At 68.8% G+C, this 57,671-nt stretch carries 35 protein-coding genes and 2 riboswitches (1 of these 37 running past the window's edge); of the genes, 19 read left to right on the top strand and 16 right to left on the bottom strand.

Annotated elements, in window-relative coordinates; all coding sequences use genetic code 11:
* Both RWX87_RS01410 and RWX87_RS01405 read right to left on the bottom strand, forming a co-directional pair.
* Positions 1-210: the beginning of an ECF transporter S component gene (locus RWX87_RS01410; RefSeq protein WP_314686107.1), read on the bottom strand. 426 nt of this gene lie to the left of the window's left edge; the window shows 210 of its 636 coding nt (coding positions 1-210); the start codon lies at positions 208-210; its stop codon lies off the left edge, out of view.
* A 39-nt stretch (positions 211-249) separates the two neighbouring features.
* A riboswitch (TPP riboswitch) is annotated at positions 250-367 on the bottom strand.
* Positions 368-499: 132 nt separating this feature from the next.
* On the bottom strand, positions 500-1,894 hold the full coding sequence (locus RWX87_RS01405) for a dipeptidase (protein ID WP_314686119.1): 1,395 nt from the start codon (positions 1,892-1,894) through the stop codon (positions 500-502).
* Positions 1,895-2,170: 276 nt separating this feature from the next.
* On the opposite strand from RWX87_RS01405, the gene RWX87_RS01400 reads away from it, so the two are divergent.
* The 4 genes from RWX87_RS01400 to glnA all read left to right on the top strand — a co-directional run bounded on the left by RWX87_RS01400 (position 2,171) and on the right by glnA (position 7,139).
* Positions 2,171-2,812: a DUF3043 domain-containing protein gene (locus RWX87_RS01400; RefSeq protein ID WP_314686105.1), complete on the top strand. Its 642-nt coding sequence runs from the start codon at positions 2,171-2,173 to the stop codon at positions 2,810-2,812.
* A gap of 186 nt (positions 2,813-2,998) precedes the next feature.
* On the top strand, positions 2,999-4,675 hold the full coding sequence (locus RWX87_RS01395; RefSeq protein WP_314686102.1) for an FAD-dependent oxidoreductase: 1,677 nt from the start codon (positions 2,999-3,001) through the stop codon (positions 4,673-4,675).
* A gap of 145 nt (positions 4,676-4,820) precedes the next feature.
* Positions 4,821-5,609: a DUF4191 domain-containing protein gene (locus tag RWX87_RS01390; RefSeq protein WP_314686100.1), complete on the top strand. Its 789-nt coding sequence runs from the start codon at positions 4,821-4,823 to the stop codon at positions 5,607-5,609.
* 93 nt (positions 5,610-5,702) lie between these two features.
* Positions 5,703-7,139, top strand: coding sequence for a type I glutamate--ammonia ligase (gene glnA, locus RWX87_RS01385; protein ID WP_314686098.1), 1,437 nt, complete (start codon positions 5,703-5,705; stop codon positions 7,137-7,139).
* A gap of 266 nt (positions 7,140-7,405) precedes the next feature.
* Here the strand turns inward: glnA and RWX87_RS01380 are convergent, their stop codons facing one another.
* The 3 genes from RWX87_RS01380 to RWX87_RS01370 form a co-directional block, all read right to left on the bottom strand.
* Positions 7,406-8,728, bottom strand: a complete 1,323-nt coding sequence (locus tag RWX87_RS01380) for a P-loop NTPase (RefSeq protein ID WP_399552264.1) — start codon at positions 8,726-8,728, stop codon at positions 7,406-7,408.
* Positions 8,729-8,930: 202 nt separating this feature from the next.
* Complete coding sequence (gene ligA, locus RWX87_RS01375; RefSeq protein ID WP_314686095.1) at positions 8,931-11,630, bottom strand: NAD-dependent DNA ligase LigA; 2,700 nt, start codon at positions 11,628-11,630, stop codon at positions 8,931-8,933.
* 157 nt (positions 11,631-11,787) lie between these two features.
* On the bottom strand, positions 11,788-15,366 hold the full coding sequence (locus RWX87_RS01370) for a tetratricopeptide repeat protein (RefSeq protein WP_314686094.1): 3,579 nt from the start codon (positions 15,364-15,366) through the stop codon (positions 11,788-11,790).
* A 45-nt stretch (positions 15,367-15,411) separates the two neighbouring features.
* Between RWX87_RS01370 and RWX87_RS01365 the strand changes: the two genes are divergently transcribed.
* Positions 15,412-17,556, top strand: coding sequence for a glycosyltransferase (locus RWX87_RS01365; protein ID WP_314686093.1), 2,145 nt, complete (start codon positions 15,412-15,414; stop codon positions 17,554-17,556).
* 32 nt (positions 17,557-17,588) lie between these two features.
* A complete protein-coding gene (locus RWX87_RS01360) occupies positions 17,589-18,389 on the top strand; it encodes an energy-coupling factor ABC transporter ATP-binding protein (RefSeq protein WP_314686091.1) in 801 nt (266 codons plus the stop codon).
* Positions 18,390-18,417: 28 nt separating this feature from the next.
* Here RWX87_RS01360 and RWX87_RS01355 read toward each other — a convergent pair whose 3' ends face one another.
* The 3 genes from RWX87_RS01355 to RWX87_RS01345 form a co-directional block, all read right to left on the bottom strand.
* Positions 18,418-19,581 carry a pyridoxal phosphate-dependent aminotransferase gene (locus RWX87_RS01355; RefSeq protein WP_314686117.1) on the bottom strand — a complete coding sequence of 388 codons (1,164 nt, stop codon included), beginning with the start codon at positions 19,579-19,581 and terminating at the stop codon, positions 18,418-18,420.
* An 86-nt stretch (positions 19,582-19,667) separates the two neighbouring features.
* Positions 19,668-20,438 carry a polyphosphate--glucose phosphotransferase gene (ppgK, locus tag RWX87_RS01350; protein WP_314686090.1) on the bottom strand — a complete coding sequence of 257 codons (771 nt, stop codon included), beginning with the start codon at positions 20,436-20,438 and terminating at the stop codon, positions 19,668-19,670.
* A gap of 209 nt (positions 20,439-20,647) precedes the next feature.
* Entirely contained in the window at positions 20,648-21,733 is a 1,086-nt protein-coding gene (locus RWX87_RS01345) for a glycosyltransferase (RefSeq protein ID WP_314686087.1), read from the bottom strand.
* 176 nt (positions 21,734-21,909) lie between these two features.
* Positions 21,910-22,062: riboswitch (FMN riboswitch) on the top strand.
* 118 nt (positions 22,063-22,180) lie between these two features.
* Here RWX87_RS01345 and RWX87_RS01340 point away from each other — a divergent pair.
* Positions 22,181-22,816, top strand: a complete 636-nt coding sequence (locus RWX87_RS01340) for an ECF transporter S component (RefSeq protein ID WP_399552265.1) — start codon at positions 22,181-22,183, stop codon at positions 22,814-22,816.
* A 22-nt stretch (positions 22,817-22,838) separates the two neighbouring features.
* The gene (locus RWX87_RS01335; protein ID WP_314686114.1) at positions 22,839-25,283 is read left to right on the top strand and encodes an energy-coupling factor transporter ATPase; all 2,445 of its coding nucleotides are present in this window, start codon (positions 22,839-22,841) and stop codon (positions 25,281-25,283) included.
* Positions 25,284-25,418: 135 nt separating this feature from the next.
* On the opposite strand, the gene RWX87_RS01330 is transcribed toward RWX87_RS01335, so the two are convergent.
* The 7 genes from RWX87_RS01330 to hisS form a co-directional block, all read right to left on the bottom strand.
* On the bottom strand, positions 25,419-25,847 hold the full coding sequence (locus RWX87_RS01330; RefSeq protein ID WP_314686086.1) for a DUF4186 domain-containing protein: 429 nt from the start codon (positions 25,845-25,847) through the stop codon (positions 25,419-25,421).
* Between the two features lie 44 nt (positions 25,848-25,891).
* The gene (locus tag RWX87_RS01325; protein ID WP_314686083.1) at positions 25,892-26,896 is read right to left on the bottom strand and encodes a D-2-hydroxyacid dehydrogenase; all 1,005 of its coding nucleotides are present in this window, start codon (positions 26,894-26,896) and stop codon (positions 25,892-25,894) included.
* A gap of 20 nt (positions 26,897-26,916) precedes the next feature.
* A complete protein-coding gene (locus RWX87_RS01320) occupies positions 26,917-28,623 on the bottom strand; it encodes a replication-associated recombination protein A (protein ID WP_314686081.1) in 1,707 nt (568 codons plus the stop codon).
* Between the two features lie 10 nt (positions 28,624-28,633).
* Positions 28,634-31,291 (bottom strand): DUF3516 domain-containing protein, encoded by a 2,658-nt coding sequence (locus RWX87_RS01315; RefSeq protein ID WP_314686079.1) that lies wholly within the window; start codon positions 31,289-31,291, stop codon positions 28,634-28,636.
* Positions 31,288-32,289: a PPK2 family polyphosphate kinase gene (locus RWX87_RS01310; protein WP_314686077.1), complete on the bottom strand. Its 1,002-nt coding sequence runs from the start codon at positions 32,287-32,289 to the stop codon at positions 31,288-31,290. The genes RWX87_RS01315 and RWX87_RS01310 overlap by 4 nt, the downstream gene beginning before the upstream one ends.
* Positions 32,290-32,295: 6 nt before the next feature.
* Positions 32,296-34,092, bottom strand: coding sequence for an aspartate--tRNA ligase (gene aspS, locus RWX87_RS01305; protein WP_314686075.1), 1,797 nt, complete (start codon positions 34,090-34,092; stop codon positions 32,296-32,298).
* Positions 34,093-34,199: 107 nt separating this feature from the next.
* Positions 34,200-35,621: a histidine--tRNA ligase gene (gene hisS, locus RWX87_RS01300; protein ID WP_314686074.1), complete on the bottom strand. Its 1,422-nt coding sequence runs from the start codon at positions 35,619-35,621 to the stop codon at positions 34,200-34,202.
* Positions 35,622-35,702: 81 nt separating this feature from the next.
* Between hisS and RWX87_RS01295 the strand changes: the two genes are divergently transcribed.
* Positions 35,703-37,244: a DUF349 domain-containing protein gene (locus RWX87_RS01295; RefSeq protein WP_314686072.1), complete on the top strand. Its 1,542-nt coding sequence runs from the start codon at positions 35,703-35,705 to the stop codon at positions 37,242-37,244.
* 172 nt (positions 37,245-37,416) lie between these two features.
* On the opposite strand, the gene gdhA is transcribed toward RWX87_RS01295, so the two are convergent.
* Positions 37,417-38,763 carry an NADP-specific glutamate dehydrogenase gene (gene gdhA / locus RWX87_RS01290; RefSeq protein WP_314686070.1) on the bottom strand — a complete coding sequence of 449 codons (1,347 nt, stop codon included), beginning with the start codon at positions 38,761-38,763 and terminating at the stop codon, positions 37,417-37,419.
* A gap of 291 nt (positions 38,764-39,054) precedes the next feature.
* Between gdhA and RWX87_RS01285 the strand changes: the two genes are divergently transcribed.
* The 10 genes from RWX87_RS01285 to RWX87_RS01240 all read left to right on the top strand — a co-directional run bounded on the left by RWX87_RS01285 (position 39,055) and on the right by RWX87_RS01240 (position 56,881).
* On the top strand, positions 39,055-40,377 hold the full coding sequence (locus RWX87_RS01285) for an MATE family efflux transporter (protein ID WP_314686067.1): 1,323 nt from the start codon (positions 39,055-39,057) through the stop codon (positions 40,375-40,377).
* 144 nt (positions 40,378-40,521) lie between these two features.
* Complete coding sequence (locus tag RWX87_RS01280; protein WP_314686065.1) at positions 40,522-41,679, top strand: ImmA/IrrE family metallo-endopeptidase; 1,158 nt, start codon at positions 40,522-40,524, stop codon at positions 41,677-41,679.
* Positions 41,676-42,167 carry a DUF4411 family protein gene (locus tag RWX87_RS01275; protein WP_314686064.1) on the top strand — a complete coding sequence of 164 codons (492 nt, stop codon included), beginning with the start codon at positions 41,676-41,678 and terminating at the stop codon, positions 42,165-42,167. The genes RWX87_RS01280 and RWX87_RS01275 overlap by 4 nt, the downstream gene beginning before the upstream one ends.
* A gap of 65 nt (positions 42,168-42,232) precedes the next feature.
* On the top strand, positions 42,233-44,317 hold the full coding sequence (gene drmD, locus RWX87_RS01270; RefSeq protein WP_314686063.1) for a DISARM system SNF2-like helicase DrmD: 2,085 nt from the start codon (positions 42,233-42,235) through the stop codon (positions 44,315-44,317).
* A complete protein-coding gene (locus RWX87_RS01265; RefSeq protein WP_314686061.1) occupies positions 44,256-45,407 on the top strand; it encodes a hypothetical protein in 1,152 nt (383 codons plus the stop codon). The genes drmD and RWX87_RS01265 overlap by 62 nt, the downstream gene beginning before the upstream one ends.
* Positions 45,404-46,654 carry a hypothetical protein gene (locus RWX87_RS01260; protein ID WP_314686059.1) on the top strand — a complete coding sequence of 417 codons (1,251 nt, stop codon included), beginning with the start codon at positions 45,404-45,406 and terminating at the stop codon, positions 46,652-46,654. Before RWX87_RS01265 ends, RWX87_RS01260 begins: the two co-directional genes overlap by 4 nt.
* Positions 46,576-49,590 (top strand): DNA methyltransferase, encoded by a 3,015-nt coding sequence (locus RWX87_RS01255; RefSeq protein ID WP_314686057.1) that lies wholly within the window; start codon positions 46,576-46,578, stop codon positions 49,588-49,590. The genes RWX87_RS01260 and RWX87_RS01255 overlap by 79 nt, the downstream gene beginning before the upstream one ends.
* Entirely contained in the window at positions 49,583-53,389 is a 3,807-nt protein-coding gene (drmA, locus tag RWX87_RS01250; protein WP_314686054.1) for a DISARM system helicase DrmA, read from the top strand. Before RWX87_RS01255 ends, drmA begins: the two co-directional genes overlap by 8 nt.
* A 95-nt stretch (positions 53,390-53,484) precedes the next feature.
* A complete protein-coding gene (locus RWX87_RS01245) occupies positions 53,485-55,443 on the top strand; it encodes a DUF1998 domain-containing protein (protein WP_314686052.1) in 1,959 nt (652 codons plus the stop codon).
* A gap of 697 nt (positions 55,444-56,140) precedes the next feature.
* Positions 56,141-56,881, top strand: a complete 741-nt coding sequence (locus RWX87_RS01240) for a formylglycine-generating enzyme family protein (RefSeq protein WP_314686051.1) — start codon at positions 56,141-56,143, stop codon at positions 56,879-56,881.
* Positions 56,882-57,671: the final 790 nt, after the last annotated feature.

Here is a 57,671-nt window from a genome sequence, read left to right as displayed (position 1 = left end):
CGCGAACAGCCACAGGCCGTTGAACAGGCCGGGCAGTCCCGGGACGAGAGCGTCGAGCGTCTCCCACGGCGCATAGGTGACGATGGCCACGCCCCAGTAGATGAGGGCGCTCGCGACGCCGATCACGGACGCCACGGCGATGTCGACGACCCGCCAGTTCAGGCCGGGTCGCGAGGGGACGACCGGATCGGATGATGATGAGGATGTCATATGCTGTGCCTTTCGTCGGGCGCACGCTGCGTGCGCGGTCAGGCACGGGAAGCGACGTCCGTGCGCCGGCATTGTCCGGATTCACGTTCAATCGGTCGGGGCCAATCGGCCCCATCTCAGCCATGCCGCGAACGGCACAGCCCCCGTGTCAGCTGGAAAGTCTAGAGCGGCCCCCCGACCCGGTACCGACGCCGTCGAACGACCGGCGCTCCGACGACTGCGGAACGGTCGCGACGCTCCGGGAATCCGATGCGTCCCACGGCCCCATGCCGAGGAGCCGGACGCGGCCTCAGCCCCTCCTGCCGCGCCCGAGAGCGTCGAGCATCAGGGCTTCGGCGAGGATGTTGTTCCTGAGTCCGGACAGGGAGATCGACTCATTGGGGCTGTGCGCGTTGGCCTTCGGATCCTCCGGCCCCGTGACGAGCACCTGGGCCGCGGGAAAGATCCGCTGCAGCTCGGGAATGAAGGGGATCGACCCTCCCTCGCCCTTGTTGATCGGAGGCACGCCGAACGCGACCTCCATGGCTGCCAGGGCGTCCCGGACGGCGAGGGCGTCGGGGTCCATCGCCCAGCCTCGTCCGTTCTCGAGCGGCTCCACCGTCACCTCCGCGCCGAAGGGCGCGTGGGAGACGAGGAAGCGGGTCAGCGCCTTCTGCGCCTCGACGGGATCCTGCCTCGGGGCGGTGCGCACGGACAGCCGGAAACGCGCCGAATCGGCGATGACGTTGAAGGACCCGTCCACCGGATGCGCGTCGAACCCGATGACCGTGGCGCTGGGGCGGGTCCACGTCCTTTCGGCCAGGCTGCCGGTTCCCGCGAGCCGGTAGGCGGGCACGAGACCGGCGTCGGCCCGCAGCGTGGCCTCGGCGAGGTCACGCTGCAGCCCACCGACGGGGGCCTGCGAGTCGAGACCGGGCACCGCAAGCCCCCCCTGCGCGTCGTACAGCGAGGAGATGAGCATCGAGGACAGGGTGACCGCGTCCAGAACGGGACCGCCGAACTGCCCCGAATGCACGGGATGGTCGGCCACCCGCACCGTGACGTCCACCGAGGTGTTGCCCCGCAGGCTGGTGGTGAGGCTGGGGATGTCCGCGGACCAGTTCCCCGAGTCGGCGACGATGATGACGTCGGCGCGGAACTCGTCGCGATGCGCCTCGATGAAGGGGATGAACCCCGGTGAGCCCATCTCCTCCTCGCCTTCGATGAAGACGCGCACGTTGACGTTCAATCCGTCATCCAGGGCGTGCAGCGCCCCGGAGTGCATGGCGATGCCTCCCCCGTCGTCGGCCGCCCCCCGTCCGAAAAGCCTTCCGTCGCGTTCCGTGGCGACGAAGGGGTCGGTGTCCCATCGCGAGGCGTCGGGGACGGGCTGGACGTCATGATGCGCGTACAGCAGCACCGTGGGGGCGTCGGGATCGACGATCCGGGACCCCACGACCTCCCATGCCGCGTCGGGACCGTCCGAGGCCCTGGAGACCTTGGCGGCCACGCCGGCCTCGCGCAGCAGCCCGGCCACGAACTCGGCCGATCTCCTCATCGTCTCCGAGCCGATGCCCTTGGCGGACACCGAAGCCAGCGCGATCTTCCGCGACAGCACGTCCACCACCCGAGGGAAGTCGTCGTCCACCCGATTCCGCAGGGCGGACACCCTCCCCGCATCGATTCCCGAAGCCGTCTCGTTCATCGTCATCCGTCTCCCTTCCTTCGTGGCCGACGCCCGCATCGTCGGGGCGAATTCCTCTCCGATGCTACGTCCGCGGCGGATGCGCGAACGCCATCGGGGGACGCCGGACGTCTTCTGGCCGCAGGGGCGGTGCCGTCCTCGGACGTCGGACCGGAACGCCCCGTTCCCGATCGCGCGGACTCTTGCGACGTGGTGACGATGACGACGGGCAGACCGGGCCGCCTCCGTGCGAAGAGAGGCCCTCGCGCGTCGAGGCGTGACCGTAGCCTGCAAAGCATGACATGGAACCCCTGGCGCAAAGGCGATGACAAGGACGGGTCCGCCGACGGCGGCCCGGACGGCGACGAGACGGCGACGGCGGACGGGAGCGGGGACCCCCAGACGACGGGGAAGGGACGTCCCACCCCTCGCCGACGGGAGGCGGAGCGCCAGCGTCTTCGGCCCCTGGTTCCCGAGGACCGCAAGGCGAGCTCCAAGCAGGCCCGCAAACGCCTGAAGGAGAAGGAGAACACGGAGTACGAGGCCATGCGCACGGGCGACCTCGCCCATATGCCTGCTGCGGAGCGCATGCCATGGCGGGTGTTCATCCGCGACTACGTGGACGCCCGATGGAACGTCGGCGAGTTCTTCATGCCCGTCGCCTTCGGCATCCTCATCCTGTCGATGGCGGTCACCTCGACCTGGCCCCGGCTCACCGTCCCTCTGCTGCTGCTCATGTACGTGTATCTGCTCGCGGTGGTCATCGACGTCGTCCTCATGTGGAGGCGGCTGAAACGCCGCCTGATCGAGAGATTCGGCGAACGCGCCGTGGCGAAGGGTTCGCGATCGGCGTCGTACGCATGGAGCCGGTCCATCCAGATGAGGCGGTGGAGGCTTCCCAAGCCGCGGTATCCCAAACGGGGCCGCTGGCCGGAGTGATGCCGGCCGTTCCGCGCCGGACGGCCGGCGGGGAGGGCGGCGACGTTTCGGCAGACGCCGTGAAAACCCGGAAAATCGTACGACGCCGTGGGATCGTGAACGCGGCGGGGTGAGACCGACCCCGGTGACCGGCATCCGCCGGTTCCGGTCCGCGGCAGCGACGCCGCAGGGAGGAGAGACGAGAACATGTCCGACATCCATGGGATGGCGTCAGACGGGCCCGCTTCGCGGGGGGATTCCACGGCATCCGATCCGAACCGGGCCGCATACGGGCAGGTCCACCATGGGGGGACGCCGACCGTCCCGACCGATCCCGGAACACCGGAGCACTATGACGTGGTCGTGATCGGCGCCGGTCCCGGAGGCTATTCGGCGGCTCTTCGAGCCGCCGAACTGGGTCTCTCGGTCGCGCTCGTCGACCGCGGAGCGGCTCTGGGAGGGACCTGTCTGAACCGGGGATGCATCCCTTCCAAGGCGATCATCACCGCCACGCATGCCATCGGCACCATCCGGCGGGCGACCGAGATGGGGATCGACGCGACACTGAACGGAATCGACTTCGGTCGGCTGCGGTCCTATCGCCTTCATGTGGTCGACACCATGACGAAGGGGCTGGCGGGTCTGCTCGCCCATCGCGGAGTCACGGTGTTTCGCGGCGAGGCGAGCGTGTCCGCCGGCGACGCGCCGGCCCCCTCCGATCCGGCGGGATCGGCCGCGGCGTCTACGGCGGCCGGGACCGACCGCCGAGTGCGCATCGAAGCGGTCACCGGCACGCAGGCCGTCGAGCGTTTCGTCCGCGCCGGGGTACCCGAGCCTCAGGGCCAGGCCGTCGAGCTGCGGGCAGGGTCCGTCGTCCTGGCGCTCGGATCCTCACCCCGTCCTCTTCCCGAATCGCCCTTCGGCGGAGCTCTCATCAGCTCCACCCAGGCCCTGTCCCTCGACCGTTTCCCCTCCAGCGTGGTCATCATCGGATCGGGCGCCGTGGCGGTGGAATTCGCCAGCCTCTGGAACGAGGCGGGATGCGACGTGACGATGCTTATCCGGCATTCCCGGGTGCTGTCGGCCTGGGACCGTCGGACGGCGACGACGCTCACGCGCGAGCTCAGGCGCCAGGGCGTGCAGGTGGTCGCGGATGCGCATGTGTCCCGCGTGGACACGGGCGTCAATCTGGGAGCCACCGTTCATTACCGTCTCGGCGCGGATGAGACCGACGTCACCGCCTACGGCGAGTTCGTCCTCGCCGCGATCGGGCGCGACCCGGCGACGAACGTCCCCTGGCTGGGCCCCCTCGCCGTAGACAGGGACGGTTCCGGCTGCATCACGACGGATGCCTGGGGCAGGACCACGGCCATCGGTGTGTGGGCCGTCGGCGACGCGACCAAGGGTCCGGCTCTGGCGAACAGGGCCTTCGCCCAGGGAATCGTCGTCGCCGAGGCCATCGCCGGGAAAAATCCCGACCCGGTGGACGATGACTCCGTCACGCAGGTGGTGTTCTCCTCACCCGAGGCCGCGAGCGTGGGCATGACCCTGGACACGGCCAGGTCCCGAACGGACGTCCATGACCCCGTCGAGACCGTCTATCCCATGCTGTCCAACGCAAGGATGGTGATGTCAGGCTCCACGGGGGCGCTCAGCGTGGTCAGCGGGCTCCGGGACGGCTGCGGCGACGAGCCGGTGGTGCTCGGCGTGCATATGGTGGCGCCTCTGGCCGGCGACCTCATCGCCGAGGCGCAGCAGCTCGTCGGAGGCATGGTCCCCGTGCACCGGGCCTCCTCGCTCATCCATCCCCATCCCACCATGAGCGAGACCCTGGGGGAGGCTCTGCTCAAGGCCGACGGCAGACCGCTGCACACGCGCTCGTAGGACGCCGCGGGCGAGGCCGGGCAGGGAGTAGAGTGGCGCAATGCGAACCGTGGCCACGGAGCGACGCCTGATATGCGCCCATGGGCAGGCCCGCTCGGCGGGCGCGACCGCTGAAGAACCATACTGACGGAGGAGGAACGAGCCAATGGCGGCGAAGGAGAAGAAGGGGTCCGGGAGGAAGCCCGGCATGATCGCGCAGATCATGCAGATCTACCGGTACACGCATGCCGAGGACAGGTCCCTTCCCTGGGTGGTCGCGGCGGCGTTCGCGCTTCCCGTGGCGGTCGCCGTCATCCTCGGCCTCGTCATGCGATGGTCGCCCCTCACCTGGGTGCTGGTGCTCATCACCGCGGTGATGCTCGGCATGCTTCTGTTCACGATGGTCCTCACCAGACGTGCGGACAGGGTGGGCTACGCGAAGCTCGAGGGACGCCCCGGCGCGGCGATCGGCGTGCTGGGCAACATCAGCAAGGCGGGCTTCTCCTTCCCTCAGGAGCCCGTGTGGATCGATCCCAAGACGAAGGACGCCGTGTGGCGGGGCACCGGGTACAACGGCGTCTATCTGCTCGGCGAGGGCGACCACGAACGGGTGGCCAGAGCCATGGAGCATCAGGAGCGTGCCATCCGCGGGGTCACGGCGGGGTCGTCCATCCCCGTGTACCGCATCGTCGTCGGCACCGGCAGCCACGACGTGCGTCTGCGCGACCTTCGCCGCACCGTCATGCGCTGCAAGAGCTACGAGCCCACCTCACACTCCAATCCCCTGCTGGCGAGGATCCATCCGCGGCGAAGGTTCATCCTCACCAAAACCGAGCTGTCCACGCTCAACGACCGCCTGCGCACCCTGCGTCGCGTCCACGGGTACGGCATCCCCAAAGGCGTGGACCCGCTCCGTCCGCCTCGCGTCAGCCGTCGCGCCATGCGCGGTCGCTAGACGACGAAACATTCTCGTAACCCAACAGGGCGAGTCAGTGGGACCCGCCCTTTTAGACTGGGCTGCGTAGGTTCATATGAAAGGAGCGGTCCATTGACTGCACTCAAGACCAAGGCGGATGCCGAGGCCCTCATCAATGAGGAGGGCGTCGAATACGTGTCCGTGCGCTTCACCGATCTGATCGGTGTCCAGCAGCACTTCACGGTCCCCGCCAGCGAATTCATCAAGGACGCCTTCACCGATGGGATGCCCTTCGACGGCTCCTCTGTGCAGGGCTTCCAGGCCATCAACGAGTCCGACATGAAGCTCGTTCCCGACGTGTCCACAGCCTTCATCGACCCCTTCCGCAAGCACAAGACGCTGGACGTGGCCTTCTCGATCGTCGACCCTCTCACCGATGAGCCCTATTCGCGCGATCCCCGTCAGGTCGCCGGCAAGGCCGAGGCCTATCTGAAGTCCACCGGCATCGCCGACACCGCCTCCTTCGCCCCGGAGGCGGAGTTCTTCATCTTCGACAAGGTCCGCTACGAGAACAGCATGCGTCGCTCCTTCTACGAGGTCGATTCGATCGAGGCGCCGTGGAACTCCGGCGTCGACGTCGAGGATGACGGCACGCCCAACATCGGCTACAAGAACCGCGTCAAGCGCGGCTACTTCCCCGTCCCCCCGCAGGACCACAACCAGGATCTGCGCGACGACATGGTCGCGAATCTGCAGAAGGTCGGTCTGATCCTCGAGCGCTCGCACCACGAGGTGGCCGGCGCAGGACAGCAGGAGATCAACTACCGCTTCAACACGCTGCAGCATGCCGGCGACGATCTCATGAAGTACAAGTACGTCGTTCATGAGACGGCCGCTCTCGCCGGCAAGGCCGCGACCTTCATGCCGAAGCCGATCGCCGGGGACAACGGCACCGGCATGCACTGCCACCAGTCCCTGTGGAAGGACGGCAAGCCGCTCTTCTACGACGAGATGGGCTACGGCGGGCTGTCCGACATCGCCCGCTGGTACATCGGCGGACTCATCAAGCATGCCTCCTCGGTGCTCGCGTTCACGAACCCCTCGCTGAACTCCTACCACCGTCTGGTCCCCGGCTTCGAGGCGCCCGTCAACCTCGTGTACTCCGCCCGCAACCGCTCCGCCGCCATCCGCATCCCGCTGGCCGGCACGAGTCCGGCAGCGAAGCGCATCGAGTTCCGCGCACCGGATCCCTCGTCGAATCCGTTCCTCGCCTTCTCGGCCCAGCTCATGGCGGGTCTGGACGGCATCCTCAACCACATCGAGCCTCCGGCCCCCGTGGACAAGGACCTCTACGAGCTTCCCCCCGAGGAGCATGAGGGCATCAAGCAGGTGCCGGGTTCGCTCAGCGAGGCTCTGAACGCCCTTGAGGAGGACCATGACTTCCTGGGAGCCGGCGACGTGTTCACCGACGATCTCATCGAAACGTGGCTCGACCTCAAGCGCGGCGAGATCGACCAGGCCCGTCTGGCCCCGACCCCGTTGGAGTACGAGCTGTACTTCGCCATCTGAGTCGGTTCGGATCGCTCCGTTCCATGACGACCCCCGCGGGCTTCGGCCCGGGGGTCGTTCCATATTCCCCAAGAGATCGTCGTCGCCTCCCGGCAGCCCATTCCGCACCGCGGCGACGGCCGTGTTCGACGGCATGGTGGCGGCTCCCGTCCGCCCACACACATCAAGGACGTTCCGGCTTGGGTCTGCATGCCGCTGTGCGTTTCCTCATACCGGATGCGAGGTGTCCGTCGCAGTCCTCGGGAAGGGCCGCGACGGGCATCGTCTCATTCTCCCCGTTCCGGATCGCCGGGCTCCATCAGACGCTGCGCCAGGCCGACGAAGGCGTCGGACAGGGGGGTGCCGGCAAGACTCCCGCGTTCGTCGAGAACCACGGGACGTCCCTGCTCGTCCGTTTCCCGCAGAGCCGGGTCGAACGGGAGCCTTGCCAGCAGCGGAACGTCATGATGCAGGTCATGCGTCAGCTGCGTGCTGACCCGCTCCCCTCCCCCGCGTCCGAAGATCTCCAGACGCTCGCCGCGATGCTCGAACCAGCTCATGTTCTCGACGACGCCGCGCACGCGCATGGGGACCTGCAGGGCGACGAGCCCCGAACGCACGGCGACCTGCGAGGCGCCCTCCTGCGGAGTGGTGATGACGACGAGTTCGGCGTTGGGAAGCGTCTGCGCCACGGAGATGGCCATATCGCCGGTTCCGGGGGCCATGTCGAGCAGAAGGACGTCGGGCTCGCCCCACCACACGTCCGAGAGGAACTGCTCCAGAGAGCGCTGCAGACGGGGACCGCGCCACAGAATCGCCCGATCGGAACCCGCGAACATGCCGATGGAGATGAGCTTGACTCCCCAGGAGACGACGGGCATGAGCATCCCGTTGACGTCCGTGGGCTGCCGGTGGACGCCGAACAGGGTCGGCAGCGAGAAACCATAGACGTCGGCGTCGATGGCGGCGGTGTTGTAGCCCAGGGCGGCGAAGGTGGCCGCAAGGTTAGCCGTCACGGAGGACTTGCCCACGCCTCCCTTCCCGGAGGCGATCGCGAAGATCCTCGTGCGCACGCCCGGCCGGCTGAAGGGGTTTCGTCGCCGTTCGGCCTTGAGGGAGGAGACGAGCCGTTCGAGCTTCTCATGGCTCATCGAGGTGACCTCGATGTGCGGCACGAGAAGCGCGTCCGGATACGAGGACAGGGCCCGGGTGATGCGTTCGGTGATCGTGCGCGACAGCGGGCAGCCGGCGATGGTGAGCTCGACGCGGACGGTGACGTCGACGACGCTCCGTTCGTCCGGCAGGCGATCATCCGACGCATCCGCGTCGTCGGGGCGCGACAGGGACTCTCCTGACGCCGATGTCGATGCCCGTTGCGCGACGGCGGCGGACGTTTCATCGGGGATCTCATCGCAGGCTTCGCCTGGTTCTCCGTCGGAGACTCTCCGCGCGGCGTGGATCGCGGCGATCATGCCCAGGTCGACGATGGAGCGGCCCAGCTCCGGATCGATGACCTTCGCCAGCCTGGCGCGGATGTCGTTTTCGATCCGCGCCATATCGCCCTGGTCATCCCCGTCCTGGTCGTCATCCGTCGTCCGTGCATCCGTCATCCGATCCTCCTTCGCCGCCAGCGCCGGGACGCGGCCATGCTTTGCGAAGCGGGTCCGCGGCATGGCCACCCTCGCGATGGCGCAGGGTCCACCCTATCCGCCTCGGACGCGCCATGCCAGAGCCGTGCACCGCGCACCCGGAAGCCGAAGCCTCGACGGACCACCCGGCCGGAACCGGCGACCCGATGTCCGAAAGGCCGGCCTAATCCGAAGACCCGGTGTCCAGCAGACGACGGAACGCCGCCTCGTCCAGCATGCGGATGCCCAACTCCTCGGCCTTCTCCGCCTTGGAACCCGGATTCGCGCCGACGACGACGTAGTCCGTACGGCGGCTTACGGAACCGGAGGCCCTACCGCCACGCCGGATGATGGCCTCCTTGGCCGAGTCGCGGGTGAAGCCCTCCAGCGACCCCGTGACGACGAGGGTGCGGCCCTCCAGCGTCCGCGGCAGGCCGCTGTGCTCGACGATGGATCCCAGTCCGGCGGCCGTCCATGCCTGGAGGATGCGTCCACGCCAGTCGCCCGGAGTCTTCGCCGCGGCGAACCATCCGACGACCGATTCGGCGATCTCAGGCCCGATGCCGTCGATGTCGGACAGCTCCTCGGCGGTGGCGTGCGCGACGGCGTCGAGAGACCCGAACCGGGAGGCCACCAGCCGCGCCGTGGGGGGGCCGAGATGCCTGATGGACAGGGCGACGAGCACCCGCCACAGATCCGCATGCCGAGCCTTGTCGATCTCCTCAAGCATCGCGCGAGTGGTCTCCAGCGGACGGACGATGATCGGTCGGCGCACGGTCGTCCCGTCGCGCGCCGTTGTCCGTCTGACGTCGACGACGATCGCGTCGGAGGGAACGAGGAACCCGGGATAGAGGTCCGTCGACGCGGCCTCGTCCTCGTCCTCCTCCGCTCCGGGCAGGCTGCCCTGCACCGCCTGACCATCCGTGGCGGGAACCCTGGGGGCCGGCGCGGGGGACGTCCAGAAGGCCGGCACCTGCATCCAGAGTCCCGAACCTCCGCGGGGCCGGCGCACGCGTCGCATTCGGGCCGTTCTCCCGTCACGCTGCTCGGACACCTCCACGATGGGGATCTGTCGCCACACCATGACGTGGCGCAGCATCCGGACGTCCAGGGCGAAGAGTCCGGCCTCACCGTCCAGCACGGGCGTCTGCGGGTCGGGAAGGACCAGACCTTCCGCCGGCTCGTAGGGCTCCGGCTCCTCGCCGGGGGCGACCCGGATCTCCCGCATGCCGGGCGCGTACGTGGCCGGCGAATCGGGGCGGTCGTCCTCCGGGTTCGTCAGGGCGATGGCGCTCTGCTCCCCCAGATGCTCGATGTCGAGGGCCCTGCGGGCGGCCAGGCTGATGACGCGTTCGGTGAGCTGGGCGGGACAGGACTCGACGTTGGGGCAGCGGATGTCCTTCTCCCCCTCCTTCGTCGGAGCCAGAAGCGCCCCGCAGGAGGGACAGCGCTCGGGCATGACGAATTCACGCAGCTCCTCCTCCCGTCCCCTGCGACGCTCAACGACGGGTCCGACGAGTTCGGGGATGACGTCCCCGGCCTTGCGCACGGTGACGACGTCGCCGATGAGCACGCCCTTGCGTCTCACCTCGGAGGGGTTGTGCAGCGTGGTCCGGGAGACCGTCGACCCGGCCACGTACACGGGCCGGAGCACCGCCACCGGCGTCACGCGCCCGGTGCGTCCCACCTGGACGGTGATGTCCAGCAGGTCGGTGTTGACCTCCTCGGGAGGATATTTGTAGGCGATGGCCCAGCGGGGGGCACGTGAGGTGGCACCCAGCCGCCTCTGGAGGGCGAGGTCGTCCACCTTGACGACGATGCCGTCGAGGGCGTGCTCGATAGTGCCCCGATGCTCGCCGTAGTAGGCGATCATGTCCTCGATCTGGGCGAAGCGGGTCACGCGTCTGTTGTGGGGGGAGACGGGGATGCCCCACTTCTCATACAGCGCATACGCCTCGGACTGGTCGGCGACCACGTCATGACCGGAATGCGCGAAGGAGGTCCCCCATTCGAGCCGGCCGATGCCATGGGCGTAGAAGCTCAGCCGCCGACGCGCCGTGATGCGCGGGTCCTTCTGACGCAGCGATCCGGCGGCCGCGTTGCGCGGATTGGCGAAGGGCGGATGCCCCGCGTCCTCGCTGGCCTCGTTCAGCACGCGGAAGTCGTCCCAGCGCATGAACACCTCGCCGCGGATCTCGACGAATTCGGGGACGTCCCCGGCCGGACCGGACAGGTTCTGCGGAATGGTGCCGATGGTCCGCACGTTGAGGGTGATGTCCTCGCCGACGACGCCGTCACCGCGCGTCAGCCCCTGGTCGAGCACACCGTTGCGGTAGAGAAGGTTAAGCGCCAGACCGTCGATCTTCACCTCGCAGGTCATGGGAAGGGGTTCGTCCGCCGGCAGGTCGAGGTCGGAGCGCACGCCGTCGTACCAGTCGCGCAGCTCCCCAAGGGAGAAGACGTCGTCAAGGCTGAGCATGCGGGACGGATGGCGCACCGAGGCAAAGTCGTTGGAGATGGCCCCCCCGACCCGGCGCGTGGGGGACTGCTCGGAGTCCAGCTCCGGGAAGGCCGCCTCAAGCCGCTGCAGACAGCGCATGCGCGCGTCGTAGGCGGCGTCCGAGGACACCGGCGCATCGTTGACGTAGTAGGCGATCTGGTCGGACTCCACCCAGGCCGCAAGCCGGGTCCACAGTCTCTGGGCGACCTCGGGCGACAGCCTCGCGACGTCCAGAGAGTCCAGCGGGAGCGCGTCCGCGTCGGTGGGGCGCAGCGCCGCCACCCATTCGGTCGTTCCCGTCGCCTGAGGTTCTCCGGGCTTCACCGCCGACCCCACCAGGACCGTGGGACTCTCGGGGAGATCGCCTCTCTCTGCAACCGCCATGTCCTCGCTCCCTCGTTCCGTGGGTCATGACCGCCCTGCATGACGATCCTCACCTCATCGGGGCACCCCTGTCATTCTAGGCGACGGGCTCATGCGCCCTCGGACCATAATCGAGCCCGCGCCCGGATGCGCCCAGGAGCGGATCCGGGGACCTGCGTCAGGCGTTGAGGGAGCGCAGGAACTGCACCTGGACGAGATCCACTCCGTCGACGTCGGTGTCGTTCATGCGCGCGGCCGCCAGGGCAAGCGTACGGGCGGGAACGAAAAGACCCTCGTCCACGCAGACGCGGGCGGCCTCGCGGACGATGGAGCCGACCTCGGTGTGCGGCCACACCGGCAGACCGTGATCCTGCAGCACCCGCTTGGCGGCGTCGACGTCCTGGGGAACGGGGATGCACTGGGAGCGGGCCCTGGCCGACAGCTCGCTCATCTCCCCATCCAGCGCGGCGATATGCCCCGGGGCGATATGGGCGCTGAGCACATAGGAGGCCATGGCCACGTCGAACTCGTCGCGCATCCACGAGGCGTACGCGAAGCGGTAGTAGGCGAAGGCGGCGTCGTCACGGTCGAGGGCGACGCGAAGCGCGTTGAGACAGGCGGCCCTCGCCGAGTCCCAGTCCTCGCTGCGGGCGAGCTGGATGGCGAGCTTCATATGCGACAGCGCATAGGCCGGGGCATACGAGACCATGGCGTTGAGATGGGGAAGCGCCGCATCCACGCCGCGGATCTGCGCCAGGGCGTCCGCCAGTTCGAGATGCGTGTAGAAGAGGTTGTCGGGGATGAGCACGGTGCGCTCCCCCGGCGTGGCGAACAGGCGGTTGTACACCACCCGTTCGGCATAGGAGTTGAAGTAGCGGGGCACGCCCGACCCCGAGGCGAATCGGGCGTCGACCTCGGCCGCGGCCTTGCCGAGAAGATCGAAGGCCTGGTCGGTCCGTCCCGAGAACAGCAGGTCGCGCGCCTTGACCCTCTGGGCGTCGAGCTGCCGGGACAGCGCGAAGTCGGGGTCCGGCGTGTCCCTTCCGTCGATGATGGCGGCGCCGACGTCCGAGGCGATGCCTCTGAGCTCGGGGTCGCCCAGGGCGTCGACGATGGCCATGGACCTCTGCGCGCGGACGACGCTGTCGGTGGCGCCATCCGCCGCCAGGTGATGGAAATCCGTCACGGCGCGCTGCAGAAGGTCCTCCCGCTGGATGGACAGCCCGGTGACGTCCGACGTCCCCAGAATCCGACGGGCGCGACGAGGCAGAGGCGCGTCGGAGAGCTCCGGCTCCTCCTGTGATCCGGGAGGCGAGAAACGCGAATCGCGCAGGTCGAATCCGGCGTCGATGGGACGCAGACCGGCCTGGCCATCGACGTCCATGGCCGCGTCGAAGCAACGGTAGACAAGACGCGGATCGTTGAGGCCATGGCGGCGCAGCAGCGTGAGGAAGCGGTCGCGGGTGAAGGTCACCGTCACCAGGCTGCGCACCGTGGGATTGCGATGCAGGGCGGCAAGAGGATCCTCCGGCGAATCGGTGCCGTCGTCGGCGTCCGGCGAATCGTCGTCGCCGGAGCCATGGGCCTTGGCATCGGGGGATCCGCCGGAAGCGGCATCCGAACCGGACGCTCCGTCGTCGGCGTCCGCTCGGTTGTCCCCGGGCATGCTGAAGGCCACCTCGTCGATGTCACCGTTCCGCATAAGGTCCTCGAAACGGTTGTCCAGAGCCCCGTCATCGGCGCCATCCTGCCCGGACGGGTCGGAGGAGCCGGCCTCGGACGAGACGGACGACGTGGACCGTGACGACGCCGCGGGAGAATCCGCGGAGGTCGAAGCGGGCTGCGGCGCCGTGTCCATCGGCCCCGTGCCCACCGACCCGGCGAGCGTCGGGCCTTCGGGACCCGATTCGGGGGAATCCTTCGCCGGACCGACGGCCGGCGCCTGTCCGCGACCGTCGCCGAACGGCTGGACACGGGAGGTCAGCCCGCTGTTCCCATGGACGTCGCCGTCCTTGGGATCGGCCTTGGACCCACGCATGCCGCTGTCGGCCGTGCGCATGCTTTCGAAGGCGTTCAGCGCCTGGCTCATCAGACGTGCGATCGCGCCGTCCTGCTCCGCGACCGCCTCCTCGAGACCGATCGAGTCGACGTGCAGGGACACGCTCGAGACCCGGGGATCGGCTCCGAAGCCGATGGCGGCCATCATGATGCCGACGCGGAGGTTGTAGTCGGCGCTCATGGCGGCGCGTTCCGCCTCGTCGACGTCCAGCCACCGCCCGGTGGCGGCGTCATAGCGATGCGCGGGCATCATCGAGAGCCCGGCCGTGGTGAAGGCCATGGCGACCGATCCGCTCGCGAGGTCCGACCGGAACTCGGTGTCGAATCGGTAGGGGAGGCGCAGGCTGCGCACGAGCAGGGCCAGGGTCTGGCGATACGTCCATTCGGAGGAACGGGCGCGGCCTGACGCCGACGCATCCTCGCCGGCGAGACGTTCCGCGGTGGCGCGGGCGACATCCACAAGACGCATCACCGGGTCGATCCCGTTGTCGTTCAATGGGTCGACGCTGACGGAATCCTCGTGCGAAAGGGCGATGATGGCGGGATCCGCGAGCAGCGCGAGATCCATCCTCGCGGCCTGACGCCTGGTGACCGTGTCCTCGGTGAGCGACGACCCCAGGCGCATGCCGCGCTCAAGGCATGCGCTCACCGCGGCGAAGCGATTGAGGTTCCCCTCGATGCGCAGGCTTCTGAGGATCGCGGGAAAGGCGAGGGAGTCCCCCCACCCGAAGACGAAGCCTCCCGAATAGCTCGAGGTGTACAGATGCAGGGGCTCGGCCCCGTGCACCGGCTCCAGACCCGGCAGCGGCCCCAGGACCCCGGCCTCGTCCATGAGATCGATGAAATGCTCCTCCAGCCCGGACACGCGCAGGCCATGGGCCCGCGCCCGGCGTGCGTCCGCCACGCTGCGACGAATCGCGCCTATGGGCGCCTCCCTGTTGAGGCGGCGGAAGACGTTCCCCGACCCGAATCCCAGAAGCAGCCCGGCGAAGCGCGGAAGAAGATAGGCGGCGAGGAATCCCAGAGTGAGGGCATCCCGGTAGCCCAGGTCACGCCGCCTTGCCGGGGGCAGCGGCATGCGGAGCTGACCGAGCTCGTATCTGCCGTGGCGTTTCATCCAGGAGGCCAACCAGATCATGACGCCGGCAGAGTCGCGCCCGACCATGCCGCCCTGCACGACGGGCACGCCCGCCGCGTCGATTCCGTTCCGGCCATCGTCGTCACGACCGCCGAACCCCGAGCCGTCCCGCGCCAGTCCGTCGTTCTCCCGGGTGAACATGAACTCGGGCTCGACGCCGTGGACGTCCATGCGGACGTCCATCCCCGCGAACACCCGGCCACGGTCATCGGCGAACGCTATGGGGGCGAAACGTCCACGGCCGATGAAGACTCCTATGGAGAATCCGCGTCCGACCGTGGACTCCAGCTGAGCCCATCCCATCGTCATCCCCTCGGGCACTCCCGACAATCCGGTGAAGGCGTGCCTTTTCGTCACGGGCGACAGCCGCAGCGCCCTGTCGCGAAGCTCCTCCAGCGCCTTCGCGTCGGCCGGCAGACCGGCCTGATTCCCGCCCTTCCCATGACCGCCGGAGACAAGAGCCATCAGAAGACGGCGGCCCAGGGCCCGGACCCTCCCGGACGCGGCGCCGACGTCCCAGGACCCGCCCGCGGAACCGGAGGGCTTCGTATATGGGGACATGGCAGCAATCCTTTCGGGTCGTGACGACATGACGCTTATAGAATAATGGCCGTGGACTCCCTCATGCCCGGGCGCGTACGACGCCTAGCGCGCGTCGTCGCGCCGATCGCGGCGATCGTCATGCTTCTCGAGATCGTGGTCTTCAACCTCCCCTTCTGGACCACGCTGTCGGCCAGCACGGACTCGGCATCCGCGTCGAACACGCTCGGCGAGGGGCTGGAGCGAACGAAGGACGGTCTGCTGCGCGTGACGGACCCCACCGAAGCCTATCTTGACGTCAGCGCCGACGGAACATCCGGATACGCCCGCATCGACGCGGCCTCGATCCCTCGAAGGGACGTCGACGACGCACTGACCGTGGTGAACGTGCGTCTGGATTCGGACGGCCGAACGGGACGCGCGACATCGGTGACGACGTCGGTGGCCCGGTCGATGTATCTGCGCACGGATGCGACCGCGGTCGTCCGTCTGTGGATTCAGGAGCCCAAGGGCTCCCTCGTCCCCATTACCGCGATACGGGCGAACGTCAGGGTGCCCTTCGAGGTCTCCTGGATCCGCGTGGCGGTCATCTGTGCGCTGGCGCTGCTGCTGGCGGCCTGGAGGCCCGGATCGTCATGGTGGAGGATTCGTCTGGACCCCTCCGAGGGGCGCCGGAAGGCACTAGGAATCGGTCTGATCCTCGCCGTCGCCGCCCTGGCGGTCGGCGACGCCGCCCTGCAGATCGCGTACGACTATCCGACGGTCTTCCATGACTCCGGCGGATACACGTATGACTTCGGGCAGTACGACCACGTCGCCTCCGCACTGCTGCACGGGCACGCCTGGCTCGATCTGCCCGTTCCCGACGCCCTGTCCTCCGCCTCCGACCCCTATGATCCGGCCCTGCGGCAGGCGCTGCTTTCGCGGGGGGTGACCCCCGTCTACTGGGACTACGCGTTCCACTCAGGTCGCTGGTACTCCTACTTCGGGGTCGTTCCCGCCGTGCTTCTCTTCCTGCCCTACCGCGCGGTCACGAGCCTGTGGACACCGGGAGGACTTGCTCTGCCCACGGCGTCCGCCGTGGCTCTGCTGCTGGGCGGGTTCCTCATCGTCGCCTCGCTGCTGGTGCTGCGGGTTCTGCGTCGCACGGTGCCCCGCGTCAGCCTTGCGGCCGCCACGATGGCGCTGGCCGCGATGGTTCTGGGCTCCGGCCTGTCGTATCTGTGGTATCAGCGCAACTTCTACACCGTGCCCTTCGTCGCCTCGCTGATGTTCAGCTGTCTGGGCCTTTGGCTGTGGCTGGGCGCCGCCGACGGGCGCCGCCGACGGCATCTGCTCGCCATCGAGGGCGCCCCGGCGGTGAGCATCCCCCACCTGGCTGCGGGGTCGCTGTGCCTGGCGGCGAATCTGGGGTGCCGGCCGCCTTTCGCCCTCGCGGCGCTGACGGCCTTCCCCATCTTCCTGCCCCAGCTCAAGGCCCTGGCTGTCGGGGCCCGACGCCACACCCTGCGGGGACGCACCGTGGCGGCTCTGTGCGGGACGGTTCTCGGACCGGCGACCCTCGTGGTCGTCCCGCTGCTCGCCTACAACATGGTCCGCTTCGGGTCCCCTCTGGATTTCGGCGTCGGCTACCAGCTGACGGTCACCGACATGACCGCCTACCGGATGCCGCTCGCCAACTTCGTGCCGATCCTGGGCTACTATCTTCTCCTCCGACCCCATGTCACGGACGCCTTCCCGTGGATATCCGTCGCCGCGACCTCCTTCCCTCGCTGGGGCTACTCCTCGCCGGTCGTCGGCGGACTCCTGCCGACCTGTCCGCCGGCCGCGCTGGCCCTGGTCGCCCCCTTCATGCGCCGCCGTCTGGGACGGGGCGGTCTGCATCCCTTCCTCGTCTCCTGCGCGCTGCTGTCCCTGGCGATCATGGCCGTGGACGCCGCCGAGGGGGGACTCGCCTGGCGATACGCCTCGGACTTCTCCTGGCTGGTCATGATCCCCGCGGTCACCGCCATGGCCTCGCTGCTGACATCGGCCCGGAAGGACAGGCATCCGGTGGTCGTCGCGACCCGTCTTGTCGCGCTCGCCGCCATGCTCGTCACCCTCGCCATCGCCGTGGCCTCGCTGTTCGTCATCGGAAGGGAGAACCCGCTGATCACCATGTCCCCGGAGGCCTATCACACGGTGTCCTCGTGGTTCCTCGCGTGGTCATAGGGCGCAACCGCACGACACCTAGAATGGGATGCATGGGACTGTTCCACGGAGCTCCGTTCGCACCCGCACCCGTCCACGGGGACCAGGGCATCCGGCTCGTGCTCGACCATCTCGGATACGCCTATGGCGACGGATCCGTCGGTCTCCGTGACGTCAGCTGCATCCTCGCCGCGAGGTCGACGGCCGTCATCGGCCTGAACGGATCGGGGAAATCCACTCTTCTGGGTGTTCTGGACGGCTCGCTGTCGCCCTTCTCCGGCTCGCTGCGCGTCGAGGCCGGTGGCGATGTCCTCGACCCGTCTCGACGACGTGACCGCCGTCGCCTCTCAGGGCTTGTCGTCGGCATGGACCCCGAACGGCTCCCCGCCCGGCTCCGTCGGCTCGGAACCGTCGGGGAGGTCGTCCGGGGGGCTGTGGACGCCGCCGGGTGGCCGCGGGGAGAACGGGAGGCCCGCAGCGCGGACCTGCTGGCCCTGTGTCGCCTCAACACGCAGGCGGCCCGCCCCGTGGACGCCCTGGACGCTCTGCACGGACATCTGCTCTCCATCGCGGTGGCGCTGGCGCCTTCGCCGAGGATGCTCGTCGCCGACGAACCCACACGCGGCCTCGAGGGTTCCGACGCCCGGCGGATGCGCGAGGTCCTGCTCGCATCGGGCCCACGGGTGGTGTTCGCCACCCACGACCTCGACGTGGTCTCCGCCTCCGGTCCGGCGGTGGAGGAGGCGCTGCTTCTCGACGAGGGACGCCTCGTGTCGCAGGGACCCGTGACGCAGGTGCTCGACGCGTATGCGACGCTTGTCCGAGAACGCCGACAGGGCCTGCGACCGTCCTGACCGGACGGCGTCGGAACCCTCTGCCGCCCTACCGCCCCTCGAGCATGGCGTCGACGAGGTCGAGGACGGCGGTCGCCCCCTCGACGAAGTCCGTGGGCTCCGGCAGCAGCGAAAGAACGAGATAGCCGCTCCCGGGCATGTCGAAGAAGTATCCCGGCTGGTCCGTCATCGCCTTCTGCGAGATAAGCCGCAGGACCAGGGAGTCCTCATCGATCACGGAGGGGATGCGCAGCACCACGCTCCATCCGCCCTCGGGACGCATCAGCGAGACCGGGCAGCGGGGGCGCGAGGCGAGAATCGCCTCCAGCCGACGCAGATTGTCGCCTATGCGGTCGAGGACCGCGCCCGTCCGCCCCTCCACAGCGGCCAGCAGGCGCGGAAGGTCCTCGGCGACGCAGGCGGAGACCGGAAGGAAGTCGTCCGCGATCCGGTCGAGCAGGCGCAGGGCCTCGGCGACCTGGTCTTCCGGACCCGACACCCTGATCCAGCCCACCTTCGCATGCGGAGCGGCCAGGCTTTTCGACAGCCCGTCGAGGGCGAAGGTGAGGACGGCCTCCTCCCCCGCCAGACGCCGCCGACCCCGCAGCGGCTCAAGCGGATATCCGAAGAAGACCTCGTCGGCGATCAGGGCCAGACCATGTCGGCGACACAGGTCGATGACGGCCGCGCGCTCCTCCGGATGGACGTATGAACCGGTCGGATTGTCCGGGTTGATGAGCACCAGAGCGCGGATGCGTCCACCCTCCGGGGATTCGAGGATGCGTCGGATATCGGCCATGTCGACCGTCCACGAGCCGTCGTAGCGCAGGCGGTAGTCAAGCACCCCGACTCCGACGAGCCTCGCCAGGGAATCCACGAGAGGATAGCCCGGAACGGGTGCCAGCACGGCGTCGCCCGGATCGCAGAGCAGCATGAACAGCCAGGCGTAGGCCTCGGAGGTCGAGTCGAGAAGATACAGATGATCGGGGTCGACGACCCCCTCGCCGCCGCGACCGGAATCGGTCAGGAAGCGCGCCAGCTCCCGCCGGGCGGCGAGGGATCCGCGGGGGTCGGCCTCGTAGACGCCGGGCAGCTCCGAGGGCCCGAGCCCATGTCGCGTGGGATTCGAGTCGTTAAGAGGACGCAGCCGGACGCCCCGGTCGCGGGCAGTCGCCTCGGCGCGGGCTATGGCATTGGGCGTGTCCCGTCCCATGCGAGAGGAGAAACGCACGGGAGGCCACGGGCCCCCGTGGTCCGGAAGGGCCACGGGGGTCGAGGACGACGGGGAACCCGCCGACGTCAGCGTCCGGCCTTCGTCGCCGCGTAGTAGGCCGCTCCGATGATGCCCGCATCGTTGTGCAGCGTCGCCGGCACGATGGGGGTGACGATGTCGACGTACGGCAGGAACTTCTCGCTGACGCGGCTCACGCCGCCGCCCACGACGAACAGGTCGGGGTTGAAGTACTTCTCCATAAGGCCGTAGTACTTCGTCAGACGCCTGGCCCACTTCTTGTAGCTCATGCTCTCACGATCGCGGATGGAGGACGCCGCGTATTTCTCGGCGTCACCCTTGCCGTCCGGCAGTTCGATGTGACCGAGCTCGGTGTTGGGAATGAGCACCCCGTCGTAGATCAGAGCCGTGCCGATGCCGGTTCCCAGGGTGGTGGCGATGACCAGTCCGTCCTGTCCCTTGGCCGCGCCGAACTGCTGTTCGGCCACGCCGGCGGCGTCGGCGTCGTTGACCACGGTCACCGGACGCCCGCAGGCCTCGGAGAACACCGCGGTCACGTCGACGCCGATCCACGACTTGTCGAGGTTCGCCATGAAGGTGAGGGCTCTGCCTGGTCTGATGGGCGCCGGGAAGGCGATGCCCACGGGTGCCTCGGACGGGACCTGGAAGTGGTCGAGCTGCTGACGGACGATGTCCGCCACCGCCCGGGGCGTGGATTCGGCGGGGGTGGCGATCTTGAGCCGGGGCTCGGCGAATCCTCCCTGCTCCAGATTCACCGGGGCGGCCTTGATTCCCGAACCTCCGATGTCGACGCCGAAAGCCTGCGCTGTCTCAATCATCCTTGACCTTCCCCATACGAATCTGCGACCTGACCGGTACCGCGATTGTACCGCCCGGTGCGCCGCCAAGGGGCATGGCGTGCCGCACGGCGCTCGGCCGGCGGACTCTCGGCATGCTCGATCCCGGCATCGCCAGCTGAGTTCCGCATCAGTGCCCAGGGCGAACGATGGAGCCCGACGACGGCGGGCCCTATAGCCGCGGCCAGACGCTATCGGCCGTCCTGCGACCCCGACGATGCCTTCCCCGTCAGAGCCGGCATCGGCGCCCAGTCGGGGTCGTGGATCAGACGGCGCGAGTCGCGCCAGCCCCTCCATATCCGCTCCAGGCCGCCCCGAAGATGAGTCCGGTCCACGGCTATCAGACGGATGACCTCCTTGGCGGCCGTCAGCGCGGTGCCGAGGGCGAACAGGGCGGGCCGGAAGTCGCCGTGGACCATGAAGTACCTGGCCATGTACCCACGGTTGCGCATGATGTGGTAGCGGTTCATGTCGGACGTGGAGTTGAGCTGACGCAGACCGGCGATGTTCCAGTTGCCGATCTCTCGCGTCCGACGCAGGATGACGTCCTGCACGACGACGGGACGGGTCACCTTGCTGGCCAGGTAGCCGTAGATGGTGTCGTCCCAGTAGATGAAGAAGCGCGGATCGGGCAGGCCGATGCGTTCCACGACACGCCTGCTGAAAAGCCCTCCTTCGAAGCACAGCGTGTCCATGACGCGGTAGCCTGCCGCCCCGAAGGCCGCCGGGGCGATGGGATTCGGAATGCCCAGAGGGACGATGAAGTCGTATTGCCAGTAGAACGGACCACCGTCGAAATCGTATCGGCCGCCCTGAATTACCTCGTGGTTCGGGGTCCATCGCGCCAGACGCCGGATGGCCTGGGGGAGGACGGCGACGTCGTCATCCATCACCCAGAACCAGCGGGCTCCGAGGTCGTACGCCTTCCCGACGCCCGCGGAGAAGCCGCCGGCCCCTCCCCTGTTCTCGCTCTGCGGGGCGTAGACGATCCGGTCACGCGAACCGGTGGCGTCGGCTTCGGCGGGCCCCCAGAGGGTCTCGATGCGCTCGGCGAAGCCACGGACCATGGAGGCCGTGTCCGCGGAATGCTCGTTGTCCACCACGATGATCCGCCATGCGGGATCCTCAAGCTTCGCGATGGAGTCGAAAAGCGTGGCCAGCAGCGACTGACGGCGATAGGTGACGATGACGAGAGCGAGCCCGTCGATGCCCGACGCGGCATCGGTCGCGGTCGGGCGGGGGCCGGATTGCGAGGGCGTGTCCGAAAGTGAGCGCATACTCTCCATTGTCTCACCGCCTGGACCCGAAGACCGAAACCCCCGACCATCGGAGGCGCCGCCTCCCGCTACCGGCCTCGGTACGTCATCACCTCCGATTCCGGCGGGCCCTCACGCCCGCAGCCCACGGCGAAGGCGTCTTGCCGCCGGGGATGGGGGAGGTGTATAGATGGGTTCTGCAGTTTCAGGGAAGGTGGAATTCCTTACTGGCGGTAGCGCATGGCCGGGTTCATAACCGGCGTCATGCGGAGCCCGCGACCCGCCCCAGGGCGGCCGATCCGGTGTGATTCCGGGGCCAACGGTCATAGTCCGGATGAAAGAAACGAGGCTCGTATGAGCATATCGAACCATGCCGGCGTCGACGCCGGCGGCACCCTAACGGACCAGGTCTCCACCGATGGCGTCTCGGAACCGGATCAGGTTCCGGATGTCGCGCCGAACGGCATGATGACCGAAACAACCGATGCGGCGACATCCGGCCATTCCAGCAGCCATTCGACGGATGCGTCCCGGATTCCCAGGACCGATGCCTCGGGAGGGCACGGCACCGGCGTCGCCGACTCGGGCCGCTGGTCCACGAGGAACATCGCCATATACGCCCTGTTTGTGGCGCTCGCCATGGCTCTGAGCTTCCTCGAGTTCCCGATCATCCCGGGCATCGCCTGGCTCAAGTACGACCCCTCGGGCATCGTCTGCCTCATCGCCGGGTTCATCTTCGGCCCCGCGGCGGCGGCGATCGTCAGCGTCCTCGGATTCCTCCCCCATCTGTTCATGGACCCGTGGGGCACGCTGATGGCCGTTGCCGTGGCCCTGGCCCTCAGCGTGCCGGCTGCCGCCGTCTACCGCCGTCGGCATACGCGCGCCGGCGCCGTGCTCGCCCTGGTCGCCGGGGCGCTGGTGGCCCTGGCGGTGGCCATCGGCGGCAACCTCGTCATCACCCCGTTCTACGCCCATATGAGCGTCGCCCAGGTGGCGGCCCTTATCCTCCCGGCCCTGCTGCCCTTCAACGTCGTGAAGTTCGCCATCCATGGCGTAGTCACCTTCCTCGTGTACAAACCGGTGTCGAATCTTGTCAGACGCTGAGACCCGGGCGACGCCGTCCGGCATGGGGGACGGAACCGGCCCATTCCCGTTCCGGGGATGGGCCGCGCGCCTCAAGGACGTAAGCCTGAGCTATGACGCCGGGCGCAGCTGGGCGCTCGCGCACATCGACCTCGACGTGCCACGAGGGCAGCGCCTCTGCGTGGTCGGGCCCAACGGCTCGGGGAAGTCGACTCTTGCCCGCATCCTCGCCGGACTGGCCGCACCGGATGGGGGCCGCGTCGGGCTGCTCGGCCTGACGGTCTACGACGCCGCCGGGCCCCATCCCGCTCTGTACCGACGGGCGAGGCGTGGCATCGGGGCCGTTTTCCAGAACCCCGAGGACCAGATCATCACCACCGTCGTCGAGGACGACGTGGCCTTCGGACCGGAGAACCTGGCTTTGGACAGGCCGACGATCGGGCGGAGGGTGCATGACTCCCTCGCCCATGTCGGCCTGTCCTCCCGCGGGCGCTCCGACCCGACCCGGATGAGCGGCGGACAGCAGCAGCGCGTCGCCATCGCGGGGACATTGGCCATGTCCCCGCAGATGGTGGTGCTCGATGAGCCCACCGCCATGCTCGACGCCGGAGCGCGGGATGCGGTGATGCGCATCCTCGACGGGATGCAGCGCCGGGGCGTGACGATCGTCCATGTGACGCATAGGCGGGAGGAGATCGTGCGGGCGGACCGCGTCATCCGTATGGAGCGCGGCGCCATCGTGCAGGATGTCGTCATGGCGGGGGGCGACGACGTCAGGGACGCGGAACGCCTCGTCACGCAGCCGCTCCCGCGCCATGACGACCCGAAGCTCGCACGGATCGTCCGCGGGCTGGTCGATGACGGATACGAGCCGAATGGCCGGGCAAGGTCCATCCCCGGCTCCCCGGGCGACGGCGTGCGCCTGTCCGCCCGCCCCATATCCGGCGCCCTGCCCCTGCGCCCGTCGCGGCCCGCCTCCCCCGTCGTTCGCGCCGAGCATCTCACGCTCCGTTATCCCGACACCGGGCGAGTGGTGCTGGACGACGTGAACGCGAGGATTTCCCCGGGCAGCCGCGTCGCGGTCGTCGGCCGCAACGGATCCGGGAAGTCGACGCTGGCGAGACTGGTCTGCGGTCTTCTCCCGGCGACATCGGGTCGGCTCGAAGTCGCCGGAGTCGACCTGTCCTCCCGACGCCGACGGCGTGCCGGGCTTTTCGACCACGGCGTCGGATACGTGATGCAGCATCCCGAACGTCAGCTTTTCGCCACCACGGTGATCGAGGACGTGGCCTTCGGACCCCGGAACCAGGGGTTGGAGGCCGATGATGTCCGGCGTCGCGCCGAGGATGCCCTCGAGGCCCTGGGGGTCCGTCCGCTTGCCGACCGCTCCCCCTTCGCCCTGTCCGGAGGGCAGAGGCGTCTTGTCGCGATCGCCGGGGTCGTCGCCTGCCACCCTCGGCTGCTCGTCCTCGACGAGCCGACGACCGGCCTCGACGCCGAGTCGCGGGAGCGAGTCATCCGGCTGCTCGACGGACTGAGGAGTCGGGACGTCACCGTCCTCATCGTCACGCATGACGCGGATCTGATCGCCTCCGCCGATGACGTCCTTCATCTCCCCGACCGCGACGAAAGGCCGGGCCCCACCGGTTCCGTACGGGTCCATGAGGCGAGGCCGGAACGGAACGACGAGGTGGCGCGGGAATCCGGGTCGAGGCCCGAGGTCGGGCGGGGCCTGCGGCTGCTGGGCTCCCTCGATCCCCGCGTGACGCTGGTGTGCTCACTGGTGCTGATGTTCTCGGCCTTCGCCATCGGCACGGTTCCACAGCTTCTTCTCGCAGCGGGCATAACCGGTCTCATGGCCCTGCTGTCGGGGGTCGCACCCGGATCCCTGCTGCGGTCGGTGCGGGCCCTGGTCGTTCTGGTGGTCGTGATGGGTCTGTTCAACGTGCTGGTCGTCCGGGACGGTCACCCCGTGGCGCGGCTCGGCCTGCTCTCGATCACCGACGAGGGGTTGCGTATCGCGGGACTGTATTCCTCCCGCTTCGCTCTGGTCATCATCATGGGCGCCCTGGTGCTGCTCTCGACGACCCCGACGCAGCTGACCGACGGATTCTCGTCCCTGCTCTCCCCCCTGCGCCGGCTCGGCCTCCATACCGACGAGCTGTCGCTGGTGCTGGGACTCGCCCTGCGCTTTCTGCCGACGCTGGGCCGCGAGTCGCGGATCCTCATCGACGCCCAGACCACCCGGGGAGGAGCGGTGGCCCATGGCTCGCCGATGACGCGAATCCGCGCCCTGACGGCCATCATCATCCCCGTGTTCGCCGCGACGCTCCGCCATGCCGACGAGGTGGGACTGGCCCTCGATGCCCGCTGCTACGAGGCGGGCGCCCCGCGCACGAGCTGGAGGGTTCTGCGGCTGCGCATCAGGGACGGCATCGCCATGGCGGCCACCATCGCCTACCTTGCGGCCTCGGCCTTGCTCGGATGAGGCCACGTCCGGGCCCGAACGCCTCCGAGGGCTCGGGACGGCTGACGGATGGGAGCGCAGGCGCCCGGCGTGGATGAGACATGGAACGCATGAAGACGATGCGTGGACGCGACCGCCTGAACGGTGGAGCCGGATTCAGAACAGCGGATCCGCCTCCACCGCCGCGACGGGGTCGGGATGCTCCCGGCAGTCGCGGTCGATCCAGGCCATGACGAGCGCGCACAGCCTGTCGAGCTCCTCGTCGGTCAGAGCCCTTCCGCGCGGGATGCCGTGCCATTTCTCGATGCATCCGCGGCAGCATGTCGCAGTGGCGTGCTGCGCCGTGAACACCGGATGCCCGCGCCACGGGGTCTGTCGTCCGTCATGGGAGGGGTCCGCCGCCGCCACCCGCCGCGAGAGCAGATCATGCGCATGCTCGGCGATGACGTCGCTTCCCCTGCTTCTCGCGTAGCGGCGATCCCTGGAGGACAGCTCGAAGCCGGAGCGGAAACGCGACCGGGAGAGGCGTTCGAGGGTCCTGGCGATCCAGGCATCGGCATCCTGCGAAGCATCCTGAGGGTGCACGGGATCCTGAGGGTGCGACGGGGAGGATGGGATGCCGATCCGCGTCATCGGTGATCGCGGCCCAGACGGTGAAGCAGGGGCCTGCCCTCGGCGTAGCGTCGCAGATTGTCGAGAGCGACGGCGATCACGGCCTCCCCCGTCCCGGCCAGATGGTTCCCGCCGCCGACATGCGGGGTGATGAGGCAGCGCGGCTCGCGCCAGAGCGGATGGCCTTCCGGCAGGGGCTCCGGTTCGGTGACGTCGAGGCCGGCGCCGGCCAGACGCCCCCCGTGGAGCGCGGCGGCCAGGGCCAGGCAGTCCACGGCATCCCCTCGGCCGCCGTTGATGACGTAGACTCCGGGCTTCAGCAGGGCGAGGCGGCGGGCATCCATGAGATGCCGGGTGCCGGGGGCTGAGGGCACGGCGAGGAAGACGACGTCGGCACGGGGAAGCAGATCGTCCAGACGGTCGAATCCGGCCATCTCGTCGACGCCGTCGGCCGATCGCCGCGGATCGCGCCGCACGCCCGTCGTCGCCATCCCCGCGGACCTGGCCAGGACGGCGACATGCGAGCCGATGTCCCCGGTGCCGATGACGAGGGCCCGGCGTCCGGCGGGGCTCGATACCGATCCCTCGTCCCTCCACGCCCCCGCGGACTGGTTCCGTACGTAGTCGGGGATGCGCTTCATCAGCGTCCACATCATGGCTATCATCATCTCGGCCACCGGGCGGCCGTATACCCCGGCCGCGTTGCACACCGCGACTTCAGGTGCCAGGTCCGGGGAGGAGAGATACGGGTCGGCCCCTGCACTGAAGGTCTGCAGCCATTGCAGCCTGGCATAATCGGCAAGCGTGTCCGGATCGACGTTGCCGATGACCGCCGCCGCCAGTGGTCGCAGCGACTCGGGGACGGTCACCGGCCAGACCATATCCCCGCGATGCGCGTCATCGCCCGTGAACTCCTGGACCATCTCCGGCGCCGCCTGCCGAAAGCGACGGCGCTCCTCCTCGGTGAGGGGAAGACAGTTGACGATCAGTCCGCCGGTCGCCGGTGCTCCCTCGTGCGTCATGGGAATCTCCTCGAGTCTCATCATCGCTCCGCCTCTCCGTACTCCGTCTTTCCGTCTTCGCGTGGCGCCGCGGGCCTCTTCTTCCCGATGGCCTCGGTCCTCTTTCGGGCACCTCCGCCGGATGCCTTCACCGGCGTCCTCGCCGAGGTCTTCGCCGTGGTAGTCCCGGGGACCGTGGTCGAGGATGCCCGACGGGAGGACGTCGAAGACGAACTATCCGTCGTCTCGGCATGGCCGCCCCTGCCTCCGGCATGCGCCGCCGAGGCACGAGCGCCCGGGGCACGCGTCCCCGACGATCGCACCGTCGGCTCGGTGATCTGCGTGTCCGGCGACTCCTGATGACGTTCGGCGGATCGCAGGATGGCGCGGATGTGGTCCAGTCGCGGCCCAAGCTCCCGTTCGTAGCCACGGTCGTTGGGATGGTAGTACTCGTGGCCCACGAGGTCGTCGGGCATGTACTGCTGCGGGGCGACCGCACCGGGGGCGTCATGCGCGTAGACGTAGCCCTGGTGGTTGCCCCAGCTTTTCATCAGCGAAGTGGGGGCGTTGCGGAGGTGACGCGGGACGGGGTCGACGTGCCCGGCGTCGACGTCGGCGAGCGCGGCGTCGATGGCGAGATAGCTGGCATTCGACTTGGGCGCCGTGGCCACGGCAAGCACGGCCTCCGAGAGGATGATGCGCGCCTCGGGCATGCCGATGAGGGCCACCGCCTGGGCGGCCGCCACGGTGACCTGAAGAATCTGCGGGGCGGCCATGCCCACCTCCTCGGCGGAGGCGATCATGATGCGTCGGGCGATGAAGCGAGGGTCCTCACCGGCCCGCAGCATGCGCGCCAGATAGTGCAGCGCCGCGTCGGGGTCGGACCCCCGCATCGACTTGATGAACGCCGAGGCCACGTCGTAGTGGTCGTCGCCGTCGCGGTCATAGCGCACGGTCGCCACGTCCATGACCCGTGAGACGACGTCGGGGGTGATTCTCGGCCGATCCGCCCTGGCGGCGCCCTTCTCCGGCGCCCCGGCGCGTCCCGCATCCTCGGTGACGGCGCCGGCGGCGGCCTCGAGAATGGTCAGGGCCTTGCGTCCGTCGCCACCCGACATGCGCACGATCTGGTCGACCGTCCCGTCCGTCATCTCCACGCGGCCGTCCAGACCACGCGGGTCGCCGACCGCCCTCGCCACCAGGGTTCGCAGGTCCGCGTCGGACAACGGATCGAGGCGGACGACGACGGATCGGCTGAGAAGGGCCGATATGACGGAGAAGCTGGGGTTCTCCGTGGTGGCGCCGATGAACGTGACGTCCCGGTTCTCGACGCTGGGCAGCAACGCGTCCTGCTGCGACTTGGAGAAGCGATGCACCTCGTCGATGAAGAGCACGGTCTCCTTGCCGGAGGTCACCAGACGCTCATGGGCGCGGCCGAGCACGGCCCGCACGTCCCTGACGCCCGATGTGACGGCGGAAAGCTCCTCGAACTCGCGTCCGGACTGACGGGCGACGATATGCGCCAGGGTGGTCTTGCCCACTCCGGGAGGGCCGAAAAGCAGCACGGAACTCGGTGCCGTGAGGGAGCCGGCCGACGCGGGGTCCGCAAGCCGGCGGAGCGGGGATCCCTCGGCCAGGGCGCCCGTCTGCCCGACGACCTCATTGAGGACCGTGGGCCTCATGCGTACCGCCAGTGGTCTGGTCAGGCCATCGGGGACGTCGCTGGCGGCGAAAAGATCTTCCGTCATGCCGACCACACTAGTCGGGGACGTCGAACATCCGTTCGACGTCGGTGCCGACGGCATAGTCGTCGAACACGACCCGCCCGCCCTCCTGCGTGGCGTCGAGGTCCACGGACCCGGCGATCGCCCAGTCGCGGTCGCCGTCGGAGTCGTCGATCACCTGCCGTACGAGCCAGCGGTGCCGCGACCGCTCGGGGGTCTCGTCAAGGATGACCAGGTCGCCGGAGCGCGCCTTCGCGTCGGTGTTGACGTACTCATGCTCGTCGTAGTAACGATCGAGGGCGTCTTCCCAGACCCGCGGGCCGTACCCCCAGTCGCCATCAAGCTCCCCCAGCTCCTCGGACCGGTCGAGGTCCATCAGACGCACGCGCCGGAACAGGGCGTTGCGCACGAGCACCCGCAGTCCGCGATGGTCATGCACGACCTCGTCGGACGCCACCGGGGCCCGCACCGACGCGCCATCGGTCGCCGACGCCTGCGACTCCCATTCGTCGACCAGGCTGGAGTCGACGGAGCGGACGACGACGCGCAGCCAGGAGACGATGTCCCGCAGCCGCTCATCGTACTTCTCCTCGGGCACGGTGCGGGACAGCGCCCGATAGGCGTCCGACAGATAGCGCAGCAGAGTGCCCTCGGAGCGCGCGATGCCATAGCGCGAGACGTAGCCGTTGAAGTCGGAAGCCGTCTCGACCATGTCCCGCAGCACGGATTTGGGGTGCAGCTCGAAGTCATCGGCCCAAGGCACGTCGTGACGGTAGCGCTCGAAGGCGGCGTCCAGCACGTCGGCCAGAGGCTTCGGCCAGCTGATCTCCTGGAGCCTGTCCATCCGCTCGTCGTAGTCGAGACCCTCCTCCTTCATGGCGGCGAGGGCGGCGTCCTTCGCCTGCCGCTCCTGGGCGCGCAGCACGGGCCGAGGGTCCTCGAGGGTGGCCTCCACCATGGAGACGATGTCCAGGGCGTAGTCGGGGGACTCGGGGTCGGGCAGCTCAAGAGCCGCCACCAGGAAGGGCGACAGAGGCTGGTCGAGGGCGAAGTCGTCGGGAAGGTCCAGCGACAATCCATACTCGGACGTTCCGTCGTCAAGGCGCCTCTCCTCGATGAAGCCGGAATCGAGAAGGGTCCCGAAGATCTCCTCCGCCCGCTCATGGAGCCGTTCCCTCCCGGCCGGGTCCGGACAGGCCTCATCGATGAGGCGTGCGAGCCGGGCCCGCGCATCGCCTCCCTGGGCGACCTCGTTAAGCACCATCGAATGCGTCACGGCCATATGGGGGACGAGCGTTTCGGGAGGGGCGGCGATCAGCCGGTCGAAGGTCTGACGGCTCCAGGTGACGAAGCCCTCCGGAGGTCTCTTCCGCCGTATCCGACGCAGCTTCTTCGGATCGTCGCCGGCCTTGGCGACCGCCCTGGCGTTCTCGATCTCGTACTCGGGCGCCTCGGCGACGACGAGCCCCTCGGTGTCGAATCCCATGCGCCCGGCGCGGCCGGCGATCTGATGGAACTCACGGGACCGCAGACGCCTCATGCGCGAGCCGTCGTACTTCGTCAGCGCGGTGAGCACGACCGTATGGATGGGAACGTTGATGCCGACGCCGAGGGTGTCGGTTCCGCAGATGACGGGAAGCAGCCCACGCTGGGCGAGCTGCTCGACCAGACGCCGGTAGCGCGGCAGCATGCCGGCATGGTGGACGCCCACCCCGGTGCGCAGCAGCCGGCCCAGGATGCGTCCGAAGGCCGTGGTGAAGCGCACGCCCTTCATGGCCTCGCCGATGGCGTCACGCTGGGGGCGGTCCGAGACGCCGGTGGCGCTCATGGCCTGGGCCGTCTCCAGGGCGGCATCCTGCGAGAAGTGGACGACGTACACGGGCGTCTGCCCTCTGCCGACGAGCAGCTCGGCGGTGGCGGCCAGAGGCCGGTCCGTGTACTCGTAGCTGAGGGGCACGGGACGGGGCGCGTCATCGATGACGTCGCATGCCGCCCCGGTGCGATCCTCGAGCCCGTCGGCGATGGCGGTGACGTCCCCGAGCGTGGCGCTCATCAGGAGAAACTGGACATGCGGAAGCGCAAGCAGCGGTACCTGCCACGCCCATCCGCGATCCCGGTCGCCGTAGTAGTGGAACTCGTCCATGGCCACGCAGCCGACGTCGGCGTCCTCGCCCTCGCGCAGGGCCTGATTGGCCAGGATCTCCGCGGTGCAGCAGATGATGGGCGCATCGGGGTTGATATGGGTGTCGCCGGTGATCATGCCCACGTCGTCGCGGCCGAAGACCTTCACGAGGTCGAAGAACTTCTCGGAGACCAGGGCCTTGATGGGGGCCGTGTAGTAGGAGCGGCGTCCCGTGCACAGCGCGGCGAAATGCATGCCGAGAGCGACCAGGGACTTCCCTGAGCCCGTGGGCGTGCCGAGGATGACGTGGTCGCCGGCGAGCAGGTCGAGCACGGCCTCCTCCTGGTGTGGCCAGGGGTCGATTCCCCGGGCGTCGCGCACCCAGGAGAAGAATCGGTCGTAGATGGCGTCGGGGTCGAGACGGGTCGGGCCATCGCCCCGCCGAGGGACGTAGTCGCCCAGGGAGGGCGGAGTCCCGGGATTCCGTGATGATCCGTCGGACGCGGCGGCGTCGATGCGACCGTGGGCGACACCGCCGTCGGACGGCCTTCCCTCCGGTTCCCCCGTCATGAGGCGGCGAGACGTCGACGGGCCTCGGCGGGGTCGCAGTTCAGGCCGGGCCAGGTGAGGTTCATGGTGGTGAAGGTGGTGCGCAGCAGTTCGGAGACGACGGCCCGCGAATACCAGCGGCTGTCGGCGGGGACGATGAACCAGGGCGCGAAGGAGGTGCTCGTGCGCTCGAAGACCTCCTGCCAGGCGGCCATGTAGTCGTCCCATCGGTCGCGGGCCTCAAGGTCGCTCACATCGAACTTCCACAGCTTCGTGGGGTCGTCGAGCCGGTCGAGGAAGCGCCGGCGCTGATTCTCGCGGCTGATGGTGAGGAAGATCTTGATGATGGAGCATCCGTCGGCCGCCAGAGCACGCTCGAACTCGTTGACGGCGTCATAGCGTCCGCGCCAGGTCTCCTCCGGCAGGGTGCCGTAGACGTGAGGCATGACGATGTCCTCGTAGTGGGACCGGTCGAAAACCGCCACCCAGCCCGGTCGGGGAAGCTCGCGGCGCACGCGCCACAGGAAGTCGTGGGCGAGCTCCTCCTTCGTGGGGGCGCCGAAGCCGTGGTAGTGGATGCCCATGGGGTCGCCCTGTCGGAACACGTGCCGCACGATGCCTCCCTTGCCGGAGGCGTCCATCCCCTGCAGGACGATGAGCAGCCTGCGCGGGGATCCGTGGACGCCGTTGGCGTAGAGCAGACCCATGAAGCGGGCGATCTCCCCCGAACTCACGTCGATGAAGCGCTCGGCTTCGACGCGCCCGCCGTCGAAGCCCGGCGCGGACGCCGGATCGACCCCGACCAGCCTGTCGCCGTGATGGTACATAAGCCTCTGGGCCGGGGGAAGCTGCCAGACCGCACTGAGCATCTCGGAGGCCTTGGCGGCCAGGGCGAGCCGCTCGGCCACCGAACGGGCGCCCTTCACGGCGCCTATGGCCTGCTCCGCCGCCGACAGGGCGCGGATGATGCGCCGCCTGTCAGCGCCGCTTCCCCCCTGCGATCCGGCGGCGTCCGTCATGACCGGTCAGTCCTCGTCGTCGGGGTCGTAGTCGACGCCGGTTTCGGCACGCTGCTCGGGCGTGATCGGAGCAGGCGATCCAGTGAGCGGATCACGTCCGCCGCCGGCCTTCGGGAAGGCAATGACGTCGCGGATGGTGTCGGCCCCGGCGAGGATCGACACCGTGCGGTCCCAGCCCAGAGCGATGCCGGCATGCGGCGGAGCACCGTATTTGAAGGCCTCGAGGAGGAATCCGAACTTCTCCTGGGCCTCCTCGGGTCCGATGCCCAGCACCTTGAGGACACGGTTCTGGATGTCGTCGCGATGGATGCGGACGGAGCCGCCGCCCATCTCCTCGCCGTTGCACACGATGTCATAGGAGTCGCTTATGGCATGCCCGGGGTCCTCGTCGAAGCGGTCGATCCAATCGGCCGATGGCATGGTGAAGGGGTGATGCATGGAGGTCCAGGTCGAGTGGCCGACCGCCACGTCATCGTCGTCGGGGTCGTCGGTGCGCTTGAACAGCGGGAAGTCGACCACCCAGGTGAAGGCGAAGTCGTCGGGATGCAGCAGGCCCGCCCGACGGGCGAGCTCGACCCGCACGGCGCCCAGCAGCAGCTGCGAGGATTCGCGGGCACCGGCCGCGAAGAACACGGCGTCGCCGTCCTCGGCCCCCACGGCCTCCTTCAGTCCGGCGCGCTCCTGCTCGGAGAGGTTCTTCGCCACGGGCCCCTTGAGCGTGCCGTCCTCGGTGAACACCACATAGGCCAGACCCTTGGCCCCTCGCTGGCGCGCCCACTCCTGCCAGGCGTCGAACTGCCGCCGCGGCGTGGCGGCGCCTCCCTTGAAGAGCACGGCCCCGACGTAGGATGCCTGGAAGACGCGGAACGGGGTGTCGTGGAAGTAGTCGGTGAGTTCCACCAGGGGATTGCCGAAACGCAGGTCGGGCTTGTCCGAGCCGTATCGGTCCATGGCGTCCTTCCAGGAGATGCGCGGGAGGGGGAGAGAGATCTCGTATCCCCTCGTGCTCCAGATGGCCGCGATGACCTTCTCGGCCATGGCCATGACGTCCTCCTGGTCGACGTAGCTCATCTCCATGTCGAGCTGCGTGAACTCGGGCTGGCGGTCGGCGCGGAAGTCCTCGTCCCGGTAGCAGCGGGCGAGCTGGTAGTAGCGCTCGACGCCGCCGACCATCAGCAGCTGCTTGAGCAGCTGGGGAGACTGCGGAAGCGCGTACCACGAGCCCGGCACCAGACGGGCCGGCACGAGGAAGTCCCGTGCTCCCTCCGGGGTCGACTTGATGAAGGTCGGGGTCTCGACCTCGGTGAAGTCCATGTCCTCCAGCGCGTGGCGCGCCGCGCGCGTCATATCCGAGCGGAGCTTCAGGTTGCGCTGCATGGAGGGGCGACGCAGATCGAGATAGCGGTACCGAAGCCGGACGTCCTCGCCGGGCAGGCGGTTCTCCGACTCGTTCTCCAGAGCCGTGGACACCTGGAAAGGCAGGGCCGAGGACCGTGCGAGCACCGTCAGGCCCTCGACGACGACCTCGACCTTCCCGGTTGCCAGATGCTCGTTCTCGTTGCCATCCGGACGCAGACGCACCTCACCCGTGACCTGGATGACGTATTCGCTGCGCAGGGGCCGGGCGACCTCCTCGTCGTAGATGACGATCTGAACCAGCCCGCTGGAGTCCCTCAGGTCGATGAAGGCGACGCCGCCGTGGTCGCGTCTGCGATCCACCCATCCGGCGAGGGTCACCGTGCGACCGACGAGCTCCTCGGTCACCTCGGTGGCGTGCTGTGTTCTATAAGCCGATCGGCCCATTCTTCCTCTATTCCTTGCCGTTCCCTGCCGATGGACGTCCGCCGGTTCGCGCATGCGCCCCGTCCCGGCTCGAGCGGGAAGCAGAGGCATGGGTCCCCGGCGGAGACCTATCCGTTCACGCCGTCCGTGGCGGGAGCGTCTCCCGTCACGACGGTCTGACGGGCCACCACGGTATCGGGCCGCCACGACGTGACGTCGGCCGGGGCCTGCGTGCCGCTGACGATGTCACGCACCTCGTCATGCCCACCGCCGTCCTGGGTCGCATCCGCCGGGAACCAGACATAGGGGATGCCCAGCCTGTCGGCGTAGCGAATCTGCCTGCCCAGCTTGGCCGCCGTCGGCGACACGTCCGCGGCGATGCCCCGGGACCGCAGATCGTCGGCTATCGCGTTGGACGCCGCGCGGCCGGATTCGCTCCACACCGCGACGAGCACCACGGCCGGGGAGACCCGGGAGGCATGCGCCCCCGCCGTATGCAGCATGTAGGACACCAGACGGGACAGACCGATGGAAAGCCCCACCCCCGGATAGCGCCGGTTCCCCTGGGTCGCGAGATTGTCGTAGCGCCCGCCCGAGCAGATGGAGCCCAGACCCTCGGCTCCTTCGAGGAAGGTCTCGTAGACGGAGCCGGTGTAGTAGTCGAGTCCGCGCGCGATCCTCAGATCCGCGATGACGGAGCCCGGACGGATGCGGGCGGCTCCGTCGACCACGGCCGCCAGCGCATCCAGTCCCTCGACCGCCATCTCATGGGCCTCACCGTCGGGGGCGATGCCATGGCGTTGGCACAGAGCATCGAATCCCGCGCGCAGGCCCGCGCCGTCGGGGGCGGTGAGATCGGCCAGATCGAGGCAGGCGCGTGCCTGCGCCTGGGATGCCCCGCAGGTCTGCTGGAGCAGACGGGCGACCTCGTCGGCTCCGATCTTGTCGAGCTTGTCGATCTCACGCAGCACGCCCTCCACGTCGGTGAGCCCGAGGGCGCGATAGTATCCCTCGGACAGACGTCGGTTGTTGGCATGGACGGTGGCCTTCGGAAGGCCGAAGGGGCGCAGGCGCTCCAGGGCGGAGACCATGACCAGCGGCAGCTCGGTCTCGTAGTGGGAGGGAAGGTCGCCGTTGCCGACGACGTCGATGTCGGCCTGGACGAATTCGCGGAAGCGACCCTCCTGAGGGCGCTCCCCCCTCCATACCTTCTGGATCTGCCAGCGCTTGAAGGGGAAGACCAGACGTCCGGAGTTCTCCACGACGTACCTGCTGAGCGGGACGGTGAGGTCGAAATGGAGCCCTATGCGGTTCTCGACGGGCACGTCGACGTCCCCGGCGACGTCCTGCAGACGGGAAAGCAGATAGATCTCCTTGCTCGTCTCGCCCTTCTTGAGCAGACTCGAGCCCTGCTCGACCGCCCGCGTCTCGATGCCGATGAACCCGTTAAGCCCGAAGACCTCGCGGAGGGTGTCGATCACGCGCTGCTCGACAACCCTCTCCTCGGGAAGCCATTCGGGGAAACCTGAAAGTGATGCGCCATGTGCCACGGCTCCCTATAATAGGTGAGGCTGCGGAAATGGCGTCATGCCGCGCTCCGCAGTCATCCGCACACGCTTAAGGAGCTGGCCATGGCCGACGACAACGTCACCCCCGAACCCATCACCGAAGAATCCCCCACCGACAAGGCACCGCAGACGCCCGAGGGAACGACGACACTGGAGGCAGCCAACCCCGCCGCCACGGATAACGCCGTTGCCTCCGAGGGGCATGAGGCTCCGGCGGCGCCATCCGTAGCGGCCTCGGCGCCAGTCCCCGCGCCGCGTATGCCATCCCCGGCGGCGATGGCCGCGAAGCGTCCCCACGTCCCCTCCCCCGCGGCCCTGGCCGCCAAGGGGGCGGCCCATCGTCCGACCCCCGCCGGCTATTCGGATTCGGACGTCAGACAGGCCGAGGGCTTTGGGCGGGTCGCCGAGGACGGCACGGTGTATGTGCGCGAAGGCGACGGCGAACGCGCCGTCGGACAGTTTCCCGACGCCTCCCCCCAAGAGGCGCTGTCCCTGTACGCCCGGCGCTTCCTTGATCTCAAGGCGAAGGTCGATCTCTTCGCCACCCGTCTGGAGAACCCGGCCATCAAGCCGCGCGAGATCGACGACTCCCTGCGCGCGCTGCGCGAGGAGACCGAGAAGCCCGAGGCCGTCGGTGACATCGCCTCCCTCAAGGCACACATCGAGCGTCTGGCGACCCGGGCCGCGGAACGCAAGAACGAGATCGGCGAGGCCCGTCGAGAGGCCATGGCCAAGGCCATCGCGGAGCGGAGCGAGATAGTCCACAAGGCGGAGGAGATCGCCTCCTCCCTGGATGACTCGACCAACTGGCGTCAGACCGCGGATCGCTTCCGTTCCCTCTTCGACCAGTGGCAGCAGCACCAGCGCACATCGGTCCGCATCGACAAGGCCGATGCCGACGCCTTGTGGAAGCGCTTCTCCGCCGCTCGCACGACCTTCAATCAGGCCCGTCGCCACTGGGCCCAGCAGCGCGACGCCGAACGGGCCACGGCGAAGAGCACCAAGGAGCAGATCATCCGCGAGGCCGACGCGCTCAAGGACTCCACGGAATGGGGGGAGACCTCACGACGCTTCAACGAGCTCATGGACCGCTGGAAGCAGGCGGGGCGTGCGGGCCGTACGGAGGACGACGCCCTGTGGGCACGATTCCGCGAGGCCGCCGACGTCTTCTTCGGGGCGCGTCAGGCGGACCGCGATCAGACGAACAGCTCGGAGCGCGAGAACCTGGCGGCGAAGGAGGACCTTCTCGTCAGGGCCGAGGCCCTTCTTCCGGTCGCCGACGAGGGGGCCGCGAAGAAGGCGCGCAAGGCGCTGGCCGCCATCCAGGAGCAATGGGACCAGATAGGCTATGTCCCGCGCGAGGACATCCGTCGCATCGAGGGCCGTCTCGATGCGGTGGATCGGCAGATCAAGGCCGTCGAGGAGGCGGCCTGGACGACCCGGGATCCCGAGTCGGATGCCCGGCGCTCCAGCTTCGAGGAGCAGCTCACCGTCCAGCTCGCCGAGCTGGACAAGGCCATCGCCTCGGAGACGGATCCGAAGCGTCGAGCCTCGCTGGAGGCGGAGAAGGCCACCAAGCAGCAGTGGCTGGACGCCGTTCGCTGACGTCCTCCCGGAGGCATGGATGTGATGAATGAGGGGGGGGGGGGGCGGCGCCGGGCCCCCCCCCCCCAAAATGGGGCCCCGCGGCGGGGGCGGGGGGGTCTGCTCCGGTGTTGGGGGTGGGGGCCCCCCGTCGGGGGGCGCCCACCTCCGCGATTGGTGCCGGCGGGTCGGATCAGACCAGGCCGAAGTCGAGCATGGCGTCGGCGACCTTGGTGAAGCCGGCGATGTTGGCGCCGACGACGTAGTCGCCGGGACGGCCGTACTCCTCGGCCGTCGCCTGGCAGGTGTCGTGGATGCTGTCCATGATCGCGTGCAGCTCGGCATCGGTCTTCTCGAAGGTCCAGGAGTCGCGGGCGGCGTTCTGGGCCATCTCCAGGCCGCTGGTGGCGACGCCGCCGGCGTTGGAGGCCTTGCCGGGGGCGTACAGCACGCCGGCCTCCTGGAAGGCGTGGAAGGCCTCGGGCGTGCAGGGCATGTTGGCGCCCTCGGCGACGACCTTCACGCCGTTGGCGATGAGGGCCTTCGCGTCGTCCGGCCCCAGCTCGTTCTGGGTGGCGCAGGGCAGGGCCACGTCGGCCTTGAGCTGCCAGATGCTGCTCTTGCCGGCCGGCGTGAACGTGGCGGAGGCGCCGCGCTCGTCGGCGTAGGCGCTGATGCGCTCGCGACGCCGCTCCTTGACCGACTGCAGCAGGGCGACGTCGATGCCCTTCTCGTCGACGACCAGGCCGGAGGAGTCCGAGCAGGCCACGACGGTGGCGCCCAGTTCCTGGGCCTTCGCGATGGCGTAGATGGCCACATTGCCCGAGCCGGAGACGACGACGCGCTTGCCGTCGAAGGAGTCGCCCCTGGTGCCGAGCATGCGGTCGGCGAAGTAGACGGTGCCGTAGCCGGTCGCCTCGGTGCGGGCGAGGGACCCGCCCCAGCCCAGGCCCTTGCCGGTGAGCACGCCGGCGTCGAAGCGGTTGGTGATGCGCTTGTACTGGCCGAACAGATAGCCGATCTCACGCCCGCCGACGCCGATGTCGCCGGCCGGGACGTCGGTGGTCAGGCCGATGTGGCGGTACAGCTCGGTCATGAAGGACTGGCAGAAGCGCATGACCTCGGCGTCGGACCTGCCGTGGGGGTCGAAGTCGGAGCCGCCCTTGCCACCGCCCATGGCCAGGCCGGTGAGCGAGTTCTTGAAGATCTGCTCGAAGCCGAGGAACTTGATGATGGAGATGTTGACGTTCCCGCGGAAGCGCAGGCCGCCCTTGTAGGGGCCGAGGGCCGAGCTGAACTCGATGCGGTAGCCGCGGTTGACCCGGACCCGGCCGGAGTCGTCGACCCACGGGACGCGGAACATGATCTGGCGGTCGGGCTCGGTCACGCGCTCGAGGACGGCCGCGTCGAGGTATTCGGGCCGGCGCTCCAGCGCGGGCTCGATGCTCTCGAAGACCTCCCTGACGGCCTGGTGGAATTCGGGTTGGCCGGGGTTGCGTGCGAGCACCCCGTCGTAAATGGATTGAACGGCTTCGCGCATGGCGGGCTCCTTGCTGTTTGGCTTCGTGCTCCGGCCTTCGCCGGCGACACTTCGAATATGGCACTGCGTGCCGCGGTCAAGAAGCCGATCTCATGTCTTGATGTCAAGATATTTGTAACGATTCTGTTTCAGCCGATCGTGAAGCGCTCGCCGCCACGGATCCGGTCCGGTGCGGCGTGGGCGTTTCCGGGCGCGTGGCAGGGCGGGCCCGTCCCCGCTCCTGCCGCCGCGCCCGCCCTGCAGAACCGGGCGATCCCGTCCTGCGCGCGGGCCGGGGTAGCCTGCCTGTCCGTGGCCCTGTGGACGAGAACCGACCGTGACCTGCTGTCCCTGGCCCTGCCCACCTTCGCCACGCTCGTCTCCGAACCGCTGCTCGTCATGGCCGACACCGCCTTCATCGGGCACGTCGGCGCCGTCCCGCTGGCCGGCCTCGGCCTGGGCGGCAATGTGCTCGGGGTCATCACCGGCATGTGCGTCTTCCTCGCCTATTCGACGACCAGCGTCGTCGCCCACCGCCTCGGCGCCGGCCGCGCCCGCGCCGCCCACGAGGCCGGGCGCGACGGCATGGCCCTGGGCGCGGCCCTCGGGATCGTGCTGGCCGCCCTGCTGGCCTGGCTCGCCCCGGCGATCATCGGCTGGTACGGGCCCGCCCCCGACGTGGCGGCGGCGGCCGTCAGCTACCTGCGGGTCGTCGCCGCCGGGCTGCCCTTCCAGCTCGTCGTGCTGGCCTCGACCGGTCTGCTGCGCGGCCTGCAGGACACCCGCACGCCCATGGTCGTGGCGATCGGCGTGAACCTGGCGAACATCGGGTTGGACGCCCTGCTCATCCACGGTTTCGGCTTGGGCATCGTCGGCTCGGCCGTCGCCACCGCGAGCGCCCAGGCGCTGTCGTGCATCGCGCTCGTGGCCGTCACCGCCCGCCGCTGCCGCGGGCTGGGCATGGGGCTGTGCCCGAGCCCGGCCGGCATGGGCGCGGCCGCGTCGGCCGGCGGCTGGCTGATGCTGCGCACCGCCACCTTGTGGTTCTCGCTGACGGCGACCACCTTCGTCGCCACCGGGCTGGGCTCGCTGACGCTGGCGGCCCATCAGGTGACGAACTCGCTGTACTCCTTCCTCACCTTCGCCCTCGACTCGCTGGCCATCGCCTGCCAGGCCCTCATCGGGCACCGCCTCGGCGCCGGCGACCCGGACGGCGCCCGCACGGTCATGCGCCGGGCCTTCGGCTGGGGCGGGGTGCAGGCCCTGGTGATGGGCCTGGCCCTGGTGGCCGTCAGGCCCTGGCTGGCGCGCCTGTTCACGAGCGACCCGGACGTGCGGCGGCTGGTCATGCACTCCTTCGTCGTGCTCGCGGCGATCATGCCTCCGGCGGCGCTCGTCTTCGTGCTCGACGGCGTGCTCATCGGCGCCGGCGACACCCGCTATCTGGCGCTGGCGGGCCTGTTCGTCGCGGCCTGCCACCTGCCGATGCTGGCGGCAGTCGCCCGCTTGTGCGCCGGCGGCCCGGCCGGCCTGGTCTGGCTGTGGGTGGCCTATGCCGGTTTCCTCGCCGCCCGCGGCCTGACGCTCACCCTGCGCGCCCGGACGGGCCGGTGGCTGCGCACCGGGGCGGGGTGAGGCGGGGGCCGGCATCGGAGGATCGGTTCGCCGCGGCACCGATTCGGTGCTGTCCGGCGAGCAGATCCCCGGCTCGGGCGGGACTGACATGCTTGAATGAATTCGAGCGGGGAATGAATAACGCGGGAACAAGGAGGTGCTGCGGTGGTCGTTCGTGTCGATGTCGCCCCGGAGCTGCTCCGCTGGGCGGTCGAGCGAGCCGGCTGGGACGAGGAGACGACGGTCCGGCGCGCACCGCAGTTCATCAAGTGGGTCAGGCGCGAGACCCGACCGACACTCAAACAGCTCGAGGCCTTCGCCGAGAAAACCCACACCCCGTTCGGATTCCTGTTCCTGCCGGAACCGCCGGACGAACCGCTGCCGATTCCGGACATGCGCACCATCGGCAACGCCGGTGTGCTTCGTCCGTCCGCCGACCTCCTCGACACGGTCTACCTGTGCCAGAGGCGCCAGGACTGGTACCGCGATTATGCGTCCGACAACGGGGCAGGGCCGCTCGGCTTCGTCGGTTCTGCGACGCTGGACACACCGCCGACCCAGGTTGCCGGAGACATCGCTGAAGGGCTCGACTTCGGCGTTGAGGAACGGCAGGTGTTCCCCAACAAAGGGGAGGTTCGGCGTGGTCTGATCGACCGCATCGAGAACATCGGCGTCCTCGTCATGGTCAACGGTGTGGTGGGCGCCGACACGCACCGCAAGCTCGACCCGGCGGAGTTCCGCGGGTTCGCGCTCTCCGACCCGCTCGCACCCCTGATCTTCGTCAACGGCGCTGACACGAAGGCAGCGCAGCTGTTCACCCTCGTCCACGAACTGGCGCACATCTGGCTCGGACGCAGCGCGCTGTCCGAGGCAGCCATGGACTCCCGGGAGGGTGAAACCGAGGAGCAGTGGTGCAACAGCGTGGCAGCCGAGGTCCTTCTCCCGCTCGGTGAGCTCCGCTCCGACTACCGCGGACAGGCGACCGTCGAGGAACTCGACCGCCTGGCGAAGCGGTACGGGATCAGCACCCTGGTCGTGCTCAAGCGCATTGTCGACGCCGGCTTCCTGACCCGGGGCGAGTACACCGAGCGCTACCGGGCCGAGCACGAGCGGGTCATGGAACTCGTGAGGAGCAAGGACGGAGACGGTGGAGGAGGGAATTACTACAGCACCCAGCCATTGCGGCTGAGTCGTCGGTTCGCCAGAGCCGTCATCGCCAGCACCCTCGAAGGGTCCACCGCCTACCGGGAGGCCTATCAGCTGCTCGGCACGAAGAAGCACGCGACCTTCGAGGGCCTCGCCGAAGAGCTGAAGGTTGCATGATGTTCCTCGTCGACGCCAACGTCCTCATCGAGGCGAAGAACCGCTACTACGCCTTCGACATCGCCCCTGGCTTCTGGCGCTGGTTGGAGAAAGCTTACAGTAGGGGCGCCGTGTGCAGCATCGAGAGGATTCGAGAGGAACTGCTCCAAGGAAAAGATGAGCTTTCTGATTGGGCGCGAAACCATCGCGGTTTTTTCTTTCCCTTGGATGACAGGACTACACAGATTTTCCCGAGATTGTTTGTATGGGCTCAATCTCAGAATTTCACGGGCGATGCACTGAATGCTTTCGCCGCAGATGCAGCCGACTTCATGCTCGTCGCTCACGCGAGTGCTCATTCCTGTACAGTCGTCACCCACGAGACAGCGGGGACGGGATCGCGCAAGCGGGTGAAGATCCCCGATGCCTGCGCGGCCCTCGACGTCCCATGTATCGACACCTTCAAGATGCTCCGCGACACTCGCACCAGGCTTGAGCTCGCGCCCTGACGTCGGACCCTTCCGCTAAGGTGACCTCGTCGCACGGCGACTGTGCGAACCGATCAAGGGATGCGATGACCACCGAACAACTCAGCACGCCCATGGAGGCTTCCTCTGTGCCCGAACCGGGCCAGGTCGTCCAGGTCCGCGGCGCCACCTGGGCGGTCACCGACGTCCGCGAGCAGGGCCTGCCGCACAGCCCCGCCGACGAATCACGTGCCGGCCTCGAACACCTGGTGGCTCTGCAATCGCTCGCCGAGGACCGCATGGGCGAGGAACTCACCGTCATCTGGGAGCTCGAGGTCGGCACCTCGATCGTCCCCGACCGTGGACTGCCCGAGACGATCGGTGCGGGTTCTTTCGACGAGCCGGACACGCTCGGCGCCTTCGTCGACGCGGTCCGCTGGGGGGCGGTGACCTCCGCCGACCCGAGGGTCTTCCAGTCGCCCTTCCGCTCGGGCGCCACCCTGGAGCCCTACCAGCTCGAACCGCTGCGCCGCGCCCTGGAGGCCCCGCGCACCAACCTGCTGCTGGCCGACGACGTCGGCCTGGGCAAGACGATCGAGGCGGGCCTGGTCATCGAGGAACTGCTGCTGCGGCACCGCGCCCGCTCGGTCATCATCGTGTGCCCGCCGAGCCTGGCTCAGAAGTGGCGCGACGAGATGCACGAGAAGTTCGGCTTGGAGTTCGTCATCGTCGACTCCGCCCGGATCGCCGCCGACCGACGCACTTACGGCCTGGCCGCCAACCCGCTGCGCCTCTACCCGCGCGTCATCGTGTCCATGGCGTGGCTGCCGGGCGTGCGCGCCCAGCGGCTGCTGCGCGAGGTGCTGGCCGATGCCGGCAGAGCGGGGTCGGCGCGCCGCTACGCCTTCGACGTCCTCGTGGTGGATGAGGCCCACCACGTCGCCCCGGCCGCCCCCGTGGTTGCCGGCGGCGGGCGCGGCTATGCCGTCGACTCCCAGCGCACGCGGGCGGTGCACCGGCTGGCCGACGCGTGCGAGCACCGGCTCTTCCTGTCCGCCACCCCGCACAACGGCTACACGGAGTCGTTCACCGCGCTGCTCGAGATGATCGATCCTCGTCGGTTCGCCCGCGGCGCCGAGATCGACCGGAAGGCCCTCGACGAGGTCACGATCCGCCGTCTGAAGTCCGATGTCGAGGGGAATTTCAGACGCCGCGAGGTGAGGCTCCTGTTTTATGAGACCGCATCGGACGAGGAGAGGGCTTACGCCAGGCTCGACTCGCTTTTGTGCGAGTCCGGCCGAGAGCAGGGCAGACGACGCCTCGACATCGCCGCTCTGCTGCTCAAGAAGCGCTTTCTGTCCAGCCCGTGGGCCTTCGCCCGGACGCTGGAGAACTACCTGACCGATCCGGTGGCCTCGGGCGAGGCCTTCTACGACATCGACGACTACTACGCGGAGGTCATGGGGTCCGGGCAGTCCGACGAGGAGGAGGGCAGCCTCGAACAGCCTGAGGCCGACACCCTGCTCGCCAGCCGCTCCGGAAATGCGCTCAGTGCGGCCACCAGGGAGGATCTCACGGAGCTGGAGGCCTGGGCCCGTGGTTTCGAGGCGCGGCCGAATGGGTGCCTGCAGGCCCTCATCGACTGGCTCGACGCGATCTGCCGCCCCGACGGGAGAACCTGGACGAACGAGCGGGTCGTCGTCTTCACCGAGTACGCCGACACCCTTGACTGGATCAGAACGGTGCTCACCTCGCAGGGCTACGACGGGGACTGGCTCGCCGTGATCCAGGGGGCGACCCCGGCCGAGGACCGCGAACGGATCAAGGCGCGCTTCAATGCCAATCCCGCCCAGGAGCCGGTGCGGGTGCTCGTCGCCACCGATGCCGCCGGTGAGGGCATCGACCTGCAGACCCACTGCCACCGGCTGGTGAACTTCGACGTGCCCTTCAACCCGTCCCGCCTGGAGCAGCGCATCGGCCGCATCGACCGCTACGGGCAGCAGCGGGCACCCGAGATCTTCTACCCGACGCCGCAGCGCCGCGCCGAGCACGGCACCTACTCGGGCGAGTACGAATTCTTGAGGCGCCTGGCTGAGAAGATCACCACCGAGACCGAAGACCTGGGCTCAATTGAACCCGCTCATCGACGAGAAGATCACCGAGCGCCTCCTGCACCGCCGGGCCCGCCGTAGGGCGACCGCGACGACGGGCCAGCGAGCGGTCAACGAGGTGCTGGCCGGCAGCCGACGACTCAACCGCAGCCTCACCGAGCTGGGGCGCCGCTACGAGGAGCGCAAGGAGCAGATGCACCTCACCCCAGAGGCCGCTCTGCGCGTGGTCAACGAGGCGCTGAACATGACCAATCAGCCTCCTCTCGTGCCGGAGGAGACCCCGGACGCCGACGCAGTGGTCCTCAGGGTCCCCTCGCTGGACCGTTCCTGGGATGACGCCGTGCAGGGGCTCGCGACCCTGCTCCACCCGGATGAACCGCGCCCTGTCACCTTCGACGAGCGAGCCGCCGGCGTCCCGGGCATCGTCCACGTCCATCTCGGGCACCCGCTCATGCGCAAGGCCACCCGCACGCTGCGCGCCAACCTGTTCAGCCCCCAGTCGGCGGTCAACCGTGTCACCGCCGTCGTCATGCCCGGCCTCGACGAGTCCTACGCCGTGTCGGTGTCGCGGCTCGTCCTCGTCGGCCGCGGCGGCCTGCGCCTGCACGAGCAGGTCTTCGTCACCGGCGTGCGGCTGCGCGGCAGCCGGGTCGCCGAGGACAGGCTGAACACGGTCCTCGGGCGCGTTCTCGACCCGGGCGAGTTCGAGCTCGCCTCCCAGCCGGTGCGTGACCGCCTTGTCGTCGACTGGCGGGCCGACGGCGCCCATCTGCGCACTCGCCTCGAGGAGGAGACCCGTCGCCGCGCCGAACGGCTGCAGTCCCAAGTCGACGACCAGCTTCGCGACCGGCGTCAGAGTGACACCGACCGGGTGCACGGCATCTATGCGGCCTTCCGCGCCAATCTGACCGAGTCGCTGGAGCGGATGCGGGCTGAGGAGCGAACCAACCAGGACATGCTCGCCGCCTGGCTCGACGAGCAGCGCGCCCAACGCGAACGCGACATGAGGGCGATGACCGACCGTCTGGCCGCTCTTGACGAGGAGGAGCACCGCGAGACTGACGCCGTCGCCCGCCGCTACGAGGGCGTGCACCCCTTCATCGCCTCGGTGGGCCTCGTCTTCGCCGTCGCCGAACAGGATGCCGCCGCATGGGAGGGAAAGAACCGATGAGCCGACGGAGGGGCGGCGCCAGCGGTAGGAACGGCAGAGCCGGAGATGGCGCGCGCTCCGCCGTCCAGATGCACCGTGAGTGGCTCGAACTGGTCGACGCCGAGGGGCCGTTCCTGTCCGTACCCGTCATGACCGAGCTGTACCCGCAGGGCATGCCGGCCCTCGACCGCGGCCCGAAGGAGGCCCTGCACCGGGCGAAACCGGTCTTCGACGCAGCCTGGGACGCCTGGGACCAAGCGCAGGACAAGGGCCCGGCACTGCAGAAGTACCGCCGGGCCCGCGACACCTGGGTGCGTATCATTCTCACCGAGGTGATCGGCTGGGGCCCGCACTACGCGGCCGCCGCCGACCGCCCCGTGTTCGCCGAGACCTACCGGGTCCGCAGCGACGGCATCCACACGGTCACCGTCGCCCCGACCGGAGCGCTCATCCGCGACACCGGCGATGCCACGACGGTCGGCGCCCTCGTGCTCGTCGTCGACCCGGCGGCCTCGCTGCGCGAACTGTGCGACGACGGCTGGGCAGCCGGCCCCATCGACCGGATGGGCGCGATGCTGCGCGCCACCGGCTCCACCTGCTCCATCGGCCTGGTCACCGATGGCCGCTGGTGGGCGCTCGTGAGCGCCCCGCGCGGCGGCGCCACCGCATCGGGCGTCGTCGACGCCCAGACCTGGGTCGAGGAACCCGCCACCCGCAACGCCTTCATAGCGCTGCTCGGCGTGAAGCGACTGCTCAGAGGCGCTGAGAAGGATCGTCTTCCCCAGCTCTTCGCCGACTCCGTGCTCGCAGCCGAGGAGGTCACCGAGGCCCTCGGCACCCAGGTGCGTCGCGCCGTCGAGCTGGTCGTCTCGGCCATCTCCCAGTCGATCACGGATACCGTGCGTCACGGCCGCCCTGATCCGTTGCCGGACGACACCCACCGGGTCTACGAGGCGGTCGTCACCGTCATGATGCGTGTGGTCTTCCTGCTCTTCGCCGAGGAACGCGGCCTGCTGCCCACCCAGGAGCTCTACCGCATCGGCTACGGCCTGGCCGGTGTGCTCGACGGGCTCGAGACCCGTGCCCGAGATGAGGGCGAGGAATCGATGGACGGCACCTATTTCGTCTGGCACCGTCTGCTGGCCACCTCGAACGCCGTGTATCACGGCGCCATCTGGGGGACGTGCGCATGCCCGCCTACGGCGGCTCCCTGTTCGACCCCGAGCGTTTCGGCTTTCTGGGCGCCACCGATCCCGATGGCTCGCTGACCGTCAAGGCCTCCGACCGCGTCATGCTCCACGTGCTCCGCTCGGTGCAGATCGCCCATACCAAGAAATCCGAGGCCCGCAGGGTGTCCTTCCGCGACATCGACGTGGAGCAGATCGGCTACATTTACGAGGGCCTCCTCGGCTACACCTGCCGTCGCAGCGGCGGGATCGTGCTCGGGCTGATCGGCAAGGACGGCGACGAGCCCGAGGTGCCGCTGAAAGTTCTTGAAGAACTGGCCGAGGAGCACACCGATGACACCGATCTGGCCGCCGCCATCCTCGCCTGGGTGAAGGCGGATCAGCCATCGGCCAAGCCTCAGACCAAAGCGGCGCTGGCCAAGGCGCTCGCGGCCGGGGACGGCATGGAGGACGCCGAGCGCGCCCTGCTCGCCGTCACCCACGACCGGGAGCTCTGCGACGAGCTACGGCCGTGGATCGGCGCGATCCGCCGCGACCTGCGCGGCCGGCCTGTCGTCATCCGGCCCGGTGAGCTGCTCGTGGCCGAGACGCCCTCGCGGCGCGACGCCGGCGCCCACTACACGCCGCGCTCACTGGCCGAGGACGTCGTGCTCCACGCCCTGGAGCCCCTCCTCCACTGCCCCGGCCCCCACCAGACCGAGAACCGCGACCAGTGGCGGCTCATCCCCTCCGACGAGATCCTGCGCCTGCGCGTGGCCGACATCGCCTGCGGCTCCGGCGCCTTCCTCGTGGCCGCCGCCCGCCACCTGGCCCGCCGCCTCGTCGAGGCCTGGGAGCAGGAGGGCGCGCTCACCGACCGCTCGGCGGAACCCGGCGGCGCCGAGCGCCACGCCCTGCGCGAGGTGGTCGCCCACTGCCTCTACGGCGTAGACATCAACCCGATGGCCGTCGAGATGTGCAAGCTCTCGCTGTGGCTCGTCTCCCTCGACCCGCACCTGCCGTTCAGCTTCGTCGACGACAAGGTCTTCGTCGGCAACTCGCTGCTCGGCATCACCAACCTCGATCAGCTGCGCGCCCTGCACATCGACCCGTCAGCCGCACCCGCGCGGAAGCTCTTCGATCTCGATGCCGCCGGCACCGTCGTGCCCGAGCTCGACGTGGACGCGATCATCGACGAAGTCACGGAGCGCCGCCGCCAGCTCGCCTCCGAGGTGAGCAGCACCGACCCGGCGCGCTCCATGACGACCAAGAGACGCCTCAAGAACATCAATGACGAGCGGCTCGCCGCACTCACCCGGCTCGCCGACGCCATCATCGCCGCGGGGCTCGATCCGGCGGTGGCCGGCAAACCCGGCAGACGACTTAACGAGGCCTACGAGAACCTGGTCGCCGCAGCGGCCAGCGCCTATTCTGCGGCCGGGGACGGCGATCCGTCCGGCCTGGAGGCGATCCTGCAGCGCGGCCTGACGCCGACGGTACGCACCGACTACGAGCGCTGGCGGTGCCTGCACTGGTCACTGGCCGTCCCCGAGGTCACCGAACGTGGCGGCTTTGACGCGATTGTGGGAAACCCGCCGTTCCTAGGCGGAAAGAAACTGAGCCCGGTGATGGGGCAAAACCTGCGCGAATGGTTCGTGCATGTGCTCGCCGGTAGCACAGCCGGTAATGCCGACCTGGTCGCCTACTTCCTCCTGCGCGCCCACGTCTTGCTGAACACGCGCGGCACGCTCGGGTTCATCGCCACCAACACCGTGGCCCAAGGCGACACCCGCGAGGTCGGGCTCGACCAGCTGGTGGCTGCCGGGTTCACCATCACCCGGGCAGTGCAGTCACGCTCATGGCCCTCCAGCAGCGCCAATCTGGAGTACGCCGCCGTCTGGGGCACCTGTGAGGCAGTTGATCCGCAAGTGCGTGTCATCTCCTGTGGGGACCAGGACATTCCGGTGCCGCGGCTCAGCACCCTGCTGGAACCGGCCGGACGCGTCGAAGGAAAACCCGAACGCTTGGCCGAGAACGCGAACATCGCCTTCATCGGTTGCTACGTGCTTGGCAAGGGCTTCATCCTTGAACCGGGGGAGGCGCAGGAGTGGATTGCGGAGGATCCGCGCAATGCCGAGGTGCTCTTCCCCTACCTCAACGGAGAGGACCTCAACTCCCGCCCCGACTGCTCGGCCTCCCGTTGGGTCATTGACTTCAATGAGCGCAGCGAGACTCAAGCCAGCCAGTACCGAATGCCCTGGAACCGCGTACTGGCAGCGGTAAAGCCGGAACGCGCCACCAAGGACGCGGTGAAGTACCCGCGCATGGTCAACGAGTGGTGGAAGTACTACAACAGCCGACCTGCCATGCGAGAGGCGATTTCCGGGCTCAACGAGGTGCTGGTGCTTGCTTTGGTCAGCAAGACCGTGATGCCGGTTCGGGTACAGACTGGGCAGGTGTTTTCTCATATGCTTGGGGTGTTCGCAACCGACTCCTACGCCCGGCAGGCGGTTTTGTCGTCTTCGCTGCATCAGTATTGGGCGATCAAGTATGGCTCGGGCATGCGAAACGATCCGCGTTACACCCCAACCGATGTCTTCGAGACCTTCCCCCGCCCCGAACCCACGCCCGAGCTCGATGCCATTGGTCGCACGCTGGACGCCGAGCGGCGGGAGATCATGCTGCGGCAGCAGTGGGGCCTGACCAAGCTGTACAACCTTGTCAACGATCCCGGGCTCGCGTCCGGGCAGGATGCGGACGTGGACCGCATGCGGGCCATCCACGTGGAGCTGGACGCTGCGGTTGCTGCCGCCTACGGCTGGAACGACCTCGACATGGAGCGTGGCTTCCACGAGTACCGCGGTATGACCCGCTGGACCATCCCACCCGCCACCCGCATGGAAGTACTCGACCGGCTCCTCGAGGAGAACCACCGCCGCGCCGCCGCAGAGGCTGCCGCGGCCTCTGGTACCACAGTCGAGAAGGGCAAGCGAGAGAACGGGCCCGTCACCGGTCACGAGGAGGGATCCGATGCCTGAGACCACCCACGACGGAACTGCGCAGCCCATCGGCTACGAGTCCCCCGAACCCTTCGGCAGCGGCCCGTGGGCCGCCCGCGAGAACCTCACAGACATCCTGCGCCGCGAGCTGCTTGGTCCCGTCGGCGGTGAGGACGAGCTGCTGCCCGTGCCGCCGAAGAACCGCTATCTCGTCGGCCGCATCGCTCCGACCCGACTGGACGCCACCGGCGAGCAACCCGTCGGTGAGGATGATGAAGATGAATATGCGGGTGAATACCTGGGAGACGATCTCGACGCCCGGACCTCCACCGGCGTGCCGCTGCCGAGCGTCGATGAGCTCGGCCCCGACGGCGACGAGGACGCCGGAGGTGACCGTGACGATGAGCCCGTGCGCCGTGGCCTCATGATCCCCGCCTCCATGGGCCTGCGCTTCCAGGTACCGGCCGATCTGGAGGCAGTCACCGTGCATGCCTCCTGGGGCGTCTACCATCCCGAAAGAACCGGCCGAGTTCTCAAGAACGGCCGTGAGGAGCGGCATTACCGCCGCACGGATATCAACGTCCCCGTCACCATCCAGCTGACCGAACTCGCCCCTGACCGAACCGCCGACTACCGGCTCCGAGAGGAGGATCATGTCACCCTGCGCGTCGACACCCACCTCGACGATTCAGAGGGCGCGCCCCGCCGTCTCGTCGAGATCGCATTGTGCAACGACCGCGAGGCTCCGCGGAACATTCCCGTCGACGCCTGGCTCTTCCAGACCCGGCTCGACGTCACTCCCGCCGGAGCCAGCGAGGGGCAGGCCGTCTTCCTGCCCGTCCACGACCCGGCCGAGGACCCGCACGTGCCTGAAGACGGCGAGGAGGCCCGCCTCGACCTCCAGTACCGCGGTCGGCTCGAGTTCGCCATCGGGCGCACCTGCTCGGCCGACTGGACCGTCACCCCGGACGCGCCCCGCGCCACCCACGTGTGCACCGAGTGGATCCCCACCGCCGAGACCCCGCAGACCCAGGCCACCACCGTGCCCGATGCGCTGCTGAACATGGAGGACCTCGCCGCCGCCACCTCAGCCGAACTCGAGGCCGGCCTGCGTCCCATCGTCACCGCCTACACCGACTGGCTCGAGACCCAGTCCCGGCGCATCCCCGACCTGCCAGCCCACCTGCGCGAGACCGCCGCTGGAGCGGTCGCCGAGGCCGGGCAGACGCGCGATCAGCTCGCCGACGGCGTCGACTTCCTGCTGGGCGACGCCGAGGCCCGCCGTTGCTTCGCCTTCATGAACCGGGTCATGGCCGACCAGCGCATGCACTCCCAGATCGCCGCGCTGCGCCAGAGCGACCCCGCCCTCACCCCCGCCCAGGCAGAACAGCAGGTGCGCACCCGTGACTTCCCGCACCACTGGCGCGTCTTCCAGCTCGCCTTCATCATCATGCAGATCCGCGCACTCACCGACCCGACGACCCCGCGCCGCTCCGGCCCAGAGCTCGGCAAGGTCGAGCTGCTGTTCTTCCCCACCGGCGGCGGCAAGACCGAGGCCTACTTGGGCCTGGCCGCCTACGCCTTCGCGATCCGCCGCCGTCAGGGGCGCGTCACGGGCCCCGACGGTGCGCTCGACGGCTCGGCCGGCGTCACCGTGCTCATGCGCTACACACTCCGGCTGCTCACCTCCCAGCAATTCCAGCGCGCCACCACCCTCGTCTGCGCCGCCGAGCTCGCCCGTAGGCAGGACCGGGCCACTTGGGGCGACGAACCCTTCCGCATCGGCCTGTGGGTCGGCACCGCCGTCTCACCCAAGCGGGTCGACGAGGCCGCCACGGAACTCAAACGGTTGCGAGGCCGTCAAGCCGATGCCGGCTACCGCTTCTCGGCGCTCCAGCTTGGCCACTGCCCATGGTGCGGCCGGACGCTCAGCCACAACGACGTCACCGTTGACGAGGGCATCGGCCGCGTCCTCGTGCACTGCCCGGACGAGCTCGGCGAATGCCCCTTCGCCGACGGCGGCCAGGTGGACGAGGGCATCCCCGTGCTCACCACCGACGAGGAGATCTACCGTCTCGTGCCGGCCTTCGTCATCGCTACCGTCGACAAATTCGCCCGGCTCGCCCGCGAAGGCCAGGCGGCCTCACTGTTCGGGCACGTCGCCCGGCGCTGCGAACGCCACGGCTATGTGCCGCTGCTCGACGAGAACGGCGGCAGTGACTACGGCGGCTGCATCGTCAAGGCGTTCCACCCGGCCTCGCACGGCCTGCCCGCGGCCACGGTGCGCCCGGCCAGGCGGTTGCGCCCGCCCGATCTCATCATCCAGGACGAGCTGCACCTCATCACCGGGGCACTGGGCACCACCGTCGGGCTCTTCGAGGTCGCCGTCGACATTCTCACCACCTGGCGGTTCAATGGCCCGGACGGCGAGCCGCACGAGGTGAAGCCCCTCATCGTCGCCTCCTCGGCCACCGTGCGCCGGGCCACGGAACAGGTGCGGGCGCTCTACGGGCGCGGCACCACCGTGTTCCCGCCGCAGGTCATCGACGCCTCCGACACCTTCTTCTCCAGGGAGACCCCGCCCGACCGGGCTCACCCAGGCCGCCGATACGTGGGACTGTCGGCCACCGGCGTGCGCCTGACCAACGCCGAGATCCAGATCGCCCAGACCATCATGGCCGGCGGCCAGCTGCTGCTCGACGAGGGCGGTGCGGAGGCCGACCCCTACATGACGCTCGTCGGCTACTTCTCGGCCACCCGCGAGCTGGCCGGCATGGCCCGCTACGTGCAGGACGACATCCAGACAGCCCTGGCCAAGGGCCTGCCCGGCTCGCGGCTGCCCCGGCGGCGGGGCACCGCGTTCGGGGCCCTCAACCTCGGTGAGCTCACCAGCCGCATCGCCTCCACAGAGATCACCAGCACCCTCGACGGCATGAACATCGGCTTCATCCAGGAGATCGACTCCACGCAGGCCCGTGGAAAACGCGCCGAGCAATGGCGTGCCGGTCAGCGTCTTCCCGCGCCCCGGGAAGAGAATCCCTTCGACGTCGTACTCGCCACCTCGATGCTCCAGGTCGGCGTCGACGTGACGCGCCTCGGCCTCATGATGATCGTCGGACAGCCCAAGAACACCGCCGAGTACATCCAGGCCTCCTCGCGTGTCGGCCGTGATGCCGGACGGCCCGGCCTGGTGGTGACGGTCGGCAACTGGGGTCGTCCGCGCGACCTGGCCCACTACGAGCAGTTCCGCCACTTCCACGAGACCTTCTACCGGCGGGTGGAGCCGCTGTCCGTCACGCCGTTCTCCGTCACCTCCCTCGAGCGGGGTCTCGACGGAGTACTCGTCGCCTGCTGCCGGGTGCTCCAGGCGGCCGTGGCCGAGGATGGCCTCAATCCCGAGCGGCACGCCGGCAAGGTGACCGCGCAGCGGGCGGTGCTCGACCACCTGGTCGAGGCGATCATCGCTCGTGTCGGACGCTCCGCAGCCGATTCCGGCGCCGTCGGATTCGCCCGCGAACGGCTCACCGAACGCATTGAGGCATGGGCGCGACGGGCCGGGCAGGTGCAGAGCAGCCGCACTCTCGTCTACGAGCGGGTCAAGGACTCCTCCAGGGATGCGCCGCTCATCAGGGGCGCCGAGTCGGCCGCCGGCAGAGCCCCGGACGACGGCGGTTCGGTCCTCGTCGTGGCGAACTCCATGCGCGAGGTGCAGCCGGAGATCAACCTGCTCGTCTCGCCCGACCCGCAGCGCCTGCCCTGGAGACCGCCGGAGAATCCCCCGAGCTGGCAGGCGCAGGAGCCTCACGACGAGATGGGCGAGCACGAGGAGGACGGATGAGCACCGAGGAACCGGCAGTCATCGGTGACGGCGTCGACCCCCTCGGCGACGCCGAACGGCTCGACGCGCAACAGGCCCGGAAGAACTTCGCGAGAGTGGGCTCGGCGCGCCCCTCAACCCTGCTGTACACGTACGGGCCGGGCGCCATCATCGACCTGCCGCACTTCACCGTCATGCCCAGCGGGCTGGATGACTGGGATCGCATCTGGGAGCGCCGCCAGGGCGGTGTGCCGGCTGTTCATGCGCCGCGGCTTCTGGAGAGCATCCGACTCCAGCTCGGGCGCCAAATGGATGAGCTGCGGCCCTTCCCGCACCAGGAGACGCAGAGCGGCTTCTCGCGCGAGGGCAACGATCTCGGCGTGCCGGCCCGCATCTTTCCGCAATGGCTGCGCTGCACCGGCTGCGACCGACTCGCGCCGCTGGAGGTCTTCGTCGACGGTTACACCAACACCCATCCGTACAGGCCGGACGAAGCGGTTGTGCAGCACCTCAACTGCCCGGGGCGAGGCGGCAAGAGCCCGAAGAACAGAGGGATCAGGAGAAGCCCTTGCGTTCCCGCCCGCTACCTGCTGGCCTGCCCCGATGGCCACCTCGATGAGTTCCCCTACGACTGGTGGGTGCACCGGGGCGGGACGTGTCCCAACGCCTCCGCGCCGTTCCTGGCCATGACCGACACGGGCGCCTCACGGGGCGCCAGCGCCATCATCGGCTGCAAGAATTGCGGAGCGCACCGCCCCATGAACCAGGCGCAGGGCGAGGCCGGGAGGACTCGCCTTCCCGGATGCCGGGGCCGGCTGCCGCACATCAACGGGTTCGTCCCGGGCGGCTGCGACCACGAGGTGCGCCTCATGCTCGTGGGCGCCTCGAACCTGTGGTTCCCCGTCACCCAGTCGATCATCGACATGCCCAGACTCGACCCGCAGGCCCGGCTCAAGGAGCGGGCGGACCAGCTCAAGGCCGCGCTGGGGGAGGACCTTGCCGCCTTCCGCGACAACTTGGTGCTGCTGCGCGTCACCGCGAAACAGAACCCGTCAACCAGGGCACTCGCCGAGCTGGATGACGCGGTGCTCGGCGCCGTCGTCGACCGGGCCCTGCAGCCGGAGGAGTCCGAGGCCGACCAGGAGGCCCGCTGCAGCAGGTGGAGCCCCATCGATCTGCTCGTGCCCGAGTGGAACTACCTGCAGCAGGACCCGCCGGAGGAACGCCACGCCGACGCCGCCAGTGGCCTGACCGTCTCGCCCCGTGCCGTCCCCGGCGGCGGGTCCTTCACCGGGGTGCGGCGCGTGCTCGCCGTCGACCGGCTCCGCAAGGTCAACGCGCTGCTCGGTTTCACCCGTATCGACGACTTCGAGCGCATCGACGACTCCGGCTCGCGGCTGGTGTCGCTGTGCGCCGACGGCAGGCCCTCATGGGTGCCGGCCACCGAGGACCGCGGCGAGGGGATCTTCCTGCAGCTCGACGAGGCCCGGGTCGCGGCCTGGGAGCAGCGGGTGGAGGCCAGCGAGCTGTGGGCGAGCCATGTGGCGGCCCACGAGCGCAACTTCGAGCGCCGCTACTCCGAGACCGCCAAGCAGATGGACCACATGGAGCGCATGGCCCCGGCGCGCTACTGGCTGGTGCACACCCTCGCGCACGCGCTCATGCGGCGCATGTCCCTGTACGCCGGGTACGGTGCCGCCAGCCTCAGCGAACGCCTTTACGCGTGGAAGCGGGCCGGGGGCCGCCCCGCCGCCGCGGGGCTGCTCATCACGACGACCGCCTCCGACTCGGACGGCACGCTCGGCGGCCTCGTCGCGCTGAGCGAGCCGGATCGCCTGGGCGGGGTCCTCGACGCCGCCCTGCGCGGACTGGTCCGCTGCTCCTCCGACCCGGTGTGCGCCCGGCGCGTGCCCGAGGACCCCGAGGATTTCCTGCACGGCGCCGCGTGTCACTGCTGCGTCATGGCCTCGGAGACCTCCTGCGAGCGGGCCAACCGCTTCCTCGACCGCCGTTTCGTCGTGCCGCTGCCCGGCGACTGGGCCGGGCTCGCGTTCTTCGGGGATCCTCGTGGGTGACGGGCTGGGTGAAACTAAGCACACCTCCTGATCACAGGAGGCACTGTGACTGCCACTGACCGCCCCGCGACCCCATGTCCAGGACGCACGACCCGAACCGTCGTGTACCCGGCCTTCTCCCGTACGGGCCCAGAGGAGCCTGTTGCGGGGACCCGGGGCATCTACCTCTACCTGCGCTTGTCGAAGTATCACCGCGACGGCGCCGATGCTATTGAACGACAGCGACTCGACCTGCTTCGCAAGCTGAACGCTGAGGGGGCTGGACGGTGCCGGGGGAGTACATCGGCAACGATTCAGCAAGCGCCTCAGCGCTGCGGAACCGCAAGGGGTGGCGGCAACTCGACCAGGATATCCAGGCAGGCAAGGTGCCTGCCGTGGCCTTCTGGAAGCTGGCGGAAGCCGAGACCGACTCGATGAGTGAGCGGCAGCTTGCTGCAAAGCGGCACCTGGCGGAGGCAGGATTCCATCACGGAGGGACGCCGCCATTGGGGTGGATGGCAGGTCCCCGGGCCACCGATGAGTATGGCCGCAGTGGTGTTTCGGAGATTGTCTGTGAGCCACAACTGGTTCGGTTCTCCGGCGGGTGAACTCGCGGCGCGCGAGGTCGTCGTGGATGGGCGTCTGCCGTGAGAGGCGATCCGGCGTCGGCACTGTATATCGCTCATGCACCTCAGGGGGATGCCCGAGAATGGCCACTATGAGCGTGCAGATGGTCATGGTTCCCCTGCGGGGTGCCGTTGAGGAGCACATGGTGGACCGGCGCACGGGTCGCTCGTGGACCGTGAACGTCGAGCCGTTTGAGTTAGCGGCCACCGTGGTGACGCGCGGACTATGGGACGAGGTGCAGGGCGTGACTGGTGCCCCGGCCTTCGCCAACTTGCCCAAGACCGAAGTGAGTTGGCGGGAGGCGATCCTGTTCTGCAACGCGCTCTCGGTCATGGACGGGCTGGCACCCGTCTATGAGGTCTCGGAGCATGAAGCCCCCGCGCCGACGCAATGGCGACCGCATAGTGAGCCGGAGGCCGACGAGTGGATGGTGACGTGGGACCACGGCGCCGACGGCTACCGGTTGCCCACCGATGCCGAGTGGCAGGTCGCCTGCAGGGCAGGCACCACCGGTGCACGATACGGGGAGCTGGACGATGTTGCCTGGTATGAGAACAACTCCGGCGGCAATGTGCATCCGGTGCAGATGAAGTCGCCGAATCCGTGGGGGCTGTTCGACATGCTGGGTGACGTCTGGGAGTGGTGCTGGGACCTCTACGACCCGGCGGTCTACGGGGCATACCGCATTATTCGGGGCGGCGGGTGGAGCGATCCCGAGTGGAGCTGCCGTGCGGGTGTGCGACGCAAGACCGACCCGATTGCCTCGTTCGATGACCTGGGCTTCCGCGTTGCTCGAGGCGCTGTCAGCTTCCCTGCCGTGAGGCCAATCTGAATCACGCTTCGCGACTTGCTGGACCGCCGGTCTTGGCCGTCGAAGCAGGCTTTGCGGCCATGTTCGAGTGGATCGAGGACTGGTACCGTCCCCGACGGCGACATTCCGGGCTCGGGATGCTGTCTCCCCATCAGTTCGAAACCCAACACACCGCAGCTGTCGCGGCGGCATGATTCAATCAACACAACCCGTCCGGGAAACCGGGTCAAGCTCCAAGCCGTTCCGAACCGAAGATGATGGGCTGCTCACGCTGTGGGACCGGGTGCGCAACCTGGACGACCGTATTGAGGAGTCGCTCTCGAAGAACGGCTGCTCAATGCAGCTGGGTGAGGAACTGTTCACGCGATGACGCGAAGATGAGATCGTTCTCGGCCTCAACTACGACGGCGTCTACAGCGTTATCAACGTTAACCGCTTCCTGCGGGCAGGGAACCCCAATCCACCGGTCTCTTGGGGCGAGTCCGCCTTCAAGGTCGGCGATCCTGTGCTGTCCAACGAGACTGACCGTTTCCGGCCCGTCATCTTCACCAACATGAAGGACGCGATCGGTGCAATTGATCGCGCCCGGAACGAACAAGAACGAACAAGGGAGCGCGCCCGCCCGTAGCCGTCGGCCCTTGCGCGGTGGCCGAGCTATGATTTGACCATCCGCTGGGGTGTGCTTTCTAGCTGGCGACGAGGCCAGGGGCTTGCAGAGCACACCGTGCGGAAAGACATGTGACCTTGGCCTTGCGCGTTAATCACTGGGTGTGGAGGCGAAAACGGGATCAATGAAGCGGGCGACGAGGGT

This window comes from uncultured Bifidobacterium sp. (assembly GCF_963540075.1).
Lineage (GTDB): Bacteria > Actinomycetota > Actinomycetes > Actinomycetales > Bifidobacteriaceae > Bifidobacterium.
Note: the sequence above shows the minus strand (reverse complement) of the source record. Positions and strands in the feature narration are given on the sequence as shown.

Coding starts and splice junctions, on each gene's coding strand:
- RWX87_RS01405 (WP_314686119.1), bottom strand. CDS start 1,894: ATGAACGAGACGGCTTCGGGAATCGATGCGGGGAGGGTGTCCGCCCTG.
- RWX87_RS01400 (WP_314686105.1), top strand. CDS start 2,171: ATGACATGGAACCCCTGGCGCAAAGGCGATGACAAGGACGGGTCCGCC.
- RWX87_RS01395 (WP_314686102.1), top strand. CDS start 2,999: ATGTCCGACATCCATGGGATGGCGTCAGACGGGCCCGCTTCGCGGGGG.
- RWX87_RS01390 (WP_314686100.1), top strand. CDS start 4,821: ATGGCGGCGAAGGAGAAGAAGGGGTCCGGGAGGAAGCCCGGCATGATC.
- RWX87_RS01380 (WP_399552264.1), bottom strand. CDS start 8,728: ATGACGGATGCACGGACGACGGATGACGACCAGGACGGGGATGACCAG.
- ligA (WP_314686095.1), bottom strand. CDS start 11,630: ATGGCGGTTGCAGAGAGAGGCGATCTCCCCGAGAGTCCCACGGTCCTG.
- RWX87_RS01370 (WP_314686094.1), bottom strand. CDS start 15,366: ATGTCCCCATATACGAAGCCCTCCGGTTCCGCGGGCGGGTCCTGGGAC.
- RWX87_RS01365 (WP_314686093.1), top strand. CDS start 15,412: ATGGCCGTGGACTCCCTCATGCCCGGGCGCGTACGACGCCTAGCGCGC.
- RWX87_RS01360 (WP_314686091.1), top strand. CDS start 17,589: ATGGGACTGTTCCACGGAGCTCCGTTCGCACCCGCACCCGTCCACGGG.
- RWX87_RS01355 (WP_314686117.1), bottom strand. CDS start 19,581: ATGGGACGGGACACGCCCAATGCCATAGCCCGCGCCGAGGCGACTGCC.
- ppgK (WP_314686090.1), bottom strand. CDS start 20,438: ATGATTGAGACAGCGCAGGCTTTCGGCGTCGACATCGGAGGTTCGGGA.
- RWX87_RS01345 (WP_314686087.1), bottom strand. CDS start 21,733: ATGCGCTCACTTTCGGACACGCCCTCGCAATCCGGCCCCCGCCCGACC.
- RWX87_RS01340 (WP_399552265.1), top strand. CDS start 22,181: ATGACCGAAACAACCGATGCGGCGACATCCGGCCATTCCAGCAGCCAT.
- RWX87_RS01335 (WP_314686114.1), top strand. CDS start 22,839: ATGGGGGACGGAACCGGCCCATTCCCGTTCCGGGGATGGGCCGCGCGC.
- RWX87_RS01325 (WP_314686083.1), bottom strand. CDS start 26,896: ATGACGCACGAGGGAGCACCGGCGACCGGCGGACTGATCGTCAACTGT.
- RWX87_RS01320 (WP_314686081.1), bottom strand. CDS start 28,623: ATGACGGAAGATCTTTTCGCCGCCAGCGACGTCCCCGATGGCCTGACC.
- RWX87_RS01315 (WP_314686079.1), bottom strand. CDS start 31,291: ATGACGGGGGAACCGGAGGGAAGGCCGTCCGACGGCGGTGTCGCCCAC.
- RWX87_RS01310 (WP_314686077.1), bottom strand. CDS start 32,289: ATGACGGACGCCGCCGGATCGCAGGGGGGAAGCGGCGCTGACAGGCGG.
- aspS (WP_314686075.1), bottom strand. CDS start 34,092: ATGGGCCGATCGGCTTATAGAACACAGCACGCCACCGAGGTGACCGAG.
- RWX87_RS01295 (WP_314686072.1), top strand. CDS start 35,703: ATGGCCGACGACAACGTCACCCCCGAACCCATCACCGAAGAATCCCCC.
- gdhA (WP_314686070.1), bottom strand. CDS start 38,763: ATGCGCGAAGCCGTTCAATCCATTTACGACGGGGTGCTCGCACGCAAC.
- RWX87_RS01275 (WP_314686064.1), top strand. CDS start 41,676: ATGATGTTCCTCGTCGACGCCAACGTCCTCATCGAGGCGAAGAACCGC.
- drmD (WP_314686063.1), top strand. CDS start 42,233: ATGACCACCGAACAACTCAGCACGCCCATGGAGGCTTCCTCTGTGCCC.
- RWX87_RS01260 (WP_314686059.1), top strand. CDS start 45,404: ATGAGCCGACGGAGGGGCGGCGCCAGCGGTAGGAACGGCAGAGCCGGA.
- RWX87_RS01255 (WP_314686057.1), top strand. CDS start 46,576: ATGCCCGCCTACGGCGGCTCCCTGTTCGACCCCGAGCGTTTCGGCTTT.
- drmA (WP_314686054.1), top strand. CDS start 49,583: ATGCCTGAGACCACCCACGACGGAACTGCGCAGCCCATCGGCTACGAG.
- RWX87_RS01240 (WP_314686051.1), top strand. CDS start 56,141: ATGAGCGTGCAGATGGTCATGGTTCCCCTGCGGGGTGCCGTTGAGGAG.